The 57,671-nt window shown below is 39.2% G+C and carries 45 protein-coding genes and 3 pseudogenes (1 of these 48 running past the window's edge); 27 read left to right on the top strand and 21 right to left on the bottom strand.

Features of this window, described 5'->3' with window-relative positions:
* The 5 genes and pseudogenes from DSM106972_RS38150 to DSM106972_RS38130 all read left to right on the top strand — a co-directional run.
* Positions 1 to 2,636, top strand: the final stretch of a protein-coding gene (locus DSM106972_RS38150; RefSeq protein ID WP_127085573.1) for a translocation/assembly module TamB domain-containing protein. It extends 3,004 nt beyond the left edge of the window; the window shows 2,636 of its 5,640 coding nt (coding positions 3,005-5,640); its start codon lies beyond the left edge, outside the window; its stop codon occupies positions 2,634 to 2,636.
* A 20-nt stretch (positions 2,637 to 2,656) separates the two neighbouring features.
* Positions 2,657 to 4,045, top strand: coding sequence for a sensor histidine kinase (locus DSM106972_RS38145; protein WP_127085572.1), 1,389 nt, complete (start codon positions 2,657 to 2,659; stop codon positions 4,043 to 4,045).
* Positions 4,046 to 4,186: 141 nt separating this feature from the next.
* Positions 4,187 to 5,848: pseudogene (locus tag DSM106972_RS38140) on the top strand (ATP-binding protein); the annotation flags it as partial.
* Positions 5,779 to 6,669, top strand: coding sequence for a xanthine dehydrogenase family protein molybdopterin-binding subunit (locus DSM106972_RS38135; RefSeq protein WP_127085571.1), 891 nt, complete (start codon positions 5,779 to 5,781; stop codon positions 6,667 to 6,669). The pseudogene DSM106972_RS38140 and the gene DSM106972_RS38135, both read left to right, overlap by 70 nt.
* 44 nt (positions 6,670 to 6,713) lie before the next feature.
* Entirely contained in the window at positions 6,714 to 7,307 is a 594-nt protein-coding gene (locus DSM106972_RS38130; RefSeq protein WP_127085570.1) for a nucleotidyltransferase family protein, read from the top strand.
* On the opposite strand, the gene DSM106972_RS38125 is transcribed toward DSM106972_RS38130, so the two are convergent.
* From DSM106972_RS38125 to DSM106972_RS38110, 4 genes are all read right to left on the bottom strand, one after another.
* On the bottom strand, positions 7,296 to 9,272 hold the full coding sequence (locus DSM106972_RS38125) for a response regulator (protein WP_127085569.1): 1,977 nt from the start codon (positions 9,270 to 9,272) through the stop codon (positions 7,296 to 7,298). The genes DSM106972_RS38130 and DSM106972_RS38125 overlap by 12 nt on opposite strands.
* An 88-nt stretch (positions 9,273 to 9,360) precedes the next feature.
* A complete protein-coding gene (locus DSM106972_RS38120; protein WP_127085568.1) occupies positions 9,361 to 10,833 on the bottom strand; it encodes an ATP-binding protein in 1,473 nt (490 codons plus the stop codon).
* Between the two features lie 52 nt (positions 10,834 to 10,885).
* On the bottom strand, positions 10,886 to 11,332 hold the full coding sequence (locus tag DSM106972_RS38115) for a response regulator (protein WP_127085567.1): 447 nt from the start codon (positions 11,330 to 11,332) through the stop codon (positions 10,886 to 10,888).
* Positions 11,333 to 11,334: 2 nt separating this feature from the next.
* A complete protein-coding gene (locus DSM106972_RS38110; protein WP_158632944.1) occupies positions 11,335 to 12,906 on the bottom strand; it encodes a hybrid sensor histidine kinase/response regulator in 1,572 nt (523 codons plus the stop codon).
* 245 nt (positions 12,907 to 13,151) lie between these two features.
* Here DSM106972_RS38110 and DSM106972_RS38105 point away from each other — a divergent pair, with 245 nt between their 5' ends.
* The 3 genes from DSM106972_RS38105 (at position 13,152) to DSM106972_RS38095 (ending at position 18,204) form a co-directional block, all read left to right on the top strand.
* Positions 13,152 to 13,826 (top strand): pentapeptide repeat-containing protein, encoded by a 675-nt coding sequence (locus tag DSM106972_RS38105; protein ID WP_233787361.1) that lies wholly within the window; start codon positions 13,152 to 13,154, stop codon positions 13,824 to 13,826.
* Positions 13,827 to 13,835: 9 nt separating this feature from the next.
* The gene (locus DSM106972_RS38100; protein ID WP_127085667.1) at positions 13,836 to 15,968 is read left to right on the top strand and encodes an amylo-alpha-1,6-glucosidase; all 2,133 of its coding nucleotides are present in this window, start codon (positions 13,836 to 13,838) and stop codon (positions 15,966 to 15,968) included.
* 511 nt (positions 15,969 to 16,479) lie between these two features.
* Complete coding sequence (locus DSM106972_RS38095; protein ID WP_127085565.1) at positions 16,480 to 18,204, top strand: fasciclin domain-containing protein; 1,725 nt, start codon at positions 16,480 to 16,482, stop codon at positions 18,202 to 18,204.
* Positions 18,205 to 18,335: 131 nt separating this feature from the next.
* On the opposite strand, the gene DSM106972_RS38090 is transcribed toward DSM106972_RS38095, so the two are convergent.
* A complete protein-coding gene (locus tag DSM106972_RS38090) occupies positions 18,336 to 18,992 on the bottom strand; it encodes a fasciclin domain-containing protein (protein WP_127085564.1) in 657 nt (218 codons plus the stop codon).
* A 152-nt stretch (positions 18,993 to 19,144) separates the two neighbouring features.
* Here DSM106972_RS38090 and DSM106972_RS38085 point away from each other — a divergent pair, with 152 nt between their 5' ends.
* From DSM106972_RS38085 to DSM106972_RS38075, 3 genes and pseudogenes are all read left to right on the top strand, one after another.
* Positions 19,145 to 19,501: a VOC family protein gene (locus DSM106972_RS38085; RefSeq protein WP_127085563.1), complete on the top strand. Its 357-nt coding sequence runs from the start codon at positions 19,145 to 19,147 to the stop codon at positions 19,499 to 19,501.
* Between the two features lie 24 nt (positions 19,502 to 19,525).
* Complete coding sequence (locus tag DSM106972_RS38080; protein WP_127085562.1) at positions 19,526 to 20,824, top strand: recombinase family protein; 1,299 nt, start codon at positions 19,526 to 19,528, stop codon at positions 20,822 to 20,824.
* Positions 20,825 to 21,197: 373 nt separating this feature from the next.
* Positions 21,198 to 21,368: pseudogene (locus DSM106972_RS38075) on the top strand (ATP-binding protein); the annotation flags it as partial.
* Positions 21,369 to 21,393: 25 nt separating this feature from the next.
* Here the strand turns inward: DSM106972_RS38075 and DSM106972_RS38070 are convergent.
* From DSM106972_RS38070 to DSM106972_RS38040, 8 genes are all read right to left on the bottom strand, one after another.
* Positions 21,394 to 22,806 (bottom strand): P-loop ATPase, Sll1717 family, encoded by a 1,413-nt coding sequence (locus tag DSM106972_RS38070; RefSeq protein WP_411675381.1) that lies wholly within the window; start codon positions 22,804 to 22,806, stop codon positions 21,394 to 21,396.
* Positions 22,797 to 23,195 (bottom strand): hypothetical protein, encoded by a 399-nt coding sequence (locus DSM106972_RS38065; protein WP_127085561.1) that lies wholly within the window; start codon positions 23,193 to 23,195, stop codon positions 22,797 to 22,799. The genes DSM106972_RS38070 and DSM106972_RS38065 overlap by 10 nt, the downstream gene beginning before the upstream one ends.
* Positions 23,196 to 23,315: 120 nt before the next feature.
* Positions 23,316 to 23,456, bottom strand: a complete 141-nt coding sequence (locus DSM106972_RS55555) for a hypothetical protein (RefSeq protein WP_325052259.1) — start codon at positions 23,454 to 23,456, stop codon at positions 23,316 to 23,318.
* 9 nt (positions 23,457 to 23,465) lie between these two features.
* Positions 23,466 to 23,633: a hypothetical protein gene (locus tag DSM106972_RS55550; RefSeq protein ID WP_325052258.1), complete on the bottom strand. Its 168-nt coding sequence runs from the start codon at positions 23,631 to 23,633 to the stop codon at positions 23,466 to 23,468.
* 357 nt (positions 23,634 to 23,990) lie between these two features.
* Positions 23,991 to 25,739, bottom strand: coding sequence for a R3H domain-containing nucleic acid-binding protein (locus DSM106972_RS38055; RefSeq protein WP_127085560.1), 1,749 nt, complete (start codon positions 25,737 to 25,739; stop codon positions 23,991 to 23,993).
* Between the two features lie 125 nt (positions 25,740 to 25,864).
* Entirely contained in the window at positions 25,865 to 27,067 is a 1,203-nt protein-coding gene (gene ldpA, locus DSM106972_RS38050) for a circadian clock protein LdpA (RefSeq protein ID WP_127085559.1), read from the bottom strand.
* An 84-nt stretch (positions 27,068 to 27,151) separates the two neighbouring features.
* On the bottom strand, positions 27,152 to 28,546 hold the full coding sequence (locus DSM106972_RS38045) for a hybrid sensor histidine kinase/response regulator (RefSeq protein ID WP_127085558.1): 1,395 nt from the start codon (positions 28,544 to 28,546) through the stop codon (positions 27,152 to 27,154).
* 498 nt (positions 28,547 to 29,044) lie between these two features.
* On the bottom strand, positions 29,045 to 30,880 hold the full coding sequence (locus DSM106972_RS38040; RefSeq protein ID WP_127085557.1) for a two-component system response regulator: 1,836 nt from the start codon (positions 30,878 to 30,880) through the stop codon (positions 29,045 to 29,047).
* A 580-nt stretch (positions 30,881 to 31,460) separates the two neighbouring features.
* Between DSM106972_RS38040 and DSM106972_RS38035 the strand changes: the two genes are divergently transcribed.
* A complete protein-coding gene (locus tag DSM106972_RS38035; protein ID WP_127085556.1) occupies positions 31,461 to 34,196 on the top strand; it encodes a GAF domain-containing sensor histidine kinase in 2,736 nt (911 codons plus the stop codon).
* A 24-nt stretch (positions 34,197 to 34,220) separates the two neighbouring features.
* Positions 34,221 to 34,994, top strand: coding sequence for an ABC transporter permease (locus DSM106972_RS38030; protein WP_127085555.1), 774 nt, complete (start codon positions 34,221 to 34,223; stop codon positions 34,992 to 34,994).
* Positions 34,995 to 35,869: 875 nt separating this feature from the next.
* On the opposite strand, the gene DSM106972_RS38025 is transcribed toward DSM106972_RS38030, so the two are convergent.
* A complete protein-coding gene (locus tag DSM106972_RS38025; protein WP_325052257.1) occupies positions 35,870 to 36,211 on the bottom strand; it encodes a response regulator transcription factor in 342 nt (113 codons plus the stop codon).
* 61 nt (positions 36,212 to 36,272) lie between these two features.
* Between DSM106972_RS38025 and DSM106972_RS38020 the strand changes: the two are divergent.
* From DSM106972_RS38020 to DSM106972_RS37990, 8 genes and pseudogenes are all read left to right on the top strand, one after another.
* Positions 36,273 to 36,746, top strand: a pseudogene (locus tag DSM106972_RS38020) (BamA/TamA family outer membrane protein); the annotation flags it as partial.
* A 114-nt stretch (positions 36,747 to 36,860) separates the two neighbouring features.
* Positions 36,861 to 37,286: an Hsp20/alpha crystallin family protein gene (locus tag DSM106972_RS38015; protein ID WP_127085666.1), complete on the top strand. Its 426-nt coding sequence runs from the start codon at positions 36,861 to 36,863 to the stop codon at positions 37,284 to 37,286.
* 275 nt (positions 37,287 to 37,561) lie between these two features.
* On the top strand, positions 37,562 to 38,479 hold the full coding sequence (locus DSM106972_RS38010) for an ABC transporter ATP-binding protein (protein ID WP_127085552.1): 918 nt from the start codon (positions 37,562 to 37,564) through the stop codon (positions 38,477 to 38,479).
* Positions 38,480 to 38,533: 54 nt separating this feature from the next.
* Complete coding sequence (locus tag DSM106972_RS38005) at positions 38,534 to 38,884, top strand: Rieske (2Fe-2S) protein (RefSeq protein WP_127085551.1); 351 nt, start codon at positions 38,534 to 38,536, stop codon at positions 38,882 to 38,884.
* Positions 38,885 to 39,143: 259 nt separating this feature from the next.
* The gene (locus DSM106972_RS54190; protein ID WP_019489529.1) at positions 39,144 to 39,305 is read left to right on the top strand and encodes a hypothetical protein; all 162 of its coding nucleotides are present in this window, start codon (positions 39,144 to 39,146) and stop codon (positions 39,303 to 39,305) included.
* Positions 39,306 to 39,517: 212 nt separating this feature from the next.
* A complete protein-coding gene (locus DSM106972_RS38000; RefSeq protein ID WP_127085550.1) occupies positions 39,518 to 40,381 on the top strand; it encodes an ATP adenylyltransferase family protein in 864 nt (287 codons plus the stop codon).
* A 121-nt stretch (positions 40,382 to 40,502) separates the two neighbouring features.
* Positions 40,503 to 41,312, top strand: a complete 810-nt coding sequence (locus DSM106972_RS37995; RefSeq protein ID WP_127085549.1) for a TPM domain-containing protein — start codon at positions 40,503 to 40,505, stop codon at positions 41,310 to 41,312.
* A 95-nt stretch (positions 41,313 to 41,407) separates the two neighbouring features.
* Positions 41,408 to 42,040 carry a precorrin-8X methylmutase gene (locus DSM106972_RS37990; RefSeq protein WP_127085548.1) on the top strand — a complete coding sequence of 211 codons (633 nt, stop codon included), beginning with the start codon at positions 41,408 to 41,410 and terminating at the stop codon, positions 42,038 to 42,040.
* A gap of 88 nt (positions 42,041 to 42,128) precedes the next feature.
* Here DSM106972_RS37990 and DSM106972_RS37985 read toward each other — a convergent pair whose 3' ends face one another.
* Both DSM106972_RS37985 and dapB read right to left on the bottom strand, forming a co-directional pair.
* On the bottom strand, positions 42,129 to 42,878 hold the full coding sequence (locus DSM106972_RS37985; protein ID WP_127085547.1) for a DUF8619 family protein: 750 nt from the start codon (positions 42,876 to 42,878) through the stop codon (positions 42,129 to 42,131).
* A gap of 46 nt (positions 42,879 to 42,924) precedes the next feature.
* Complete coding sequence (gene dapB, locus DSM106972_RS37980; RefSeq protein ID WP_127085546.1) at positions 42,925 to 43,761, bottom strand: 4-hydroxy-tetrahydrodipicolinate reductase; 837 nt, start codon at positions 43,759 to 43,761, stop codon at positions 42,925 to 42,927.
* 309 nt (positions 43,762 to 44,070) lie between these two features.
* Between dapB and DSM106972_RS37975 the strand changes: the two genes are divergently transcribed.
* Positions 44,071 to 44,445, top strand: coding sequence for a hypothetical protein (locus DSM106972_RS37975; RefSeq protein WP_127085545.1), 375 nt, complete (start codon positions 44,071 to 44,073; stop codon positions 44,443 to 44,445).
* 52 nt (positions 44,446 to 44,497) lie between these two features.
* On the opposite strand, the gene psaK is transcribed toward DSM106972_RS37975, so the two are convergent.
* Positions 44,498 to 44,764 carry a photosystem I reaction center subunit PsaK gene (gene psaK, locus DSM106972_RS37970; RefSeq protein ID WP_127085544.1) on the bottom strand — a complete coding sequence of 89 codons (267 nt, stop codon included), beginning with the start codon at positions 44,762 to 44,764 and terminating at the stop codon, positions 44,498 to 44,500.
* Between the two features lie 345 nt (positions 44,765 to 45,109).
* Here psaK and DSM106972_RS37965 point away from each other — a divergent pair, with 345 nt between their 5' ends.
* The 5 genes from DSM106972_RS37965 to DSM106972_RS37945 all read left to right on the top strand — a co-directional run bounded on the left by DSM106972_RS37965 (position 45,110) and on the right by DSM106972_RS37945 (position 50,577).
* Entirely contained in the window at positions 45,110 to 46,813 is a 1,704-nt protein-coding gene (locus DSM106972_RS37965) for a M48 family metallopeptidase (protein WP_233787360.1), read from the top strand.
* Positions 46,814 to 46,949: 136 nt separating this feature from the next.
* Positions 46,950 to 47,270, top strand: coding sequence for a DUF6825 family protein (locus tag DSM106972_RS37960; protein WP_127085543.1), 321 nt, complete (start codon positions 46,950 to 46,952; stop codon positions 47,268 to 47,270).
* Positions 47,271 to 47,375: 105 nt separating this feature from the next.
* Positions 47,376 to 49,058, top strand: a complete 1,683-nt coding sequence (locus tag DSM106972_RS37955) for an ABC1 kinase family protein (RefSeq protein WP_127085542.1) — start codon at positions 47,376 to 47,378, stop codon at positions 49,056 to 49,058.
* 29 nt (positions 49,059 to 49,087) lie between these two features.
* A complete protein-coding gene (locus tag DSM106972_RS37950; protein ID WP_127085541.1) occupies positions 49,088 to 49,813 on the top strand; it encodes a PP2C family protein-serine/threonine phosphatase in 726 nt (241 codons plus the stop codon).
* A 569-nt stretch (positions 49,814 to 50,382) separates the two neighbouring features.
* Entirely contained in the window at positions 50,383 to 50,577 is a 195-nt protein-coding gene (locus DSM106972_RS37945) for an NblA/ycf18 family protein (protein ID WP_019489541.1), read from the top strand.
* 345 nt (positions 50,578 to 50,922) lie between these two features.
* On the opposite strand, the gene DSM106972_RS37940 is transcribed toward DSM106972_RS37945, so the two are convergent.
* The 4 genes from DSM106972_RS37940 to DSM106972_RS37925 form a co-directional block, all read right to left on the bottom strand.
* Entirely contained in the window at positions 50,923 to 52,494 is a 1,572-nt protein-coding gene (locus DSM106972_RS37940; protein WP_127085540.1) for a serine/threonine-protein kinase, read from the bottom strand.
* Between the two features lie 160 nt (positions 52,495 to 52,654).
* The gene (locus DSM106972_RS37935; protein WP_127085539.1) at positions 52,655 to 55,600 is read right to left on the bottom strand and encodes a PAS domain S-box protein; all 2,946 of its coding nucleotides are present in this window, start codon (positions 55,598 to 55,600) and stop codon (positions 52,655 to 52,657) included.
* A 171-nt stretch (positions 55,601 to 55,771) separates the two neighbouring features.
* Positions 55,772 to 56,224 (bottom strand): hypothetical protein, encoded by a 453-nt coding sequence (locus DSM106972_RS37930; protein ID WP_127085538.1) that lies wholly within the window; start codon positions 56,222 to 56,224, stop codon positions 55,772 to 55,774.
* A 247-nt stretch (positions 56,225 to 56,471) separates the two neighbouring features.
* A complete protein-coding gene (locus DSM106972_RS37925) occupies positions 56,472 to 57,626 on the bottom strand; it encodes an anhydro-N-acetylmuramic acid kinase (protein ID WP_127085537.1) in 1,155 nt (384 codons plus the stop codon).
* Positions 57,627 to 57,671 lie beyond the last annotated feature (45 nt).

Genomic DNA, 57,671 nt, shown 5'->3' with positions numbered 1-57,671 from the left:
TTGCTTTAAATTTAGATGCTAATAACCGTCCTAAAGAATTTAATATACGTTGGAAACAAGCGACAGCAGCAGGAATTGCTAGGGGTGATAATTTAGATGTCAAAGTTAATAATTTTCCACTTTTAGCTTTAAATATTTCTCCCCCTGCAAATGGATTAATTGGTAAAGGTAGTGTTACTGGGACATTGAATGGAGATTTTCTAGTTAATCCAAACACTTTAACAGGAAATGGAAGTATCGCAGTTGCTAATCCTCAAGTTGGAACTATTAGAGGTAATAGTTTAAGTGCAAATTTTGCTTATAATAACGGCGCCTTAACGCTTGAAAATAGTATCTTTAAGAAAAATAATAGTACTTATAGCTTTGCTGGTACTGTGGTACCGAGTACTCCAATTCCAAAAATTCAAGGTAAAGTGGCAGTTGCTCAAGGTAACATTCAAGACGTTTTAACAACATTACAAATCTTTGAAGTGCAAGATTTCCAACGTGGTTTAACAGAACCATCATATGGCAATGCAGCAAATCTGAGTGGTACAAGTGCTGTGGGAGTGCAAAACCAACCAGCACTTACTCAAATAAAACGTTTCTCCGAAATTCAAGGATTACTCGATAAACAACAATCTGATAAACGTGCATCTTCACCTTTGCCCGAATTAGCAGATTTAGTAGGAACTTTCAATGGCGAAGTTACATTAGATACTGCTTCTAGTAATGGCATAAAGGCAGACTTTAAAATTAATGGTCACGACTTTGCTTGGGGGCGCCCGGATGACGAAGACCGTTATTTTGGCGCCCAGCAAATAATTGCTCAAGGCAGTTTTGATGATGGAATATTACGACTGCAACCGCTGCGAGTCGAGTCAAAAAATCGTCTCCTCGCTTTTGTGGGTAGTATTGGCGGTAAAGAACAATCAGGACAATTGCAGGTAACAAATTTTCCTGTAAAATTTCTGAATAACTTCGTTAAGCTGCCTGTAGGGTTAACAGGAAATCTGAGCGGACGAGCAGCCATTGCTGGTAATATTTTTAACCCACAAGCTAAAGGAGATTTTTCAGTTAGCGAAGGCGCCTTAAATTCTAAAGGCGTTCAGTCAGCAAATGCAAGTTTTAGCTATAGTAACGGACGTTTAAATTTTAATAGCGAAGTTAATGTAGACAACGCAGACCCTGTTACTATTAGAGGTGGCATTCCCTACCAATTTCCAACTGCAGTTCTCCCACCAGAAAATAATAAAATTGACCTTGATGTCAAAGTTAAAAATAAAGGGTTAGCGGTGATAAACTTGTTAACCAACCAAGTCAAATATGAAGATGGGCAAGGAGAAGTTAATTTAAAAGTACAAGGTGATGGTAAGGAGCTTATTCTAAATGGAAATGCAAACCTTAATAAAGCTACATTTAGCTCACCAACAATACCTGGTAATATTACTGATGTAGCAGGTCAAATAAAATTTGATTTCGACCGTATCATCGTTGATAATTTACAAGGAACATTTAGCCGAGGTAGCGTTAAAGCAATTGGTGAAATTCCGATATCTGACACAACACTTCAAATCAGTAATCCTTTAACACTTACCCTTGATCGTATCGCGTTAAATTTAAAAAGCTTATATCAAGGTAACGTTAGTGGAGGTTTACAGCTAACTGGCTCTGCTCTCAACCCATTAATTGGTGGTAATATCGAACTTAAAAACGGTAAAGTGCTACTTGCTGAGTCAACGAACCTAAACCCGCAGCAAAACGATACATTAGAAGAATTAACCACACTGCTCAAATCTCAAACACCTGAGCCAGCAGAAACTTCGGAAACCGTTACACGTTTTAATAACTTACAAATCAAACTTGGTAACAACGTTAGAATTACACGGGCGCCTATTCTTGATTTTATCGCAACTGGCGACCTTAACGTCACAGGCACAATCAACGATCCAGTGCCACAAGGAGTTATTAAACTCAAGGATGGAGGAGTTAATTTATTTACCACTCGCTTTAATTTAGCACGTGGATATGAGCATACAGCAACTTTTAAAACAACCCAACCGCGTGACCCCGAACTAGATATTCAACTATTTGCAAAAGTACTCGATGTCGTTCAAAGTAGCGATTTTAGCCGTAACATTACTGGACTAGCTGCATTAGAAAGCATCCGTGTAGAAGCTAAAATTCAAGGACTTGCAAGTCAGCTAAACGAAAATCTTGAGCTTACTAGTTCACCAACACGTGGTCAAAACGAACTTGTCGCATTGCTTGGAGGTGGGTTTGTAGAAACTCAAGGTCGAGGTAGCGATAGTACATTAGGATTAATTAATATTGCAGGTTCTGCTGTACTTAATAACTTTCAAAGTGCGTTTAGCGAAATTGGTACAGCATTTGGTTTGAGTGAGTTTCGCTTATTCCCAACTATTATTACCCAAGACCCAGAAGCTGGTAAAAACTACACAAGCTTAGAACTTGCCGCAGAAGCAGGTGTAGACATTTCGCCAAAAGTTTCAGCATCCGCACTCAAAATATTAACAACTAATGACCCAGTTCAATGGGGTTTAAACTACCGTATCAACAGAGAAATCCGCTTCCGCACCTCCACAAATTTATTCAACGACAACCGCGCAGTATTAGAATTTGAACGTAGATTCTAAAAATAAAACTTTAACTAACTGTGCTGTGTATAAATGACCTCTTAAAGCTGGAATTATTTCAACACCTACCTCAACATCGTCTTGACTGGGTGTGTGAGCGCGCATCTCTTTTGGAACTAGAAGCAGGCGAAATTTTAGTTAGCGAAGGAGATGTCGGACGAGGGTTTTGTATATTATCAAGTGGTGTTATAAGCATAACTCGCCGCAGCGAGGGAGTAGAAATGCCTATAGGACAACACGAGGCGCCACAGTTTTTCGGAGAAGTCCAAGTACTTACCGATGAAGTTGTACCTGTAACACTGCGCGCTTTAACTCCATGTCGTTTACATTTACTCTCACCAGAAGATTTTTTAGAATTACTCCATGAATGTCGTGATTTTGAGCGCACTGTTTTTCGAGTTGTGCAACGGCGCCTCGAAGGGTTAACATCATTTATTCGTCAGCGTGAAAAAATGGCAGCACTAGGTACATTATCTGCGGGGTTAGCACACGAACTCAACAACCCAGCAGCAGCAGTAGTACGCACACTACAAAATGTGACTCCTGCATTATTAGAGCTACAGCGCATGAATATGGTAGCAGGGCAAAACCAAATAGATGAAGAACATACTCAAGAATGGCTCTCAGCGCGTGATGATGGTTATGATGCAATTCTGAACTCGCGCATTGATATTAATACAATAGCTGAACGTGAAGAAGAACTTCTCGAATGGCTCGAAGACTACGGAGTTGAGCAACCGTGGAAACTTGCCGAACCACTAGCAGCAAGTGGAGTTGAAATTAGTACACTAAATAAATTAATCTCTAGATGGCGCCAGCACCCAAGCGAACTTCGAGATATGGGAATACGTTGGTTAGCGCTATCATTCGATGTAATGTCAATGATTAATAGTGGCATCAAAGGCGCCGAGCGTATTTCTGAACTAGTGCAAGTTATGAAATCATACTCCCATATGGACGAAGGCGCCGTCCAACTAGTAAATATACACGAAGGATTAGAAGACACCCTGCGGTTATATGCCCATAAACTAAAACATGGCATTCAAATTCGCCGTAACTATAACTGTGAAGTTCCAAAAATCATGGCTTACGGCAGCGAACTCAACCAAGTATGGACAAATTTAATTGAAAATGCCATAGATGCAATTACTGACAAAGGTGTAATAGAAATCACAACAAAATGCACTAATGAAAAAATTAAAATCGAAATAAGCGACTCAGGTACAGGCATCCCCCAAGAAATACAATCACGTATATTCGAGCCATTTTTTACCACAAAATCTATAGGTAAAGGTTCTGGTTTAGGATTAGAAATGATAAGACGTGTTATCGAAAACCGTCATCGTGGTAGCATCACCTTTACCTCAAAACCTGGAGAAACACGTTTTATCGTTTGTTTACCCATCTAGAAACCCGGTTTCTTCATTAGTATATAGTAATACAAACAAAATTTTACATAAAAACCCGGTTTCTGTTAATTCTACGTAGCAAAGTGGGAATAATAGGCAAACAACAGACAAACAATAGTTTATTCAGGGATATCAGGGACGATGATACTATCTAGTTACCAAATTGGGGAGCAAATCTACGCAGGTACTAGAACCCTCGTTTATCGTGGGGTGAGACAACAAGACCAAAAGCCTGTTGTTATCAAGCTACTACGGCGTGATTATCCTTCTGTTAGCGAATTAGTGCAATTTCGCAACCAATATACCATCACCAAAAATCTTGATAATGAAGGCATTGTTAGAACTTACAGCTTAGAGAATTACCAAAATAGCTATGCATTGGTAATGGAAGACTTTGGTGGTATTTCTCTTAAAGAGTATACGAGCGCAACACCTATAAGCTTGGCTGATTTTTTCCCCATTGCTTTACAAATCGTTACTATACTAAATGATTTATATCACCATAGAATTATTCACAAGGATATTAAACCTGCCAATATCCTAATAAATCCAACTAGAAAACAAGTAAAGCTAATTGACTTTAGCATAGCTTCTTTACTTTCAAGAGAAACACAAACTCCTAGTTGTCCTAACGTTTTAGAAGGAACCCTTGCATATATATCTCCCGAACAAACGGGAAGAATGAATAGGTTAGTAGATTGGCGTAGTGATTTTTACTCATTAGGCGCCAGTTTCTACGAGCTATTAACTGGGCAATTGCCGTTTGTAACTAATGACCTAATGGAGTTAGTTTATTGTCATTTAGCAAAGCAGCCTCCACAAGCTACTACAATTAATACAGAGATTCCTATTGTTATCTCTAACATTGTAGCCAAACTGATGGCGAAAAATGCAGAAGACCGCTATCAAAGCGCTTTGGGGTTAAAGCATGATTTAGAGCAAGCGTATTCAATATATAAAGAGACGGGAGAATTTACAAATTTTGAGTTAGGAAAGCGAGATATTCCTGACCGCTTTACCATTCCAGAAAAACTGTATGGTCGTGAATCTGAAATAAAAACGTTACTAACTGCCTTTGACCGTATAGCAAAACCATTTACTGAAGTCAATCGGTCGGAAATGATATTAGTAGCGGGTTATTCTGGAGTTGGAAAAACGGCTATAATTAATGTAATTCACAGACCAATTGTCCAGAAAAAAGGTTATTTTATTAAAGGGAAATATGACCAGTTCCAACGCAATATTCCTCTTTCTGGATTTGTACAAGCATTTCGTGATTTAATGCAGCAAATATTGAGTGAAAAAGATGCTCAATTGCACTCATGGAAAAACAAAATTTTGGCAGAGCTAGGTGAGCAGAGCCAAGTAATTATAGAGGTAATTCCAGAACTTGAAGAAATTGTTGGTAAACAACCTCCTGTTACAGAGCTTTTTGGAAGTGCAGCAGCAAATCGTTTTAATTTACTATTCCAAAAGTTTTTGCAAGTATTTACATCAAAAGAACACCCGTTAGTAATTTTTATTGATGACTTACAGTGGGCTGACTCTGCATCGTTAAAATTAATCGAATTAGTGATGCAAAGTAATACACAGTATTTATTATTGATTGGCGCCTATCGAGATAATGAAGTGGCGCCTGCACATCCATTGATGTTAACACTTGATAAAATAGAGAAAGATAAAGGTTTTATCAATACAATTGAACTGAAGCCGCTTTCGTTAACTGATTTAAATTGCTTAGTTGCAGATGCTTTAAATTGCTCGTCAGATGCAGCAATTTCACTGTTGGATATGGAGTTGCAAGTGCAACTTATCCTACCAATAGACAACCAGCTTCAGCGCTAGCAAAAATATTAGCTGATGGACGAGTACTAATACAAATTGCTGCAACTGATATTGGTACAGGTACGTACACAATATTAACGCAAGTCGCAGCAGAAGCACTTAATGTGGCGCCTTCAAAAGTGCAAGTGCAAATTGGAGACACACAGTTCCCAAAATCTCCCGGTTCAGGAGGTTCTTGGGGAGCAGCAAGTTATGGCAGTGCAGTACATGAAGCTTGTATGGCAGTTCGTTCTAAACTGAATGCATCACCAGGAGAAACTTATGAACAAGCTTTAGCAAGAAGAAATTTAAAAGAAATATCAGCACAAGTAGAATCAAAGCCAGATGGTGCAACCAAGAAATATTCTATGCACGCATTCGGCGCCCAATTTGCAGAAGTTAGAGTAGACCCAGATTTAGGGATGGTAAAAGTCACGCGCTTTTTAGGTGTTTTTGGTGCAGGCAGAATTTTAAATCATAAAACAGCTAAGTCACAAATGATAGGTGGTATAGTTTGGGGTATTAGTCAAGCACTGCATGAAGAAACCCATCTTGACGAACGCTATGGAAATTTTGTTAATAACAATTTAGGTGAATACCACGTTCCCGTTAATGCCGATATTCCCAATATTGATGTCATGTTTCTTGATGAAAAATACCCTTATGTAAACCCACTGGGAGTTAAAGGAGTTGGTGAAATTGGTATTGTAGGTGCAGGTGCCGCAGTTGCAAACGCAATTTATCATGCAACTGGTAAGCGTATTCGCGATTTACCAATTACACCTGATAAATTATTATAAAGCTTCTAAAAGGCGGGCAAGGATGCCCGCTCCACAAGAGAGTTATGAAAAGTTTACAGCAAGTTGGTATAGTTATATTAGCAGCAGGCGCCTCTACTCGTATGGGTACACCTAAGCAGCTACTAAACTTTCAAGGACGTAGCTTTTTACGTCACACAATAGAAATAGCTCTAGCTTCGGTTTGCAAACCTGTTATAGTCGTACTCGGAGCAAATGCCTCACAAATTCGCAATGAGATATCTGAACTTCCTGTTGTTATTGTCGAAAATCATAATTGGCGCCAAGGAATGGGAGGTTCTATTCAAGCGGGTATAAAAACGCTTGAGCATAATAGTAATATTGATGGCGCCATACTTTTACTTTGTGACCAGCCTTTTATTTCTGTAGATATTATTAATCAGCTAGTAGAAGCTTTTTATACTACGGGTAAACCAATTATAGCAAGTGAGTACAAACACACGTTAGGAGTTCCTGCACTTTTTAGTCGTCAGATTTTTCCTGAATTAATGAATTTAAATACAGCTTCAGGAGCAAAACAAGTTATTCAGAAATATAATAAATTAGTACATACAGTTTCTTTTGAATTAGGCGCCATTGATATTGATACGCCAGAAGAATATGAGCAATTAAATATCTAAGGAATTGTTAGTAATAAAATTAATTATATCAACCAATTCGTCAGGTTCAATAGGCTTTGATATACTGGCTTGAAAACCGGCTCGCATGATTTTATCATTTGATTCATTAGCATAGCCACTTATTGCTACTGATTTTAATGGTTCAGTCCATTGTAAACCAAGTGTTTTCGCTTCTTCAAGTAACATATAACCATCTTTATCAGGCATTATTAAGTCGCTAATCAAAATATCTGGTTTATTTGTTTGCAAAATTTGTAAAGCTTGTGTTGCAGAATTAACTGCGGTAACTGTGGCGCCTTCGTTTTCTAAAAGCATTACTAATAAGTCTAATGTATCTGTTTCATCGTCAACTACCAAAATTTTTAATCCTTTAAGTAAAGAATTTTTTAATGTACTATAATTTGTGTTGGCGCCTTGTATAGTTGTATTTTCTGTGCTTGTTACTTTATTTAATAATGGCAGTCGAATTGTAAAAGTTGCTCCTTGATTTACACCTTGACTTTCTGCTTCAATAGTGCCACCATGCATTTCAATTAACTTTCTTGCTATCGTCAACCCTAACCCTGCTCCTTGATGAGTGCGAGTGCGAGAACCATCTTCTTGACGAAATTGTTCAAACACATAAGGAAGAAATTTATCGCTAATTCCTTGTCCTGTGTCACTAATACTAATTTGAACACTATTCTCACTATTTCTATTTACATCAATACAAACTTTTACAGTCCCTTTTTCAGGGGTAAATTTGATGGCATTAGATAGTAAATTCAAAATTACTTGATATAATTTGCTTTTATCACCTAATACTTCTACTGTTGAATCATTACATACATACTCTAAACTTATCGATTTCGCTCTAACTGGTAATTGCGTACTGTCAATGGCGCCTTCGATGACAGATTTTAAATCAACAACTTTACGTTCAAACTGCATCTGTCCAGATTTTAAACGCGAAATATCTAAAATTTGTTCAACTACACCTTGTTGTCGCTTTAAGTTACGTTCGATAACTTCTAAACGCTGGTTTCGAGTTTTTTCATCAAAAGGATATTTACGTAGTAATTGCGTCCATCCTAATATGGCATTTAATGGTGTACGTAGTTCATGAGAAGCTATCGATAAAAACTCATCTTGAACACTATATGCTTGTACTAACTCTTCTGTATATCTTTGCTGTGCAACTTCACGCTCTTTTCGGTCAGTAATATCTAAAATAATACCACTAGCTCTTATGGCTTTACTCGAATCATCGTAGAAAAAATGTCCTTTACTCGCTATCCAATGAATACTATTATCTGACCAAACAACACGAAACTCTTGATAAAAGTCACTGTTATTTTCTAAAGCAAATTCTAATGCTTGGCTAATTAAATCTCTGTCTTCATTATATACACAATTAATAAAAGTTTCATATCTTCCATCAAAACTTCCTATTTCCAGTCCAAATAATCGTTCGTGATTATCATTCCAAGTAATAGTATTTGTTATTAAGTCCCAGTCCCAAATACCTAAATTTGCAGCATCTTGTGCAACTCTAAATCTCTCTTGGTGTTCGTAGAGGAGTTTTTGATTAGCTACATACTCTTCTTTAATTCTTTTTTGTTCTAAGCACTTTTCAATGGCAACAACAAGACGACGATAGTGTTGCTTTTTTAGAACATAATCGTCTAAACCTGCTTTCATCGCTTCTACTGCTATTTCCTCACTACCACTGTCTGTGAACATAATAACAGGGCAATTAGGATATTTATCTTTTATTTTTTTAACTACTGTTAGTCCCTCAATCCAAAGTAGCTTGTTATCGGTTACTGCTAAATCTAAATTACCTGTTAATAGTGCTTGCTCGAAATCTTCTTCGTTTGTTATTTCGTCAAATGTTATACCTTGAGCAAATTTTAGCTTCAATTCGCGAGCAGCGAGGAAGCGATCGTTGGGGTTATCATCAATAAGTAGAATGTGTATTGACATTTTGCTTCGCACATGAATGGATTTTAGTATGGGGCGGGTTTATAGATATATTAAAAGAAAGTGTAGAATTTTGGTTAACCCGCTCTTACTAGACAGATTGTAGTTGTATCCAAAATTTGCTACCTTTTCCGAATTCAGAATCAACTCCGCATCGTCCGTTCATCCTTTCAACTCCTTTACGTACCATAGCCAAGCCTATTCCAGTTCCTGGGTAAGATTCAACGCCGTGTAAACGTTCAAATACACCAAATATTTTGTCATGATATTCTGGCTTGATTCCAATCCCGTTGTCTTCTATCCAGAGAATGAAATTATTGTGATTAGTTTCTGCACTAATTATAACTTTTGGTTGAACGTTAGGAGGAACAAATTTAATTGCATTAGAGACTAAATTAGTAAATATCTGTATACATGTAGTATAGTGTCCTAAAACCGTAGGTAAAGAATTCATAACATGTACTTTTGCTTGTTTTTGCTGTAGTTCTTCTTCCATTTGTGCTAAGACTTGAGAAACTATAACATTAATATCGACAGGTTCTAATTGTAATTCTATGCGGCTGAGTTTACTATAATCTAACAGGTTTTCAATTAAAGTGTCAGTTAGTTCAGCAGCACTGACTAATCGCTGAAGATAATTTTGGCCTTTTGGGTCTAATGAGGAAATATAATCTTCTAATAATGCTTCGGCAAAACCTTGAATGCTTCGCAACGGCGCCCGTAAATCGTGAGATACTGAGTCAACGAACATTTTCAACTGCTCAATCACATCTTCTAAATCAGCAGTACGTTCTTGTACTCTTACCTCTAACTGTTCGTTAAGTTTTTGTAAAGCTGTTTCCGCTTCTTTTTGCTCGGTAACATCTTCAATTAATCCCTCAATAAAAGGTTCATCTTCTGTGGTAATTAAAGTTTGTGATAACTTAATCCATTTGACTTTTCCATCCTTTTGATGCAAAGCAATTTCTTTCGATTGTTGTTGCTGTTCAATAGGGTTTTCTTGTTGCCAAAATAGTTGCCGTAAATCGAGCATTTGCGCTTCCGAAACGGTTTCCAGATTCAACAAACGTAAAAATGCGTTATTACCTTCTAATATGCGACCTTCGATAGTACAACGAAACACACCTACATTTAATTTATTTAGAAGTGACTGCAAACGATTTTCGAGACGCGATACTTGATGCTCTGCTTTTGCACGCGCTAAAGTAGACCGTGCAGCTAGTGCTAAACGTAAATAATGCTTTTGAGACTTAATAATATAGTCATCAAGCCCGCTTTTCATCGCTTCTACAGCTATTTCTTCGTTCCCGGTGCTGGTAAACATGATGACCGGACAGTTCGGATAATGGGACTTAATGCTCAAAAGTACGCGCAATCCGTTACTCCAACAAAGTTGGTAATCAGTGATAACCAAGTCAAAGTTATTAATCGCTAAAGCATGTTCTAGCTGTGATTCGTCTCCAATTTCAGTAACTTGTAAGCTAGAAGAAAACTCTCGCTCTAGTTCTCGATGTACAAGTAAGCGGTCATCTGGGTTATCGTCAATTATAAGGATATGAGGCATTTACGATGAGGGCGGGTTTAGGAATATCTTAAAATAGAATGTAGAATCTTGGTTAACCCGCCCTTACGGGAGGTTCGTTGTCTACTAGCCAATATAAGGTTAAAGTTTCTACGACTCTCTTTAGTGCTTTTAGACCGTTGGGTTTTACGAGGTATGAATTGGCGCCTAACTCATAAGCTAAGTTTACATCAGCGGGTTCACGCGAAGAAGTAAAAATAACCACAGGTAAAAGATTCAGGTAAGGGTGTTGTCTGAGCCAAGCCAGGATTTCGTGTCCTGATCGGCAGGGTAGTTTCAAGTCGAGTAAAATCAGTTTGGGTATGGGGAAGCGTTGACGGTCTGCGTATTCTCCATCACCGCTAAGGTATGCAATTGCACTATCTCCATCATCAATAATTTGCAGCGAAACATTTATATTTGCCTTTTGAAACGCGCGCTGGGTCAAATAAATTTCGTTTGGGTCATCTTCTACCAGTAAAATGGTATGTATTGCTGTCATACTTACCTACTATCATCTTTCAGTTCAATCCAGAAACTACTGCCTTGTCCCTTTATAGACTCGAGACCAACACGACCCCCCATTCTTTCGACTCCTTTACGAACAATTGCTAACCCAATACCTGTACCTGGGTAACGCTCTATTCCATGTAGACGTTCAAAAACGCGAAAGATGCGTTGATGGTGTTCAGCTTTTATACCAATACCATTATCTTTTACCCATAACCTTACCCATCCTGGAGTTGTAATTTCTGCCCATATTAGTACCTGTGGTTGTTCACCAACTCTTACAAATTTAATCGCATTACTCAATAAATTGGCAATCACCTGTGCTAATGTATTAGGATGCGCTGAGACTGTAGGCAACGGTGCCGAAATTGCTATTTGAGCGTTTTTTGCTTTTAAATCACCATCTAACTGAGTCATTACCTCAAACATTACGTTATTTAAATTGACTGGTTGCAAGTATAAATCTGTACGACTAAGACGACTGTAAGCGAGTAAATCTTGAATTAGATTTTCTAAACGCTGGGCAGAGTTGACAATTCGACTAATATATTCGTTTCCCACTTCGTCAAGTAGCTTACCATAGTCTTCTGCCAATGCCTCTGCAAAACCCTGCATTGCCCGCAACGGCGCCCGCAAATCATGAGATACTGTGTAAGCAAATGCCTCTAATTCGTTATTGGCAGCTTGCAACTGGGATGTACGCTCCATAACTTGCTGTTCCAAAGTTTCTGTTAAATGGCGAATTTGTTCATGTGCAAGTTTTTGTTCAGTAATATCTTCGGCAATACCAACATAATAATTAAGCGCTCCTGTTTCGTCACGGATCGGAAAACCTCTATCCCATATCCAGCGAACCGAACCATCAGGACGTATAATTTTAAACTCTATATTAGTAAGTTGCCCGTTTTCCTGTTGTTGTAACTTGACCAAAACTCGCTCATAATCTTCTGGATGTACCGCATCGAGCCAAGAAAGTGGCTGACTAATAAGACTATCACAAGAGCGATGCCAAATTTTTTCATAAGCCTTATTTGCATAAAAATGCTGGCTAGAATCTGGACTAGCAATCCAAATTATGGCATCAAGATTATCAGCAAATAAACGAAACCGCTTTTCGCTTTCACTTAAAGCAGTTTTGATAAACTGTTTTGATATCTCAAGCTCTAACTCTAAGCGAGTCTGCTCAATCAGTTTGTGAACCGCAAAGCGTAAACAAACCGCATCAATTTTTTCTTTTATCAAATAATCATAAGTTTCGTCATCTCCAGCCAAAGCTTCATCTTGCTGAGGAGTTAAAATTACCACAGGCAATTTACTACCTTTATTAGTATTAAATTCTACCTGTAATTGTTCAATAAACGCGCGCGCGTTCATATCAGGCAACACAAAATCGAGTAAAATAGCATCAGGTTTACCTTGCTTACATAACTCTAATCCAAGAGTCGCTGACTCTGCCTGCAAAATTCTATAGATATATTGCTTATCTTGCAGCAGGTAACGACGATAAGTTTGTCGGTCTTCATAATTGTCGTCCACAATCAGAACCGTCTTTTGATTCTGTATCATTGCTACCTGTGTAATGTATCTATAACATTGGTAATACATCCAAACCCAGATTGGTTTAGATAAGTAGAGAAATTACATGTAACATCTCCACCTATTATTCGACGATAGTAACAACTCTCAACAAATGTTAAATCTTTCTAATTGAAGGTAGATAACAAATTTAAATACTCCATTATTCGTAAATCTTAGTTGTTATCTATATAAAATCAACCTTTAGATAGAGTTATTTTTAAATCAACTCAACCATGCGGACATTAAAAGTTTCCTTAAGGGACTTTCAAACTTATAAAATTATTTTCATAAATAACTATCTGTGGGTAGGAGAATCTCCTGTAAGTTTGTGGTTAGATCGAGCAACAGTAGTCATATTGATATATATTATGCTTGGCACAGAAATTTTAGACCAATATGGTAGAGGTAAAAGAGATTTCACCGCTGTCGATTTAAGCGAAGCAGAACTCGAAGGTGCCAATATTACTGGTATAATATTAGACGAAGCCTTATTAGACGGCGCCAATTTGAACGGAGCAAACTTAAGTCAGGCAAGTTTACAAAATGCTGACTTGAATGGAGCAAACTTAACGAATGCTAACTTAACTGGCGCCAATTTAACAGGTGCAATTTTAGAAGGGGCAATTTTAGAGGGTGCAATTTTAGATAGTGCAAACCTTAGCCACTCAGAATTGACGGTAGCAAAAATGATAGAAGCAGACCTAAGTAGCGCTGACTTAAGCGAAGCTAATTTAAATGCAGCCAACCTCGATAAAGCTAATTTAAGTGGAGTTGACGCACATCAAGCTGATTTAAGTAGTGCTAACTTGACAAGTGCTGATTTACATGAGGCAAATCTAAGTGGAGCTAAATTAGAAGGCGCCAATTTAGAAGGAACGATTTTAGAAGAAAATAAACATATAGATTAATCTATGAACATGCGAGTTACCGTTGGCCCTCCATCATTAACAATTAACCACGGCAGCACTTTTATGGTGACTGACTTAGATGGGCAGATTAATCAAGATAAATTTTTGGGTATTTTTACAGACGATACTCGTTTTTTAAGTTACTACGCTCTGTATGCTGATGCTTTACCTTGGATTCGTTTGCGGTCTACAACACCAAGATACTATGCTGCACAAGTTTATCTGATAAATCCAGAATTGACAACTGAAGATGGAGTTATTCCTAAAGGCACCTTATCACTAACTGTGGGTAGAACAGTAGAAGGAGGTATTCATGAAGATATAGACATAACAAATTATAGTACAAAGCAAGTTAATTTTAGTTTTGAAATTGCCTTACGTTCAGACTTTGCTGATATTTCAGAAGTGCAACAAGGTAAAATTATACGTCGAGGATGTATTGAAACAAGATGGGATAAACAGCGTAACGAATTACATACGACTTATCAAAATAAAGATTTTTCTCGCAGCATAATTTACCAACTGCGTAACTATACATCTCAACCTCATTATGCCAACGGTCGCGTTACCTTTGAAATTGTATTAGAACCAGGCGCCAGTTGGCACACCTGTGGTAATTTTATTCTAGTTTTAGATAAACTAACGCGCGAACCTGCAAATATATGTTATGACTCTGCTGTAAATACAGAAGTTAACTCGAAATTAGAACATTTGAATCAAAAATGGGTTGAGTCAGTCACCGAACTAACGACAGTAAACGAAGAAGTTTATCGAGTCTACAAACAAGCTGTCAGAGATTTAGCGGCACTACGACTATATGATTATGATTTAGGTGACGATATTTGGCTACCTGCTGCTGGTGTTCCTAAGTTTGTAACAATTTTTGGACGTGACAGTTTAATTGCTAGCTTACAGACTACAACAGTTCATCCTGGCTTTGCACGCGGGGCATTAAAAAAACTGTCACAACTACAAGCAACAACATGGGATGATTGGCGTGATTCAGAGCCAGGTAAAATTTTACATGAAATACGCAACGGTGAATTAGCGCATTTCCAAAAGGTACCCCATACACCTTATTATGGTACTGCCGATGCAACTGTATTATATTTGATAGTTTTGCATGAAACGTGGAAATGGTTAGGAGATAATTCATTACTCAACTCATATAGAGATACAGCATTACGCTGTTTAGAGTGGATTGATAATTATGGTGACTTAGACGGTGATGGTTTTCAAGAATATAAAACTCGTTCGAGTCATGGTATAGAGAACCAAGGATGGAAAGATTCAGGAGATGCAATAGTGTATCCTGATGGTAGTAAGGTCTCGGCGCCGAAAGCCTTGTGCGAACTCCAAGGATATGTATATGATGCCTGGATACGCATGGCTGAAGTATTCGATGCTTTAGGTGAAAATAATAGTGCTTCGGAGCTACGTAATAAAGCATCGCAACTCCAAGCGAGGTTTGAAAAAGACTTTTGGTGTGATGACATAGGTTATTATGCGTTTGCACTCGACAAAGACAAACAGCCAGTAAAAACTATTGCCTCAAATCCAGGTCACTGTTTATGGAGTGGTATTGTAAGTAAAGAGCGTGCGAGTCGTGTAGTAGAAAGATTAATGGCAAAAGATATGTTTACAGGTTGGGGAATAAGAACATTATCCGCCGAAAATCCAGCATTTAACCCATTTTCTTATCATCTTGGTTCAATTTGGCCTCATGACAATGGTATTATTGCACTAGGATTAAAAAAATACGGTTTCACTGAAGAAGTAGCTCGTGTGGCACGTAGTGTATTTGAAGCTGCCAGTTATTTTGCATCTTACCGTATTCCAGAAGTATATGCAGGTATTGAAGAAAAACCAGGCGCCTTTCCAGTTCCTTATATAGAGGCAAATGTACCACAAGCATGGGCAGCAGGTTCAATATTTCAACTTTTACAAGCAATATTAGGTTTAAGTGCTGATGCACCAAATAATACACTTTACGTTAATCCATGTTTACCAGATTGGTTGCCAGAAATCACGCTGAGACGTTTAGAAATTGGTAATAGTAAAGTTGATTTAAAATGTTGGCATCGAGATGGGCAAACTCATTGGGATGCTTCAGTTACATCAGGTGACATTGAAGTTAGATAGTAAGCTTATAAACGAAAGCAGACGAAAACATATAAATCTATGTTCCCGACAAATAATTGAAACTCAATAATCAATCCAGAGACAGAGAAAAACGAAGCTAGAGCGTCCTAGCTAGAGATAGATGTACTTTGGCGCCAATAAAAGCTATTCAATATATATAGCAAAAGGTATTTCTCTATGGAGGAGCTAAATTATTATTATCAACTCGATAGACAAATATCTAGACAACATCATAAAAGTAGGTTATTTGAAGAATGATTTAAGAATTTAATCTCAACATTTAAATAAAAAAGTGATTAAGAACATACTAAGATGACAGAAGCTGTGCTAATTATCCTTCTTCCTCACTACTTTGTTCTTAGTTAAAAAACTAGAAACCTGGTTTCTCGCGCCAAATCATTGTTTTCATTACAAGATATCGACAAAGAAATCAGGTTTCTAATATTTGTACTCACACATAAACAAAATAGCGCAACGTATAAATTTAGCCATTTCATAGGAGTGAATTTGAATGTTTAGTCATTTGCATCGGTTATTAGCAAGTACTGTAATGGTAATGGGAGTCTCGATTGGTGCAGTTAGCCCATTAGTTACTTCCACCTCAGTTCAAGCTCAGGAAACAGTTGGTGGTAACGCATCAGATTTAACAATCCCATCCAATAAAATATCTCAAACACCAACACAAACACCGGCACCAACACAAGGAACCGTTAATTTTCCTGATGTCAGTCAAGATTACTGGGCACGTCCTTTTATTCAAGCGCTTGCAGAAAGAAACATAATTGTAGGTTTCCCTGATGGTACTTATAAACCAGAACAACCTGTAACCCGCGCAGAATTTGCGGCAATTATTCAAAAAGCTTTCAATCAAAACCGGGTCAGACAGCTACCAACAGGTGGTTTTAGAGATATACGCTCTAACTTCTGGGCAGCACAAGCTATTACAACAGCTTTTGAAACAGGATTTTTATCTGGTTATCCTGATAATACTTTCCGACCAAACCAGCAAATAACTAAAGTACAAGCAGTCGTTTCGTTAGCTAGTGGTTTGGGATTAACTGGTGGTGACACAGCAATTCTTGCAAGCTCCTACACAGATGCAAACGCCATTCCAACTTATGCAGTATCTCAGGTTGCTGGCGCCACACAAGCCAGTGTCGTTGTTAATTATCCAGACATTAGAGTATTTAATCCAGAAGTACCACTAACACGTGCAGATGCTGCCGCACATGTGTACCAAGCATTAGTAAGACAAGGAAGATTGCAACCCATTGCAAGCAACTTACCTGCTGCTCAGTATATTGTAGGTTTTGCTCAAACTACTACACCACCAACTGGTCAAACAGGTAGTGACATAGTAACCACAGCATCAGCAAGTAATTCTTTTACAGTTTTAGCCTCGTTGTTAAAAACAGCAGGTTTAGCAGAAAGCTTGCAACAGGGTGGACCATTCACAGTATTTGCTCCTACAGACGAAGCATTTGCAAGACTACCAAAAGAAACTCTAGACCGCTTACAACAGCCAGAAAACCGAGAAACTTTAATTAGAATATTAACTTATCACGTTGTACCCGGACAGTTAACAGCTAGCCAATTAAGAACTGGTGAAATAAACACTGCCGAAGGTAAACCAGTTAATGTGAATGTTAATACATCTGAAAATAGAGTTACAGTCAATAACGCTCAAGTAACTCAGGCAGACATTTCAGCTAGTAACGGTGTTATCCACGCCATCAACAGAGTATTAGTACCATCCGATGTCAGCTTAAGAAATCTAGGTGGTTCAGGAGATCAAGCAGGTGCTGAACCCGGTCGAGCAACCCGTGGTGGTAGAAGCTACATTGGCGCCGCAGGCAATATTGGTATAACTGGTGGTGGTGGCTCATCACTTGGTGAAGGTAATTTTGCAGTCATCAGTAAAATAGGCTTAACAAACTTTTTGTCTATTCGTCCAAGCGCCGTATTTGGAGACAATACAACAGTATTAGTGCCTTTAACACTTGACTTGGCGCCACGTGCAGCCAACCCAACAGGAGGCCAAGCATTTCCAATATCACCTTACATTGGTGCGGGTGTTGCCATTGAAACCGATAACGATGCCGAAGTTGGACTGCTATTAACTGGTGGTTTAGACATCCCACTAGGTTCTCGTTTCACACTTAACGGTGGTGTAAATGCAGCATTTCTTGATGAAACCGATGTTGGCATACAAGTAGGTGTAGGCTTCAACTTCTAATCTTGTGTTTTGTGGCACAGGCATCCTGCCTGTGCATTCAAAGTAATTATATTTACCAAAATACACATAGACACGTAGAGACGCGATTAAATTGCGTCTCTACAAGTATTTTATTACGGTTACGTAACTCTCTATTTAAAGTTAGCTGGTAAAAGTACCTTATCAACTACATGAACAACACCATTACTTGCAGGAATATCAGCTTGCACAACTTTGGCGCCATTAACGGTAACACCTGTATCAACAGATACTTTAAGCGATTGACCTTCAACAGTATTAACGTTTCCAGATTTTAATTGGCTTGATGTAACTCTTCCAGGTACAACATGATAACCAAGAAGCTGAACTAATTTTTGCTTGTTGGCTGGTTTTAACAAGTTATCCACAGTACCTGTTGGTAAAGCATTAAAAGCTGCATCGGTAGGTGCAAATACAGTATAAGGACCTTGCCCACCCAAATTTTGCTCTAAACCAGCCGCTTTAACTGCCTTCGTTAAAATTGTAAACTGACCTTGGCTTGATGCAGCTTGTGCTAATTGTCCTAAATTTTGACTTCCTGTGGCGCCTGTTGTAGGAGTTGGCGAGGCTGTTACAGTCACAGTTTCAGTAGGTGTAGCAGTAACAGTAGGAATTTCTGCGACTGGGGAGATATTGGGATTTGCGGTTTCCACAGCCGAAGGAGTTGTTGTATTATCAGTTGTTGGTTGTCCGCAACCTGATAAAGCAATGGCGCCACCCAGTAATAATGTGCTTAAAAGCGTCTTTTTGAACATTCCAATTGCCTTCATTGCTTTTCATTAAAAATTCTACGTGTTTACAAAAGTTAATATAATATTTTTAATAATTTCTCTGTCTAATGGCATAAATAAGAAATTTATAATAAATATGCTTAACAACTCAGCACTCAGCACTCAGAACTCAGCACTCAGCACTCAGCACTATGCAACTAACACCATTACACACAGCAATACTCGTCACTGACTTAGAAAAAGCCGAGCATTTCTACGGTGAAGTATTGGGAATATCAAAAATTGACCGAGTAATGAAGTTTCCGGGTACGTGGTATCAAGTTGGAGATTACCAGCTTCATTTAATTGTGGCGCCAGAAGTCGTAAATAAGCCTAAACACGAAAAATGGGGACGCAACCCCCATATAGCTTTTTCAGTTTCCGACTTAGATGCCGCTAAACAGCGGCTACTAAATTATAACTTCCCAATACAACCAAGTGCGTCAGGGCGCCCAGCAATTTTTACTCAAGACCCGGATGGAAATGTGATTGAGTTAGGTCAAGCATAATATAGTCATTACCGTAACTACACTATGACGGTTTTTGCTTATTCTTACACCGACCCACTTTTAGATGTTACTCCCGAACCAAATAGTTGGGGGTGGGAAGTTGACCGAGTTTATGAGGACTTAGGAAAACGCGAACAACTCGAAAATTTACTAACAGACTGTCGAGACAATCCTCCAAAATATCTGTTAATTCGTACTTTAGAAGAATTGGGTGATAATTTGGAGCAAGTCAGCGCACGTATTACAGAATTAAAAGCTTTAGGAATTACTTTAGTTGCAGTTGAGCAAAGCTATAATTCTTCAGAAAATACACTTAATCAACACATAGAATTAATTAATTTAATACAGCAAATTCAATATCAACATCGTAGTCGTCGCATTCGCCAAGGTCATGCTCGCAACCGTCTTGATGTGGCGCCTCCTCCGGGTAAAGTTCCTTACGGGTATCGCAGGGGTAAAGGGAAATACATAGTTGACCGTACCACAGCACTTGTTGTTAAAGACTTTTTCGAGAACTTCTTGCTTTATGGTTCATTACGAAATGCTGTACGGTATATAGCAAAAAAGTACAACAAAAAAATTTCTGTCACCACAGGAAAGCGTTGGCTAACAAATCAAGTATATCGAGGCAACACCGCATACCAAAATGGCGAGATTATTTCAGATACACATGCACCCATAATTACTAAAGAAGAAGCAGCACAAGTAGACAGGTTATTGCGTCGTAACAGTCGTTTAAGTACACGTTCCGCTAGCGCACCCCGTTCTTTAGCGGGTTTAGTAACTTGCAGCGAATGTAAATCACACATGACTATTACGCGCGTCACTATACGCAAACAAACAAAAGAATATCTATATTTACGTCCCATCAACTGTCCTAAACAACCCAAATGCCCATCAATTCCCTACCAAGAAGTTTTAGGGAAAACGATTTCTGCTGTATGTCAAGACTTACCAAAAGCAGTTGAGGGAGTAAATTTTCCTCAACTAGACACAGTAAAAAATCACTTAGGACAAGAAATTGCGCGCGCAAATGGCATCTTAGAAAAAATTCCAGAATTGATTAAAACAGGTGTTCTAGACGAAGAAACAGCCAAACTTAGAACTTATAAGCTTCGCACCGAAATTTCAGCAATGGAAGCGAAACTAGCAACCCTTCCCCCTGTCAACTTACGCTCAGTAGCACAAGCAGTATCAATTCCTGAATTTTGGCTCGACCTCTCCGAATCTGAGCGACGATTTTACCTGCGCGAATTTATTAGAGAAATTGAAATCATCCGTCAAGACAACTCTTGGGAATTACAAATAATCTTTATTTTTTAGTAAGTATTGTGGAATGGGCATCCTTGCCCGTTCTAAACAAGCGGGGCGCCATCAATGCATTAGAGGATGTTTGAAAAAGTCAGCAACCCTCGTAAAAAAAGTTCTCAGGGCTAATCGCGGTTAGTAAGTAAAGACAACAGCACCACTCTCGTGACTATGAGTAAATCATACTCCACCAACCTCACCCAAGAGCTTTTGTATACTGATTGAACCTTTTATTCCAGCAACAAAACTTGGTGGTCGTCTGAGAGAAGTAGATGTTTGGGAGGTTCGATGGTGCCTTTTTTTATGTTCTGTGTGAAGGGTGTCGATGGCGTGCGTTACCAGGGGACTTTCCCAATTGACAATGGAATTGGTATTACGTGAAACATAGCTCAATAAATTATTTGACCCGTTTTTCACAACTAAAGAAGTTGGTAAAGGTACAGGCTTAGGTTTATCAATAAGTTACCAAATTATTACCCAAAAGCATCAGGGTAAATTTTACTGTCACTCAAGTTTAGGAAAAGGCGCCGAATTTATAATCGAAACTCCTATTTGCTAAATAGGTACATCCTATTTTATTCTTACTACCGCTGCCCTTTGCGAACCATATCTAGTCCATATAAGTATAATTCAGCAATACCGTATACGCGAGGAGGAGGGTCTTTAGGTCGAGAACGTTCTGTAAAAATACCAGATTCTATCATATCTTTAATGCGAAAAGCTAACTCCCCATCTCCTAAATTCCATATTTGAGCTAAATGGTTCTCGTCAATAGGAGAACGTTCACCTTGGAGTCTTGCAAGAAGTTGTTCTAATTCAGGATATTCATTGCGAACTTCTGCAACACGCTGCTGTGAAACGAAGGGGAAAGCATCAATTAAAGCTTTCGGACGCAAAGTTATCTCAGCACTATACTCAGTTTGAAAAGCTTTCTCAAGTTCAACTGCTTTTTGTAGAAGTAATATTAAACTGCGTGGAAAACAATTATCTTGACTATCAGCAATACGATTACGAACCCAATTGTATGTATAAGCTTTTTTAGTACGTCCCATCCTTTCACCCCACAAAGGATAAAGGCTTTGCCGTAATTGTTCAAGTCCTATTAAATTTAACCTGTCAACAGTAACTCCTAACTTTTGCTCTAAGACTTTTCTCAAAGATTCAGAACTTTTCAAAGCTTGGCGAAGTACTAAGCACCAGAGGTCAGGTTCTTCCCAACGCAACTGAAGTGAGCGTCCGCTATAATGCCCTGTATTTGTAAAGTTAAGCTGATTCCAAATATCTTCGCGTAGAAATATTTTAGGGACTATTTGCCTTGAACTTGTTCCGCTTTCTAACCACCATGCGAGTAAAGCTTCTAACGCACGTTTACGACGTTCGTAATCTTTTTGACTAGAACCAAAACCAGCATCTAACTCGTCGTAAAACAGCCACACTACTTGATTATTCTGTTGTAACCACCTATCAATTACACGTAATTCGTCAGCAGCTTGTGGTCGTGCTTGAGCTGTTCGTGAGCGCTCAACCAACCATGAAACAATTTCAGCATGAGGAGGTTGCTCTGAATTGCTTAATGCAACTAATTTATCTGACAAGCCAGAAAGCGAACGGATTTCAGGTTTGCAACTACATATTTGTAAGATACTGTAATTTAACCAAAAAAACTGCCAGTTATCCTCGCCAACTTGTTGTTCATAGCTAACTAAATCCCCACTTTCTAAAATACTTACTGATACTCTCGGTTGACCGTGACCTGGAACAAAATTAACATTATTCAAATTAACATCTAAAGCCGCTAATTCCTTAGCTGCATTAGGCTGTTCTACAAATAGTCTGAATAAAAGACTTTTCCCCGTTCCTTTTGCTCCACGGATTAGCCATGTTCGATTACTTAAAAACTTGGGAAAATCTTCTGTTCTTTGAAATATATTTGGAATATCATTTGGCTCTAATTCTTGTGCAGTTGCTGCATAAAATTGTAACTCATTTAAAAATATTTTACTATCGTTAGCTGTTTTACTTCATCCCCGACTTTATCAGAGTAACGTAACTCGTCGTTGCGCCATATGAAGGTTACTAAATTCCATGCTTCTTTATATTTACCAGTACGGTCTAATTGTATAGCACGTTGTATTACAGGCAAAGCTTCCAATAAGGTTACTAAATTATGTAAGCTAGATGCTTGAAGCCCTTTTTGAAAAACACTCGTATTCTTAAAATTAGTTGTTTGTTCTTCATAGCAGATTAATGATTTTAGAGAACATTCAATTGCATACCCTCCTAAATAAATGGAACCTGTCCAACGCTTCTGGCTGTTTAGTATTTGGGCATCTTCAAATCGACGACGGGATGCACCAAGTTGAGAACATTTATCAAATGTATCCATCAAACGTACTAATTGTCATTTTTTATATTTAACTTGTTTTACTTTTATAGCCTAGCTTTGCTTACTATTAAATTATATATCAAATATTAACTTAATAATTCTCTCCAAACCAACCCTCAATTATATTGTTCCAGATACACATGTTTCATTAATTTGGAAGAGGTCAAAGGGAGATTCAAGGTGCTTTTTACGACACATATTTATGACTGTAATTTCATGTTTATCGATAAAATATTCGCCACTACTAGGTTCAACAGCCATGTTCCACTTCTAATGAGTTTGAATATATTGTAGCTTCAGCCAGTCAAAAATAGGTTTACAGCGTGCCTTGAACGCTTCACGTTCTGCTTGCTGTTTATCTTTCTGCTCTTCTGTCCACTGAATTTCAGGGAATATTTTTCCTCTGCACACGGTACGTATAAGCTTTGTTTCGGTCATTGTTTTTTGATGTGCGGTGATTTTATTTCTACTTATTATACTTTTGGTAAGACTTCACTGTTAAAAATATTTATAATAATTTACGCAGTATATTTTTGATGTATTTAAACTCAAAATAAATTTAATAATGATAATATTCATATATTTATCTTTAGTCCTCTTTTAGACATCTGAGAGATTCTTCGCTGCGCTCAGAATGACAATTTACTACTTAAGTTTGGTTTGATTTTGATGCTATAAAATTTTTCTAAATATAGAACAGGCAGGGATGCCTGTTCTATATTTAGCTTTTACAGTTTCAGTTTACAGTTTCAGTTTACAGTTCCAGCTTATAGCTTCATTTTTGGTTGCAGGGTTTTATGCTGGGTAAATTCTTAGCCTGCGGTTAGGTTCTTCACCGAAACTGTTAGATTTTAATCGATAATGCTCGACTAATTCGTGTTGCATTTTACGTACTTGAGCGGAACGGGGTAATAATTCTACTGGTTGCCCTTTGGGAATTACTATTTGCTCGACTGCAAGTCTTGCTTCTTCCAAAGCATCCATTTCGTCGTCGGTGCCGTTGTGAAGAAATAGCTGCAATTCGTTTTCATCAGAAAATTCTGGGTCATCGATGTTAAGCATTCTTCGCAACCCGCGCGTAATTTGCGGGATGGTACTCGATTTAATCATGTGCAGTGGTAGGTGTCTTGACTTCGCCAATTGCCTTAATTTGGCATGGTTTTTGACGTGTGACCGCAGTGCCAAAATAGAATCTGCACTGTCTATGTCTTTTGTCAAGATAACTGGCAAGTTTAATACTTTGATGACTTGTTCGAGTTGATGGCGACTCACACCATATGGATAAATGTGCAACGGCAAGTCTTCGCCATTGGGTCCTGGTACTCGTGAGTTTTCATCAAATTCTAAGTCTGAGGTATCAAAACTTGCTTCTTGTGAAAGCAAACGGTCAAATTCGCTTTTCGGTGCATTGGAGCCGTTTAGCTCAGTGGGTACTGCCTGCAACGGCGCCATTCTACCTGATGACCGCCAATTACTACCTTGCTGCCGTTGGGATGCAAAGTTTTCATCGAGAGTTGTGACGTTTCCACCTCGACCATTTATTGCTGTTAACTGGCGAGTAATAGAAAGTTTACCATTTTCATCGACGGTTCGGGTTTGCGGACTCGGTTGGCGCCCACGTAATAAAGTGTCAACTGTATCAGCAACACTTTCGTGAACAACCCAGCGCTTACGTTCGTGCATTTCAACTGCAATATCGAACGTGGGTAATGCTTTACGTTCCAAAACAGTTTTTTGACTGCCTCTTCGTCGTGCCTCGTCGTCTCCCAACGTCACAGCTTGAATACCACCTACTAAATCTGATAAAGTGGGGTTTTTAATCAAGTTCTCAATTTGGTTCCCATGCGCTGTACCAACTAACTGCACGCCTCGTTCCGCAATTGTCCGCGCTGCTACGGCTTCAAGCTCGGTACCAATTTCATCAATAACGATAACTTCTGGCATGTGGTTTTCCACTGCCTCAATCATCACTTGATGCTGCTCGTTTGGATGGGCGACTTGCATCCTACGAGCTCTGCCAATTGCTGGGTGCGGAACGTCCCCATCACCAGCAATTTCATTCGATGTATCAATTATGACCACACGCTTGTTAAGCTCATCCGCCAAGACGCGGGCAATTTCGCGCAGCGCAGTAGTTTTACCAACACCTGGGCGACCTAGCATGAGTATCGATTTACCTGTTTCCACTAAATCGCGAATCATGCCAATCGTTCCAAAAATTGCTCGACCAACACGACAGGTCAAACCAATTATTTTGCCGGAACGGTTACGGATGGCACTGATACGGTGCAGGGTCAGCTCAATCCCCGCACGATTGTCTCCACCAAAGCTGCCCACTCTAGATACACAATCATCGATTTGTGCTTGAGTGATAGGTGCCTCCCTTAAATACTCAGCTTTATCAGGAAAGCGAGCTTCTGGACGGCGCCCTAAATCCAAGACCACTTCTACTAAACTATCTCGTTGCGGATGATTCTCTAGAATTTCTCGCAGGTCTTGAGGCAGTATATCTAATAACTTTTGGAGCTCGTCTTTAATCGTCATGCTTTTTATGGTGACGTTTTAAGAGATTTTTTGGACATTTATGATGCGCGAAATTAACTATAACAAAGTGCTTTAAAAAGTACTTGTTATAAACCCTATTAACTGAAATAACACTTAATGCAGTTTCAGTACAAGGTACGCGCTATACTTTGCTGTGACTTGAGCTGGGAAACGAGAGAATGGGCAAGTTTTACCGCTTGCCAGAGCAATTCAGGCTCGTCCTCTAGACGAACACATTTAACATCGTATTGATTCACCTCCTTTGTTTCTAACTGTTCCAAAATTGGTGACAGCAATGCACGCGCATAACTGCCGTATGCTATACCAGAAATATAAGAGTTATGAGTTCTGAGTGCTGAGTTCTGAGTAGAGACGTGATTAATCACGTCTTTACACTCAGCACTCAGCACTTTATACGGCTCACTACTCTCAGCACTACTTCTTAGCATTCCCATTGCCTTTAACTTAGCAACAGTGTAGCTATTTGTGCCTCCTGCTAACTGCACATATCCTGGTAAATTCGCTTTCAAAACTTTTTGCCCCAGCTTTATTGCCGCAATAGTGGCGCCAGAACCAATATCACCGCTCATTGGACGACCATCCGTTTGCCAAATTAAATTAGGAACGGTTGGAGCTATAAGTTCATATAGGGCATGTAAATAGTCAATTAAATCTTCGCCATCAGGACAACTGACAGCAACTAATTTTAACTGCTCAACGTGCGGCTCGATTGCTTGCCACAACCGCTTAAATTCCGCAAAACGTCCTACTTTGGTATGTATTTCTACTGCGTCTACTCCTGTTGACAATACCAATGGTGCTATCGCTCCTGGCGTTGATACATAAGAACTTGTATAAATTATATCATAGGGACAGATAGGGATACAACGTCCACAGCCATAACATTTTTGCGATACTACACCAGAGAAATTACTGGAATGTGAGTTAAAAACGATTGCTTGAGCGGGACATACTTTCTCGCAAGGTCTTGGGCAAGTCGAAGGACATAAACGTTCATCAAATTCGGCTTTGCGAAAGTGGGGGTCTTCTCCATCGTTTAGACTTACCATCAAGAAAGGCATCTTTACTTCACAGTTGATACCCAGGCTTTGAGATTTAGTGGATAATATCGAAGCAACTCTAAGCGCGTCTTGTGCTGCTGAAATTACAGCAGGGTCGGCTGCTACATCGATACAGTCGGCGCCTGCCAGTGCATAAGCTAAAGTTAAACTTCTCACCGCAGGCAAGTGTTGATAACTGGCTCCGCAGATCAGCTTGAACCAGTGACCAAAATCTAGAGAACGTAAAGGGTTAAACAAATCAGTCACATTTCTATTATGCTATTTGTGACAAAAAATGGTAGCCCTAACCTCTAAAAAAGTTTTTGCTCTTTGAATTGAAAACCTTTTTAGTTACAACGTACTATAAGTGATTGGAATTTCGATGACAAATTTAGCTCCTTCTCCTGGCAAAGAATAGCATGTTAAATTGCCATGATGCTTTTGAACCACAATTTGGTAACTAATCGATAATCCTAATCCAGTACCTTTACCTACAGGTTTTGTAGTAAAAAATGGGTCGAACAATCGTGAACACGTAGAAGAGTCAATTCCAGGGCCGTTGTCAGCAATAATAATTTTGACGGTATTTTTGCTTGTATGCTGCGTTTGAATCAAAATTTGCGGTGAGCCATGAGAATTTAGAATTTGTTGTTGGGAAGCTAATGTTTGTGTAGTGTCAAAATTCTCTTGACTTAACGATATTACAGCATCTTCTTGCAATCGGTTCTTTGTCCCCAGGCGCCATGCTCCATTTCCCATCTCTAAAGCATCAATAGCGTTATTCAAAATATGCATGAAAACCTGATTTAGCTCGCTAGCGTAACACATCACAGAAGGCAAAGCTGCAAAATCTTTGACAACGGCAATCACTGGACGATGAGCAGTCTCCTTGAACCTATGCTCCAACATAACCAACGTGCTTTCGATGCCTTCATGAATATCCACCGACTTCATAATCGCTTCATCTAAACGCGAAAAATTTTGCAGTGCTAGTACAATAGCTCTAATTCGCTCTGTACCCCGATACATGGCGCCCATTAAACTTTGTAAGTCATGAACTACAAAATTCAAGTCGATTTCTTGAATTGTTGCTTGAAGCTTTGGCGTTGGATTCGGATATTCTTTTTGGTATATTTCTACTAGTTTTACTAAGTCTAGAATATATTCATTTGCGTATTGTAAATTGCCGTAGATAAAACTAACGGGGTTATTAATTTCGTGCGCGACTCCTGCGACTAATTGTCCAAGAGCAAACATTTTTTCATTTTGTATTTGTTGGACTTGAGCAGCTTTTAATTCGTCGAACGCATTTTGCAGTAATATATTCTTTTCTTGTAATTTATTTTGTAGTAAACGTAAATTAATTTGATTTTCAATTCGTAATACTACTTCGGCGCCGTGAAAAGGTTTAGTGATATAATCAACACCACCAACATCGAAAGCCTTAACTTTGTCTAACACATCATCGAGTGCGCTAATAAAAATTACAGGAATTTCATTTGTTTTATCTTCTGATTTTAATTGTTTACATACTTCATATCCATCCATACCAGGCATATTAATATCAAGTAAAATGACATCAGGCAAAAGCATTTGACACGCAGTTAACGCCATTTTACCGTTCAGAGCTTTACGAACTTCGTATCCTTGTGCTGTCAACATTGCTGATAGCAACCGCAAGTTGTCAGGTGTGTCATCGACAACGAGTATATTAGCTTTATAATTATGATTGCGCTCTAAAAGCATCTCAAAAAATAACCTGTTCTATATTATCTTAACAATTAATATTACAAAACACATATACTGGTAAACGAATAAGACACTTCACAAACAAAACCCAAGAAACCGGGTTTCTACGCAAAATCGTCTTTTTATTACAATATCTCAATGAAGAAACCCGGTTTCTACGCGTTCATTGTTGCAGACAAATCGTCTTTGTTATTACAATATCTCAATGAAGAAACCCGGTTTCTACGATTTCACTTGTTACACGTAAATGATTTTGTCAAAAAATATACTTAGAGTGCAATAATCCAGAGGTATATAGCATTCGGTCGATTTATCGCGCAACGTATAGTCAGCAAAACTTATAATTGTCTACTAACTATCGGGTAGTGCGATACTTTTTGTAACAAGTCTAATTTAAGTATATTAGATAACATGCGCGTCTGAATTAAATTATCGTTATTTTCACATAAGCTTTTTATTTTTGTGGCATCATATATTATGTTACGTTACCCAGCGCTACCATTGCGGATTAGAAGCAATAAAATCGAGGACAAGTTCTTGCTTTAGGGGTTGAGAGAATAAAAATCCTTGAGCGAGGTCGCAATTTAGAGTACGCAATTGAGCAAGTTGTTCTTGGGTTTCGACACCTTCAGCGATTGTCAGCATTCCCATTGAGTGTGAAATGCCAATCATTGCGGGTACTAGTCCCATATTTTCTTGATTATCTTGCATCCTCTTGACAAAAGACTTATCAATCTTTAGCGCATTCAACGGAAAACTATGAAGGTAGCTTAAGGAAGAATAACCCGTACCAAAATCATCAATAACAAGTTTGAATTTTTTTTGTTTTAACTGCTGTAGAATTCCTCTAACTATATCGTTATTTTCCATAATCACGCTTTCTGTAATTTCCAATTCAACGTAGCTAGGATTAACCTGAGTTTCTGCGATAATATTATCTACGACGGCGCCGAAGTCAGGATAAGAAAATAACCGTGCAGATAAATTAATATTGATTGTGATATTTTCTAAGAATGCTGAATGCTTTTGCCAAATTTTGAGTTGTTTTAAAGCAGTTTTAAATATCCAAATATTCAATGTGTAAATCAACCCGATTTCTTCTGCTGCGGGTATAAATTCGGTAGGTGGAATCATACCTTTAGTTGGGTGTTGCCATCGAACAAGAGCTTCAAAACCAGCGATTTTACCTGTAGCAAGTGAAATAATTGGCTGGTAGTAAATTAAAAACTCTTCACGCTCCACAGCTCGACGTAAGTCATTTTCGAGTTCTAATATCTGAATAGCTTTAAAATGCATATCAGGGTCAAATACGTGATATTGCGCGCGTCCTGATGACTTTGCACGATACATTGCAGTGTCCGCATCACGTAATAAATATTCGGCTTTTTCGTAGTTATTATTACCCCAACTAATACCAATACTAGCATTCATAAACACTTCGTATCGCGACAATTTGAATGCTAATGACAATTTTTTCAAAACAGCTTCGGCAACATCAATAGCCATATTTAAACCAGTGATGTTTTCTAATAAGATAGCGAATTCATCACCGCCAAATCTTGCTAAAGTATCGAAAGGGCTTAGTAATGCCTGAATGCGACGAGCAATAGCAATAAGTAATTCGTCTCCAACAAAATGACCAAGCGAGTCGTTAATCACTTTGAAACGGTCACAATCTAAAAATAAAACGGCAAATTGATAGTTAGTATCTTGTTTGGCATGTTTCAGCGCTCTTTCAAGCTGTCGAATGAATAAAACGCGATTTGGTAGACCAGTTAAGGAGTCATGCAAAGCAATGTCAAGAAGTTTACCCTGTAGTTCACGTCGAGAATGAATCTCAACTTGCAGTTGTTGCATAGCTTGTTCTAACTCTTGAGTTCGCTTCTTTACTCGTTCCTCCAACTCCGCATTTAGCTTTACAACCTCTAAACGAGCTTCACGCAGAGCAATTTGATTTTGCACTCGTACCAAAACTTCTTCAAATTCAAACGGTTTTGTGATATAATCTACACCGCCTACGCGAAAAGCCTTGACTTTGTCAAAAACATCATCAAGTGCGCTGACAAAAATTACCGGAATATCAGTAGTCTTATGCCAGTTTTTCAAACGATGACAAACTTCATAGCCATCAATTTCAGGCATCATGATATCAAGCAAAATTAAATCGGGTAGAATCGTTTGGCACGCAGTTAAAGCCATTTGCCAGTTTAGAGCTTTGCGAACGTTGTACCCTTCCCTGATTAAAATCGCTGACAAAACTCTGAGATTATCGGCGGTATCGTCGATAATCAATATATCTTTCTTTGGATTGATCAAACTGACATCGTTCATTCTGCATTTGCTGTCTAAAAATTCTTTAATTTTCACCAAATCGCTTAACGAAAGGCGCCTTTATAGCGGAAACATTAACTAGTCGAGCAACAAGGCGTCGATAATGCCGTAATAACTACCTCTTAACTAGAGAAGCACTATCCAGATCGCTTCAAGTCAGCAATTTGCTTAATACACATTTATACCTAATTTCTGCATAAATAACAAAGTTTCAAACTTGTTATAGCATCTTGATTATTGGTTAAGTATTACTGAATAAGGTCAAATAACCGTATACAAGAGACTTTGAAAATCTTTTCACTATTTTTTTACAATGCCACCAGTAAAATAAATTACCATGCTTTTATCAGTACAACCAAATATTACGCTGTAGAGCAAAATTCATTGCGAAGGTTAAAATAACACAGCCCACTTGCATTCCTAATTAGATATTCATCGAATTGGTAATTTTACAGCGAAATAATAAAAAAAACCGGGTTTCTTCGTCTAAAATTCAGCATTTTCCGAGCTTACGGCACTAAGTAACTGAGATTAAAATTAAAGAATAATTTGATACACAGCTTGAAAGCTGACACAGGGAATGAAATCTGCTGATAGCTTTAAAAATGTTCAGCAATCTGAGCAAGAAGGTTTGCTACACCGTATTACCGACCTAATTAGGCAAACTGTAGAACTGCAAGAGATATTAAATGCAGTAGTCTTGGAGGTTCGTAACTTTTTGCAAGCCGACCGGGTAATGGTTTACAAGTTTGATGAAGACGAAAGTGGCGAGGTGGTCGCCGAATCAAATGAACAGCATAAGTTACCCTCTTTATTGGGGCTACATTTTCCAGCTTCAGATATTCCGCTCGAAGCAAGAGAAATGTTTCTTAAAGCTAGACAGCGGTCGATTGTGGATGTAGCGAGTGGTAAGATTGGCTTGTCTCCACTTGATTTGCCTTCTTCGTTCAGAATAAATGAGCTACAGGGAAAGGAAATTATTCAATATCGTGCAGTTGAAGAGTGCCATATTGAGTATTTGAAAGCGATGGGAGTACAGTCCTCGCTAGTCTTGCCAATTTTAAGTCAGAAGTTCCTTGAACCTGGTTCTCCAACAAGTTTATGGGGTTTATTGGTATCGCACCATAGTCAGCCGAGAACAATTTTTAAACGCGAGTTGCCCGTCTTGCAGCAGGTTGTAGACCAAGTATCCATTGCTATTACTCAAAGCAATTTGGTTGCACAAGCGCGTATAGAGCAAAGGCGCCAAACAATAACGAATCAGGTTATAACTCAATTACATTCGCTACCAACAACTCAACTTCAAGCCGCACTTGAGACAACAATAGAGGCGCTTTCGGGTTGCGGGGGTAGAATGTATATTTATGCAACTGGTAAGTTATATACTCATGGAGAGCAGCCGAAGTTACCAGACTCATTACAAAACACGGCGATTGAAGAACATCCTTTTTGGCAGCATTGGATGGAAGAATTTAGATTTGATAGCGTTTGGGCAATAACCGACATTTATAAAGAGCCAGAATTAAATTTTCTCACAAGCGCGTTTCAACACACCAAAATTCGCGGACTACTAGTAATGCCTCTTGGCTACTATCAAAATTTTGTTGGTGTCGTCAGTATTTTCCGCAATGAGGATAATACTGAGATTTTATGGGCAGGACGGCGCCAAAAAAATCTCTTAAATGCGTTACCGCAAATTTCTTTTAAAGCATGGCACGAACAAAGACAAGGAAAGGCGCGGGTTTGGAGCAGTGAAGATATTACACTTGCTCAAACATTGGCGTATCATATTTCCATGTCAATTCAACAGCAGTTAATGTATCAAGAACTGCAAGAATTTAACTTAACTCTCAAACAGCAGGTACAAGCACAAACATCCGAATTAGAAAAAGCACTACTAATTACCGATGCGGTTCGATTAATTAGCGAACAGATTCGCGGTTCTCTAGATTTCAAAACGACTTTACAAACAATAGTTAGTGAAGTTCGTAAAATATTAAATGCCGACCGGGCATTAATTTATCAATTATTTGATGATAACAACGGTGAGGTAGTTGTCGAAGAACTCAATGGTAATTGTTCATCTGTGTTAGCAGTCAAAGCACCATTAGAGTGTTTCCCTGTCGAAAGCGCACGTATTTGTCTGCGAGGTCAGGCAAGAGCTATTAATAACGTTGCCACAGCTGCGCTTACCCCTTGTCATCAAGAATTTTTAAAAAGCTTGCACGTACAAGCAAATTTAATCGTACCAATTAAAATAAGTCAACAACTTTGGGGTTTATTAATTGCTCATCAGTGTGAGGCGCCGAGAGTTTGGCATAATGATGAAATCGGCCTTTTGCAGCAACTAGCAGACCAAGCAGCAATAGCAATTCAACAAGCACAACTTTACGAACAAAGTCGCACTGCTGAAACAGAAGCAAAAAGTAAAGCAATGCAGCTTGGACAAGCACTCTACGATTTACAAAAAACTCAAACTCAATTAATTCAAAGCGAAAAAATGTCTGGATTAGGACAACTAGTAGCAGGTATCGCGCACGAAATTAATAACCCCGTCAATTTTATCTACGGCAACTTATCTCACGCTAGCGAGTACACAGAACAATTAATCGAATTAATAAAATTGTATCAACAACAGTACCCAGATGATAACAGTGTAATAAACGCCAAAATCAAAGACATTGACTTAGATTTTGTCACAGATGATTTACCTAAAATCATGTCCTCAATGGAAATAGGGGCTGAACGTATTTGTTCAATTGTACTATCTTTACGCAATTTCTCGCGCCTCGACGAAGCGGACATGAAACCCGTTGACTTACACGAAGGTATTGATAGCACCTTATTGATATTGCAACATCGTTTCAAATCCAGCGTAGATTTTCCAGGAATCGAAGTGATTAAACAGTATGGTGACTTGCCACGTGTTGAATGCTATGCTGGACAAATTAACCAAGTATTTATAAATATTATTTGTAACGCCGTCGATGCGCTTATTGAAAAGTATAAATATAAAGAGACAAATGACGATAACCCTCAAATACTGATATCAACGGCAACATCAACTAATAAGCAGTCAGCAATTATTCGTATTACCGACAACGGTGTTGGAATAGCTGAAGATATTAGAACGCGGATTTTTGACCCATTTTACACCACCAAAGAAGTAGGGAAAGGTACCGGGTTAGGATTAGCCATTAGTTATCAAATTGTGGTTGAAAAGCACGGTGGTATTATAAAATGCACCTCCAAGCCGAATCAAAATACTGAATTTATGATTGAAATTCCTTTAAAACAAGATATTATGCACAAATAATTATTTATTTAATGGTTTGTAGGTGTGAAATATTGGCACGAAACGATTGCAGTCTCACAGCGAATAATAACTGAACTTCTGCGCCGAAAACGTAGCTTAATTTTTTGGTGTATTTTTCCTGTCTCAGTATTAATTATTAATGGATTGATTATAGCTGAACGAGCAAAGCTTTCACTATCAGTGGCATTTGAAAATGCCGCACCATCAACCTTAGTGGGAGCAGCATTATTTTTTAGCTGCTTAGGTGGGAGTGTTGCCACCGTAGTCGCAGAACGAGAACAGCGCACCTTAAAACGTTTATTTATTTCTCCCTTAAGCGGCGCCTCATATTTTATGGGTATTTTTTTAGCCCATAGCTTTATTGGTATTGGACAAACACTACTTGTATATAGCGTAGCAGCATTTTGGGGCGCCAGTTTCAGAGGTTCCATACTACTTGGAGCAATTATCATTCTCACCAGCATCATCGCTTACGTAGGATTAGGATTCATATTAGGCACACAGCTAGCACGTCGCACCGAAGACGTAAACGCCTTAGTAGCAGCATTTGGAGTCCCCTTACTAATATTAGGAGGCTCCTTTCTACCAACATCACTATTTCCCAAAAGCCTACTAAATATTGCCCGCTTCAACCCCATATACCACATGAACGAAGCCCTATTAAAAGTATCCGCAAACGGAGGAAACATCGCCGACATAGAACCGCACCTCCTATTCCTACTATGGTTCGCACTAATCATGATAGTATCCGGCTGGCTCTCATACAGACGAATGCTACTTGTAGAAAGAAGACTCTAGCAACGGATGATAAACGGATGTAACGGATGTAACGGATAATCAAATTGTCATGCTGAGGCACGTTAACGCAGTTTTCTTGCAGGGTAGCATCTCCAAATTGTCATGCTGAGGCACGAAGCATCTCAATACTGCGTAGGTTTTGAAAATTTCTCGAAATAGATCCTCCCTGACCCCCCCTTATTAAGGCTACGGTGTACACACAAGTCTTGAATAGCGTGCTTCGGGGGCTTCGGGTGCAACGGAAAGGCAGGGCGGGGAGAGAGAATATGAGGCACGATTGATTCTTATTGGATGCAAATATCTGTAAGAATAGTTCCTCAATTTCTCCACTCCTTCCGTTTCTAGCCTCCAAAAGCATCCAAAACTCCCCTGCTCCCGATGCCAAAAAGTTATGTGTACACTGTAGCCTTATTAAGGGGGGAAAATAGTGCTTTTAGCCCCCCGAATTCGCGCTCTGTTGGGGGGGATTTTAATTCTATCCCTTTGCAGTATTGCGAAGCATCTCTATAATGTCATGCTGAGACACGTAAACAGAGTTTTCCTGCTTTCGCGCGCATCTTTCCTAAATTGGTACTACTGGTTAACTCAACCAGTAGTACCAGCTTGATACGTCCTCACACGCATAAAAATGAAATGCATAAATCATTGGCGAGTCAATAAAGTAATTTTAATTACTAAAATTATTTTTAATTACGTATTTATTGCAAAAAAAGCGCTATTTTACAGGATAAATTTGTGCAATCAGTATATTTTTGATACAGTTTCATACTTTTACCATGTAGAGGCACATCGCCTCAAATCGCCAAAAATGGTACTACTGGTTAAGTTAACCAGTAGTACTACCAGCATACAAAACCATCCGTTACATCCGTTTATCATCCGTTGCCAATATTTTCCCTTGCCCAAAGAGCAGCTTGAGTACGGTCACGCAATTCCAAGCGAGCTAAAATCTGACTAACATAATTCTTCACCGTCCCTTCAGTCAAAAAAAGTTTTTGAGCAATTTCACGATTATTCTTACCCTCACCAATGAGAGTTAGTATTTCCAATTCCCGCTCACTGAAAAGTTTTTGATGAGAATTTAGTTTAGCAGGACTTGGAGACGGGTTTAGTTGAGCAAATACTTTCGGTGCAATAGTGGGGCCAAGCTGACTATGACCTTGATATAAAGTGCGAATTGCATCTGCTAACTGCGAGGAAGGAGTACTTTTAAGCAAATAACCGAGGGCGCCTGCTTGTAAAGACTTCCAAATATACTCATCTTCATCAAAAGTAGCAAATTATAGCTTTTACATTCCCACACGCTTAACCCGTTTAACTCAAGGTTGTCGCAAAGCAAATTCCACAGTCAACGAATGTCCCCAAGCATTAGCTTTTAACTTCCAAGCTGGAACTGTCGTTGGTGACTTACCCCCTTATGAAGCTTTTTCGCTTGGAGGCGCCAATTCCATCCGAGGATATGATGAAGGTAACTTAGCAACTGCTCGCAGTTTCATCCAAGCAAGCGCAGAATACCGTTTTCCAGTAGTATCCTTCATAGGTGGCGCGTTATTTTTCGATGCAGCAACAGACTTAGGTACCAGTAGCAGAATTATAGGTAACCCAGGAGGAGTGCGAGGAAAACCCGGTAGCGGATACGGTTACGGTCTTGGCATCCGCATTCAATCTCCACTCGGTCCAATTCATCTTGATTACGGTATTAATAATGAAGGGGATAACCGCATTCAATTTGGGTTTGGAGAAAGATTTTAAAATGTGTGGAAATCATGAAAAACCTAGGTGTAACTAACCGTATTCTTACATTAGAAGGCGCCTTTACTATAAGAATTAAAGCAAGTGAAATAAACTAAACCTTAAATTTATATGATGTTAACACGTTATAACCCTTGGCAAGAACTAAACGCACTTCAACGCCAAATGAATGGATTATTTGAAAGCAGCCAACCAACAGAAAAAGCTCCAGTAGCAGAACTTCAAGAAACAGAACAAGCATTCATGCTCAAACTGGAACTTCCTGGAGTTGAAGCGAAAGACGTAGATATTCAAGTTGCCGAAAAAGCTGTATCCATCAGTGCTGAACGCAAAAGTGGAACAAAAACAGAAACTGACGGCAAAGTAAGAAGCGAATTTTACTACGGCAAATTCCAACGAGTAATTCCTCTTCCTGCCAGAATTCAAAACACTGATGTAAAGGCAGAATACAAAGACGGTATCTTAAATTTGACTTTACCAAAAGCCGAAGCTGAAAAGAACAAAGTCGTTAAAGTTAACCTTGAACAACCCGCAGCATAAACAATACCTCACACACCACTAAATAATAACTCTAAGCCTGGTTGATAGATATCAACCAGGCTTTTTCTCTTCTTTCTCTTCTCTTTCTTCCTTTGCGTTCTTTGTGTCCTTTGCGGTTCGTTATGTAAATCTAGTTTTTTTAACAAATACCAAACCAACACTCTGATATAGTATTACCTTTAGAGGATGTAAAAAATATTTAAATATTGAAAATCCCCCCTTGCCTCCCGAAATCGCGCTCTGTTGGGGGATTAAACCCAAATTTAAAACAAACTATGCTTAAAATCAAAAATTTAAACAAATCATACGGCGCCCGCAAAGTCCTAAATAATTTAAATTTAAATATAGACACAGGTCAAATATATGGCTTACTCGGCGCCAACGGGGCAGGCAAAACAACTACTATAAATATTATTTGTAATCTTATCCAAGCTGACAGCGGTTATATTTCAATTCATAATCAACCGATTACAGATGATACAAAAGCATTAATCGGCATTGCCCCCCAAGAAAATTTACTGTATAAAACTTTGTCATGTGAGGAAAATCTGACATTTTTTGCACAAATATACGGTTTACGTGCAAGAACATGTCGTGAGCAAGTACTCAAAACACTCGCTGACGTAAAGCTATTTGACCGGGCTAAAAGTCCAGTGGAAACCCTAAGCGGAGGAATGCAACGGCGCCTAAATATGGCAGTTGCTTTAGTACACCAACCAAAACTCGTAATTTTAGATGAACCAACCACCGGGTTAGATATTGAAGCACGTTACGAGATTTGGGAGCTTATCAAACAACTTAAAAATCAGGGTATCACAATTTTACTCACAACCCATTTACTCGATGAAGCCGAACGACTATGTGATAAAATTGGCATCCTTAAAAACGGTCAAATATTAGCAGAAGGCAATTTAGAACAATTACGTCAGTATATACCCGCAGACGAAGTAGTAACTATAAAAACTCCAAACGAGGAAAAAGCAATTGCTTTGGCACAAGAATATGGTTTTACACCTCGACGTTACGGAAGCGATTTGACGTTTTTGATACCCGAAGCACTAGAACTAAAAGAAATTATTGCGCGTTTTGAGGGTGTTGATATTGATTCTATTTCTCGTCAACCTGTGCGGTTAGAGCATATTTATCTCGAAGTTACGCAGCAAGATAGCGTAAAATCCAACAATGTTAGATAGAAACTGCGTTTAATAAAAAATCGGTTTCTAACACCTAAATAGAGAGGAACCAAGATGAGTTGGACTAAAGTTCTGGCACAAGACGAACTATCTGGTGATGCACGAAAAGTAGTTAAAGTCGAAAAGCGCTCGATTTTATTACTCAATCACAATAACCAAATTTACGCCATTGAAAATTCTTGTCCGCACTTAGGTTTGCCACTGAAAAACGGCAAAATAACTGAAGATGGGTCTATTGTATGTCCATTTCACCGTAGTGCGTTTGATTTGACTACAGGTCAACCCTCAAAATGGATTCCTTTTCCACCTGGTATAGGCAAACTAATGGGGATGATTTCCACTGAAAAAGGAGTTGCTGTCTTTCCTACTCGCATTGAAGAAGGAAGCATTTGGGTAGACGTTTAACTAAAAGTCCCAAAGAAACCGGGTTTCTACACAAGATGTCGGAAAAGAAACCTGGTTTCTGCATAACTTCCAAAATAAAACCGTATCAGATATTAGAACTCAAAAATTTAAACCGTAAATCTTGACACTTCGCTTTTTATGGATAATCTTTATTGTATCTTCATGAAATCTTTATTGTATTTTCGGGAAATATCTATAAGGAGGATGAAGATAACAATTAGAGATTTTGATTAAATGAGGTACAATCTGGAGCAAAAACGTGAAAAGCAGTCAAAATAGCGCAAATACGCGCCCCACTAAATCTGACAAAAAACGCCAATCATCGACTTACGTAGATATTGGTACACCGAAAGTGCCACTGAAAAAGCAGTCCTCTAAGGAAAGCCAAGAATCACTGAGTGATTGGGCACACGCAAGCTAGACCACATTAAAATTAAGCGTTCAATAATTTCCAAGTCCGGGAACAATCGATTTTGAGGCGCCGTCATCGGTTGTATGAGTAGGACTCCAAGTTTTAGGCAGTGTTTACTCAACCTATACTTCTCCTTTATGATTACCAACTATTCAACCCCTCACGCTTTATTGAACTGCGTGGGGGGTTACTTATATATTTGGAATATGAGAAAGCAGAGTATGAATAAATTATGGGACTGTGTGAAAGCGACGACAGAACGCGCGCTGTCGTGTGGTGCTTTGCTATCAATACCGACTAATTACGAGTTTGTCGAGCAAGATGGTGTAGTATTCATGGTGCGGATATTATCGAATCTGGTGCGAAAGGATGAAGCTAAGAAGAAAGAAAAGCAAATAACTAAAAATGCAATTGACTTTAATCCTTTCCTTCCTTATGAACAAGATTTATGGGTAGCGGACATTTCAGATACCCACGTTTGTATTTTGAACAAATTTAATGTTGTTGATTACCACTTACTTATTATTACCCGCGCATTTGAGGCACAAGAATCTTTACTAACAGAACCAGACTTTGCGGCAATGTGGTCTTGCATAGCTGATTTCGATGGATTAGCGTTTTATAATGGAGGTCAAATTGCAGGCGCCAGTCAAAAGCATAAACATTTACAACTAGTTCCTTTACCATTAGCTCCTAATGGAACAAAATTACCAATTGAACCTTTACTTTCATCAGTTTCATTTCAAGGTTCAGTCGGCACAATACCCAGACTTCGATTCGTACACGCATTTACACGTTTAAATCCTGATTGGGTAAAGTCTCCCATTGAAGGTGGTATTGCTACTTTACAACTCTACCATGACTCACTTGCAGCAGTAGGCTTACAAGATGGCGGCGCCTATAACTTACTTGCGACACGAGAGTGGATGCTCATAATACCGCGACAACACGAATGTTTCGAGTATATATCAGTAAATTCACTAGGTTTTGCAGGCGCTTTACTCGTGCGAAACTCCGAGCAACTCAAACGTCTTAAGGATTATGGACCAATGAATATCCTGAAAAGCGTAGCTATACCTCTCTGAAATACTTTGCATTGGCGCCCAAGATTAGAGTAAAGTTAAAAAGTGTAACAAAGTATGAGTTTTACTTTAAGCTTTGAAACAAGCTTTTAACACTTAGCGTTGAAATTCTTATAAAAAGTCCATGCAAAAAAGTTTTTGGCGGCGCCTAGGGGCGTTTGTAGGGTTATTATTCTTAGCTGGTTCCATTTGGGTAATGCATCCTCCCGATGCCTTAGCTTATGACAACCCAGAACTATTACCAAAAACAGCAACCCCAGTTGTAGACCTAGCCAAAACTCTGACTGATGTCCAAGAAGAGAATTTGGTTAAAGAACTTAATAGTTTTCAAGAAGAAACAGGTTGGAAATTACGAGTATTAACGCAGTTTGACCGTACACCTGGTCGGGCAGTTATAAACTTTTGGGGTCTAGATGATAAAAGCATTTTGCTCGTATCAGATGCTCGTGGTGGTAACATTCTCAGCTTTAGTGTTGGTGATGCAGTGTATGAATTATTACCTCGTACATTTTGGATAGAACTGCAAACCAGGTTTGGGAACTTGTATTACGTCCGTGAAAATGGTGAAGACAAAGCAATACTCGACACATTAACGACTGTAGAAGGTTGTTTACGTAAAGGTGGTTGTGGCGTAGTACCAGGATTACCGCGTGAACAGTGGATTTTAACCTTAATTACATCGGTCATTGGAGGTGTGATTTGCGGTTTTGCAGCACAACCACGTCGTGAAGGTCAAGTGTTTGCATGGCAGTGGGCATTAATTTTTTCACCTTTATGGGGAATTTTATTTCTTGCCTTCGGTATCGGCCCCGTCGTCACTCGTACAACCGAATGGCTACCTTTATTCCGCAACGTAGCAGGTTTCCTAATGGGTGTTATAGTAGCTTACCTCTCACCAGTATTTGGGCGCCCGTCACCAAACGCCGAATCTTAAAATTTTGGATTTTGGATTTTAGATTTTAAATTGAATCCAAAATCTAAAATCCAAAATGGTATAAGCTTATTGCTGTTGTGCGTTGCAGAACTCGAATGGAATGGCATATAACTGATGCTCAAAGCTTGGCAATAATTGATAGTGAAATTGGCGACCATGTTTTTTCACCCGCAGAATACGAAATCGTGAGGCGTGTTATTTATGCCACATGTGATTTTGAATATAAATCATTGCTGAATTTTTCAGAGCGTGCTTTACAATCAGCGGCAGGTGCTTTAGCCGCTCGCACTACTATAATTGTCGATGTACCGATGGTGCAGGTAGGTATAGCAAATGACATACAAAATACTTTTGCAAATCCAGTATTTTGCAGTTTTGAAGCTGTAAATGAATCTCAAAACAAAAAAACTCGCGCTGCATCAGGTACAGAGGTACTTGCAAAACGATATCCAGAAGGAATTTTTATAGTTGGTCAAGCTCAAACTGCACTTTCCACACTTGTGGAATTAATAGAAGCAGAAGAAATTAAACCAGCTTTAATAATTGCAACTCCTCCAGGATTTATAGATGTAGACATGATAAAAGAGGGCTTACGTGAATCACTTGTCCCAAATATCATGATTGAAGGTCGTAAAGGAAACGCAGTAGTTGCCGCAGCAATTGTTGATGGTTTGGTAGATTTAGCTTGGCAAGCTTACGGTTTAGAAGGAAACATTGGCAACGGATGATAAACGGATGTAACGGATAGGTAATATTATAATAACTAGGCTTTGTTTTACACCAGTAACTCATCCGTTACATCCGTTACATCCGTTGCTAGTAATCTTCTTCCGTACTCCAATCGTCATTTCTTCTACGGGTATTACGTCTGGTATCTTCTTGTGGACGACGACGGCGCCTTGGTCTATCATACTCGTCGTCGTCATCATCGCGTAAGCGCTTTCCAACTTCTATAAAAAAGTCTCTTTGTAAATAAGGGTAATCACTTATCCAGATATTGCGATTAGGAATATATATATCAGTAATTTCTTCAATACGGCTGAGGTCAGCACGATTTGACAACACAAGCATTTCAGCAATTTGACCACGTGTCACAGCTTTATATGCTACTTGTAACGGTGCTTGATACTCAGCAGTAAACCCTGTTTCATCCCCAACTTCTAAATTGATGCGCTTTTCGCGATTTTCGACAATAACCAACTCACCCTTACCATTAACAGTTTCTTGCTTACCGACTAACTCTTCAGTAATCCAAATATCCATGACTCGACCGCGAAAAAAGCCACAATACTTATAACGTCGGCATTTATTATTTCGGACGCTAGCTTGAAACACAGGCCCCCACAACCAATAAAAAGCGCTAACAAGTCCAAGCACGAATACAAGTGGCCCAAAATTAAGTCCCAGAACAAACCTTAAAAGTAAAACAACAGCAGCAGCAACTACAGAAATTAATAATCTTTGTAAAAGTTTAGAAAAATTACCCCAATAATATTTGTACTGAGGTCCAGTCCCTATCAAAGGAATAAGTTGATCAAATTTTTCGCGTGTCAGTGGAATAAGCATATTTTTTTCATGTAGAGACGTGACATGTCACGTCTCTCCCCCTTGTCTACAATATTTTTTCTAATCCATATACTAACGACTTTAACTGTTGAACCTTGCGAATAGCTAGTAAAACCCCTGGCATATAACAAGCTCGGTCGGAAGTATCATGACGCAGTGTATAAATTTGCCCTGCTGCACCAAATATAACTTCTTGGTGTGCAATTAATCCAGGCAAACGAATACTGTGAATTCTTATCCCTTCCCCAGCATCACTACCCCTAGCACCTTTCAGCTTTTCTTCTTCCTTCACAATCGCAGGGTTAAAAGATTTACCCATTTCCGCGAGCATTTGGGCAGTTTGAATAGCAGTACCGCTAGGAGCATCAGCCTTTTGGTTATGATGCAATTCAATAATTTCCACGTGGTCAAAATACTGTGATGCTGTTACTGCTGCTTGCTGCAACAATACCATCCCAATTGAGAAGTTAGGAATAATTAAACAACCAGTACTCGCTTTTTCGGCAAAATCTGCTAAATCTTGTAGCTGTTGAGGACTTAAACCAGTAGTACCAACCACTGGACGAATACCATAAGCAATAGCGCTACGAACATTATCATACACACCCGAAGGATGAGTAAAATCTACTATCACCCCAGGAAGCATTTGTCGTTCACCTGCCACATAACCTAACATCGGTTCTAACTGGTTAGTTATTGGCACCTCTAACGGTTCGCTCAAACCAGCTAATTCACCAATATCTTTACCTTGATGTTCTAGACTAGTGTCAATGGCGCCCATTATCGTCATATCAGATGCTTGGGACACAGCTTTAACAACCTCACGTCCCATTTTACCCGCAGCACCATTGATAATTACCGGAATTTTATTTTGATTAGCCATAGTCAAACAAATATTCTGCCAGCGTAATTTCTACCCAACACACGAATTTTAAGAGATTTGAGGCGCCACGTAAAAACTAACGTTAGTTATTGTTGGGAACTTGGCAGAATTTAATTGAGTCAGTCGCTTAAAATAAAGCACTCTACATCACTCATAGGTGAACTTCACAGGGGCAAATACCAAATGTCGAAAATTTAGTCAGTAATAACCATGACAATAGTCACATCTTTGTATAAAATGCACTGAGCAACACCCAAAAGATGTGAAATCATTAATGCGGTCTCTGTAGTTCAGAATAAAATTGAGTCAATGAATAAGAAATTTGTCCTCACCTTACTTTCCAGCCCAGCATTGTTTGCCTCAGTTGCATCAATGATGATGACCACTCCTGCTCAAGCAAGCCAAGTACTTCACCAAGGGTCACTTGACTGTATTCAATCACCCCACACCAAACAACATGCATTTGTTTGTGAGCGGCGCCAAAAAGCAACAACAGCACCCGGACAACAAGTAGCCATAGCACAAAAACAACCAGAACTTATACCACAGGCACCGAACAAAATTACCGAGCTAGCATTTACCGACGAAGAAAGCGACACAGCCATCCAACTCTTTGGATGCGACTGTCCCGCTTGCCTTAACTCTTTACGCCAACTGCGTAACATGACACAAATGGCTGTATAACCCCTAATTAATGTAGAGACGCGATGAATCGCGTCTCTACGTATCGTATCATTTAAATTCTTCCAAGGTTGTGTAAACCTAAAATTACACCAATTCCCAGGATATGACCAAAGCTGGTTGTCGCTAAAATAGCAGGCAAGCCAAAACCACCAAAGAAATTAGACGCAGGCACAGCCGGTTCAGCATTAGGATACTTAATAGTCGATTTACCGAACGCAATTGCTAAGATATTGCAAACAACCATTATCGCTCCAACGGTTGGACTCCATTGTAAAGGCGCCGCTGCTGCTGTAACAGCTAGTAAAGTTGATGTTAACAAGCGATTTGCTCCTTGATTTACTACTGGGTTGAAAAATATGCTTGTGAATTTTTTAGCAAAAAACCTTTGCCTAGCGCTAACTTTCGTATCACTAGTTCATATTTCGTTGTAATATTTCATCATATTTTTGTAATAATTATTTATTTTTCTTTACATAATCTTGTGGAGCGGGCATCCCTGCCCGCCTTCTGTATTTTCTATATTTTCTATATTTTCTATATTTTCTGTATCGGACGGGCAAGGATGCCCATCCCACAAGAGCAATCATGAAGTTTTGGTAGTTAGGTAGCGCACGCATCATTGAAGATAATACAGTGTAAAAAAGAGCTATGTACTAAACCCACCATGAAACGCAGATGGAAGTCTTTGTTCCTTTCTCTCAGCTGGGTATTTCTCTCAGTAGGGACATCTATTTTTGTTATCGTCACGCAGCCTTTAATTACACCAGCACAACAACCTGCGTCTATTGAAAAGTATAATCAAACATCCGTACAAACCAAAGAAGATAAAAAGCCTGAATCAAAAAAACCTGAAGACCAAAGCAATAATAAAAAACCAGAAGAAGAACAAAAACCAACACCCGAAGAAATAGCGCGTCAACAAAAGCTGATAGAGGCAGATAAGCTGTATTTAGCGGGAAATGTTGCTGAAGCTGAGAAAGTATATCGTGCTATCAAACAACCATTCAAGCTAGCAGCTAATGACAGTAACGAACAACTTCAACCTGCAATTACCGATGCATCACAATTAACACCAGCGGGTCGAGTATACTGGCGTGAAGCTGAAGCGGGAATTATTGGTAATTTACAAACTCGCATTTTGGTTCCTTTAGATTTATTAGTTCAACAGGTACCTCAATTTATACCCGGACATATTAAGTATGCTGAATACCTGAAGAAGTACGGTGATGAAAAAAAAGCGTTACAAGTATTAGAACGCGCAGCTACACTGTATCCAAATCAACCAGATTTAGTTCGAGCGCGCGTTGCAGTGTTAGGGGATGCGAAAAAGTGGATGGAGGCGTCGCTAGCTGCACGTCAATATGCAATTCTCAACCCTAATGACCCGTTAATGCCAGAATTTACCAAGTTGGCAGATGATAATTTAAAGCGTTACAAATCTCATATTCGTGGTGAAATTCGCGGTAATGCCATAGCCAATATTATTACAGGCGCCATAGGTTATGCCGTTACAGGAAGTCTACTTGGCCCATTTTCAGCACTTGACTCAACGGTAATGTTGCTGCAAGGAGAAGAATCTATTGGTGAGAGCGTAGCTAAACAAGCGAAAAAACAACTTGATTTGGTCAAAGACGAAACCGTTAATGCATACGTTAATGATATTGGTCAAAAACTTGCTCAAGTTGCTGGACGCAATGAATTTAAATATGAGTTTTTCGTAATTCCCGAACCTGATTTAAATGCATTCGCTTTACCCGGTGGTAAGGTGTTTATTAATGCAGGCGCCATTGAAAAAGCAAAATCAGAAGCCGAATTAGCAGGGTTAATTGGTCATGAATTAGCCCACGTCGTACTATCCCACGGATTTCAACTAGTAACTCAAGGTAATTTAATTTCAAATATTACTCAGTATTTACCGTTGGGTGGAACCGTTGGACAGCTATTCGGACTATCTTATAGCCGTGATATGGAACGTCAAGCTGATGTTTTGGGCACACGTTTACTCGTTACAACTGGGTATGCAGCAGATGGGTTAAGAAACCTCATGGTAACGCTCAAAGAACAAATGAAAAATAAAAACGTACCACCAACTTGGGCATCATCGCACCCAGGTGGTAACGAACGGGTAGGTTACTTAGAAGAGTTAATAACACGCAATAGTTACAACCGTTATGCTTATGAGGGAGTTGCCAAGCATGAAGAAATTCGCTCAAAAGTTAAAACTATATTAAAAGAGGTAAAAGAGTGTCGCGAAGACAAAAAGAAATGCCCTGATGATAAAAAAGATGAAACAGAGCGCAAAAAGCCAGAACAACCTCAAAACCCCACCCAGCAAACACAACAACAGCCAAATGACTCTAAAAAATAATCGAAAATAATCATCCTATGGTTATAAAGTTTTGATGACACATAACAAAAACGTGTGGAAATCAACGCTATTGACAGACACATCAATGCAAGAGGGCAAGTTATAATTTTTTAGCGGACGACTATTGTAAACATTTATGACTACCCCTCTTGTACAAGCTTTTTTTGTAGGCAGAGCTGTCGCTGAAATTCTTAGCGAACGTCTTGAACACACTGTTACTGATTCGCTATCGCAACTCGGTAAGTTAGATGCTGAGTTACGCGAGCAAATGCGCTCGTTTACGGATGAAGTTATGGTTCGTGCCCAAAGCGCATCAAGTGCAGCAGGTGCTGGTTTTACTTCTCCAGGCACTGCTGCACAATCAGCATCAGTTGATACACAAGCAATGATTGATGATTTACGCGCCGAAATTGCCACATTACGCACTGAACTCCAACGTCATCGCGTTAGTGGTTGAGTGTAGGGTGGCTTCGGCCACCATACAAATTTTACAAACAAGCAAAAAATAACAAAGTATTTTCTCCCTTTAAGATTCAGTTAATCCCAGCGGTATTTAAAGCATATGGAAAAAGGATATTCGGATAAGGCATACCGTTGGAATCGCGAGAACTACTCTAGCAGGCGCCGCTTTATAGATATTTGGGGGTTTGTGCTGCTATTGATGTATCGCCTTTGGCTGTATAACAAATCTTGGAGTTATCCAGGAGGAGTTAGTGACGCAAAGCAAGCTGCAAGGCGCCGGACTTTAGCGGTTTGGATTCGCAACACATTACTCGATTTAGGCCCAACTTTTATTAAGGTTGGACAATTATTTTCGACACGCGCGGATATATTTCCTGCTGAATATGTCGAAGAACTAACAAAGTTACAAGACCGTGTTCCAGCTTTTAGCTACGAGCAGGTAGAGTCTACTATCGAGAAAGAACTAGGTAAAAAAATTCCTGAACTTTTCCATAGCTTTGAACCCGTTCCTTTAGCAGCAGCTTCTTTAGGTCAAGTTCATAAAGCGGTTTTACACTCTGGTGAAGCTGTTGTCATCAAAGTTCAGCGTCCTGGACTCAAAAAGCTTTTTGAAATTGATTTAAGAATTCTCAAAGGTATTTCGCGTTATTTTCAAAACCATCCTAAATGGGGAAAAGGGCGCGACTGGATGGGAATTTACGAAGAATGCTGCAAAATTCTTTGGGAAGAAATCGATTATTTGAGCGAAGGTCGCAATGCCGACGCTTTTCGTCGTAATTTTCGCGCTTATGATTGGGTCAAAGTTCCTCGCGTTTACTGGCGTTACGCTTCTTCTCGTGTACTCACACTCGAATACGCTCCTGGTATCAAAATTAGCCAGTACGAAGCATTAGAAGCGGCTGGTTTAGATAGAAAAGTACTTGCTCGTCAAGGCGCCGAAGCGTATTTACACCAGTTACTCGATAATGGTTTTTTCCACGCCGACCCACACCCAGGTAATATTGCCGTTAGTCCCGAAGGCGCCTTAATTTTTTATGACTTCGGTATGATGGGACGTATCAAGTCTAATGTGCGTGAAGGCTTGATGGAGACATTATTTGGCATCGCCTCTAAAGATGGTGATAGAGTTGTGCAGTCACTAATTGATTTAGGCGCCATAGCACCAACAGAGGACATGGGTCCAGTCAGACGTTCGGTGCAGTACATGCTCGATAACTTTATGGATAAACCTTTTGAAAACCAATCGGTTGCCTCCATCAGTGACGACTTGTACGAAATCGCTTATAATCAGCCATTTAGATTTCCTGCTACATTTACCTTCGTCATGCGCGCGTTTTCGACGCTAGAAGGTGTTGGTAAAGGACTTGACCCAGAGTTCAGCTTTATGGAAGTCGCTAAACCCTATGCAATGCAGCTTATGACTAATACGAATGGTGAGGGCAATAGTTTACTTAACGAACTAGGCCGTCAAGCAGTCCAAGTTAGTAGTACAGCTTTGGGACTACCGCGTCGTCTCGAAGATACTCTTGAAAAACTAGAACGCGGTGATGTTAGAATGCGTGTTCGCGCTATAGAAACCGAGCGGTTATTAAGGCGGCAAAGTAACATCCAATTAACCACCACTTACGCGGTGCTTATAGGTACTTTCACCCTTTCAGCCTCGATTTTATTGGTTAAAAATTATATATGGGCAGCCGTGTTTGTTGCTTTAGTCGCGGTAAGCGTATCATGGCTGTTAATTAGGCTAATTTCACGCCTTGACCGTTATGACCGTATGTATTAAATGATTGTTTCCGATACGCCTAAAAAAATATGAAAATAAACTATATAGGAGCTAGCGACCCCGGACTTATTCGATTTTCTAATCAGGATGCTTATTATACTGACCCAGAAGGACGATTTTTCGTGGTTGCCGATGGGATGGGTGGTCATGCGGGTGGTGAAGAAGCCAGTCGTATCGCCACTCAAGAAATTCAAGCTTATTTAGTCGCAAACTGGGATTCACAAATACATAGCGAAAAATTGCTCGAAGAAGCATTACTTCAAGCAAACGAAGCTATTATACGTGACCAACAAAGCCATCCAGAACGTGCCGATATGGGCACAACTGCCGTCGTCATACTGTTGCGCGACCCCGACTCACCCTTATGCGCGCACGTCGGTGACTCAAGATTATACCGTTGGCGAGAACCCAAACTCGAACAAATTACAGAAGACCATACTTGGGTCGCACGTGCATTAAAAGTTGGTGACATTTCCCCCGATGAAGCGCGTATTCACCCCTTCCGTCACGTACTATCACGTTGCCTAGGACGCGAAGATTTACAAGGAGTTGACATTCAACCTCTGAGTTTAAAACCAGGAGACCGCTTGCTGCTTTGTAGTGACGGTTTAACCGAAGAACTAGTCGATGAAAAAATCGCCAGTTACCTCCAAGAAACCTCAATGCTCGACAAAGCAGCTTTCGCGCTGATTGAAGGCGCGAAAGAACAAGGTGGACACGATAATATTACCGTCGTACTAGTAGCGCTTGATTAATATTGGCAACGGATACAACAGATGTAACGGATGAACTTGCTACAAATCAACCATCTGTTACATCCGTTGCTAATTTGTTCATTTTAAGCATTTTTCATCTTTACAATTTGATACAAAATACATTACCCTCCAAGAATTAGCTTGGAGGGTTAATTATCACTTTGTGTGAATTGACATCTTGCTACTTTTACTGTATATCGAATAAAATCGACTTTAATACTCCAAGTTCCTTTATTTCCGATACAGGGCATAGGCGTATTAACTCACGTTAAATACTGAATCCTTGACTTTTTGCTGTATATAGTGCAAAGTTTACCGAAATATGCTTAGGCAAACTTGGTATATATATTTAGCTAGAAGCTCAGGAGTGTAAACTAGGCGACATTATAGAAAGACAACACAAAATTACCACCTAAAGGAGTGGGCATTTTGTCAAACTCTTGTTATCTTTCGTAATAAAGAGGCACATAATTAGATTTTATTCCCTCAAATCTAATCAACGGCGCCTCGGCTAGTCAGTCTAACTTACTTCACTGTTTCACGTCATCTTCTCTATTTGGAGTTATTTTATGAACAACCCAATCGAACTTTCACTCGAACAGCAATTCAGCATTCACTCATTTGCTAACCAAGTACAAGATATGAGCCATGAGCAAGCAAAAGACTTTTTAGTCAAGCTTTACGAGCAAATGGTAGTAAGAGAAGCAACATATAAAGAACTTCTTAAGCACCAATGGGGCTTAGACGGTACTGGATTGGCTTGAGCAATGTGATTGAAGTCCAGTGTCGCAATCAAGGCGACCTCCTTCTCTTGCTTAGTTCCATACGGGGAAACGAGCTGGGGATGCTGGGGCGTCAATTTAAGACTCAAAGGACTACCAGCAGAGCGCGTTAATGACTTCAGTACCATTAATATTTATATTTCCTATGAGCTTTTTTTACAACCGTAATTTATTTATTATTATTATTTCTTAACAATAAGATAACAAATGTTACATAATTAAGAATAAACTGAGTATATATACTCAGTTTATACGTATATCTTATTTTATATATAAAAAAAGTTATAGTTAATATAATACAGGTTAGGTGTTTACAAGCTTTCGTTTTTAGGCAGAAAGGTCGAAAGGAGAATCTGTATTAATAGAGGCAAGCTTAGTTAAAATTTGAGGTTTAATTTTTTCGTATTCAGTTTTGAGATAGGTTTTACTAATTTGGGGATTAGCAGACGAAGGAAGTGTATTCCCCAGTAATGACCATTCCTTTAAACGACGACATTGAGAAGAAGCAATAGTAGAAATTAAGATATGAGTGGGGTGAGTAGGTTGCTCGCGCGCGAAAAACAGCAGGCGATAGTAACCTTTATCACTAAGTAAGCGTACAGTTTCTTGTCCAAAATTGGTTTTAAGGTCAAGGTAATAAGGAAGCCATTTGGCGCCAAACCTACGGTTATAGATAACAGTCACCCAAAGTAGCATTGGGTGGGGAGAAGGAATAAAAAGAAATTGGTTGTAGCGAGTACAAACTGAGCGTTTTTGAATTTCGAGTATTGGTAACATCATCCATAATGCAGGGGTAAGTTCATTGTGAACACGAATAGGTTGAGGAAAAACAATATCAGCGATTGGTTTATTCTTAGGCCAAGTCGAAAGTTTTACAATCTCATCTGGTAGGGGACTAGGCAGGTTTTCAGATTTATCGATTTCTTTTGCAACAACCGTAGGAGCATCAGCACTCGTAGTTTGGCGCCCTGTATGGGTAGTGGGTGTGCTAGTAGTTTTATTAAGTTCAGATGTAATATCAACTGCTGATAGTGTTTGTATAATGTCATTAATATTTTGAGGACGGTCACTAGGTTTTTTAGCAAGACATGACATTATCAACTCTTCTAAAGACTTAGGAACGTCAAAACTCATATCAATTTCCGCAAACGAACGTGGTTCTTGGAAATGATGTGCTTTATACCAGGCGCCGAATGAATGAGTAGGAGCAGTAAGAGGTAACTTGCCCGTAAGCATTTCAAACATCATCACACCCAAACTATAAATATCCGAACGGTTATCTAACTCCTTACCCTCCATTTGTTCGGGGGAAGAATAAGCCAAAGTTCCCAGATAGTAATTAGTTTGCTGCGTATTCGACTGTAATAACTTAGCAATTCCAAAATCAAGAATTTTAACTAATTCACCAAACGTCGGGTCAACAATTACCAACATATTACTAGGTTTAATATCACGATGAATAATTGGGTAAATAGTGCCATCTACAGGAATACCATCGTGAGCGCACTGCAACCCCAAACTAATTTGACGTGCCATGCTCAAAAACCGCACCAATGACATTTCTTGCTTGCGGATAATATGTGACAAACTTTTACCCTTAAGGTATTCCATAACGTAGAACGGAGTATTATACTCGTCCACACCGTAATCCATAACTCGAACAATTTGAATACTTTTTTGTCCCAAAAGCGCGCAGGTTTTAGCTTCACGCTCAAAGCGTTCCTGCAACCGCATTTTTTTATTAGTTTGGATGGACATTGAGAGAAACTTCACCGCAACAGGCACATCTCCCAACAAAGTATCCTTAGCACGATATACTCGTCCCATAGCTCCAGTTCCTATTAACTCCTGAAGCTGGTACCTTTTGCTAAGTTTGCGACCGACGTTGGGGTCCGACATAGTAAGCTTTGGCTCCAATCTTAAAAAAATCAGCGAATATCTAGTAATCTCAAGAAAATTTCCTGTTGAATTTAGTATTCCCAAATTTTTGCCAATAAACACCAAGCAAATGCAACACAAACAAAAATATAGAAGTATTTATTTATACTTTTAATTTTAGTTATTTATTCGGAAGTAACTTAGCAATAGCATCTGCTAAAGCATCAGGTTCAACAGGTTTAGTTACATGAAGGTGAAACCCAGCGTCAAGTACCTTTTGACGGTCATATTCTCCAGCAAAAGCCGTCACAGCAATTGCAGGAATCAGTCCGCCATTTTGCGGTGCCCACTTTCTGACTTGTCGTAATAATTCATACCCATCCATCAAGGGCATACCAATATCACTAACTAAAATATGAGGTTTTGAAATAGTCAATAGCTGTAGTGCTTCAACCGCACTAGACACACTTTGAACTTCGGCGCCGTATAATTCCAAAGCAAAGCTAATAAAATCTCGTGAGTCTGGGTCATCATCAACAGCCAAAACTCGAACACCAGAAAGTAAAGATTTAGTGCTGAGTGAGTCGTGCTGAGTACTGAGTGATAAATTCTCAGCACTCAGCACTTTTGACTCAGCACTATTTAATAGAGGCAGCTTAACAGTAAAAGAGGCGCCTTGATTTAAACCAGAACTATGCGCTTCAACAGTTCCACCATGAAGCTCAACCAAATTACGAACAATAGCTAACCCAAGTCCCAGTCCACCAAATTTTCTAGTAGTCGTACTATCTTCTTGACGGAAATAATCAAATATATGAGGTAAAAATTCCGAATTAATACCCTTCCCACTATCACTAACAATAACCTTAACAAAAGGAACTTCCATCAATAAATCCACCTTTACATGCCCACCACCAGGTGTAAACTTAATAGCATTAGACAAAAGATTCCAAAAAATCTGCTGCAAACGAGCAGCATCCCCCACCATCGTAATAAGCGCTTCAGCGCTTCCACCCCCAAAATTACTTTCAATCTCAATTCCCTTACTCTCCGCAGCCAACCGCACAGTATCAATAGCAGCAGAAATCACACCAACTAAATTAACACGAGTCGCATTAAGCGTCAGCTTACCACGAAGAATACGAGAAACATCAAGTAAATCTTCAATTAAATCAACCTGTAACTTAGCATTACGCTCAATAATATTTAAAGCTTCAGAAATCTTAGCTGGATTCAACTTACCACTCTTCAACAACTTCACCCAACCAATAATCGGATTAAGCGGAGTACGTAACTCATGAGAAAGAACAGCAAGAAACTCATCCTTAACACGATTCGCATTTTCAGCTTGCTCACGTGCAGCTTGCTCACTTAATAATAATCGTTCTCGCTCAATTTCCGACTCCTTACGGTCATGAATATCATTAGCAACACCGACCCACTTAACAATTTGTCCAGAATCATCCTTTAAAGGCAACCCACGCGCAATAAACCAACGATACATCCCATCCGACGCACGACGACAGCGTACTTCCGCTTCATAATTATCACCGTTACCTGTAGCATGATTCCAAATCGTTGAAACTTTATTTCGGTCTTCAGGATGAATGGCGCCAACCCATTGATAGCCGATAGTTTGTTGCATCGACAAACCAGTATAATCAAGCCAGTACTGATTACAGTAAGTAATTTTGCCATCATTTTGAGACATCCAAACAACTTGAGGAGCAACTTCCGTCAGAATTCGATAACGTTCCTCACTTTCACGCAAAGCTTGCTCAACCCGTTTAGTATCATCAATATCAGTACAAGAACCAAACCAGCGAATTATCTTACCGTCTTTATCTCGTAATGGAAATGCTTTACCAAGAAACCAACGGTACTGTCCATCAGAAGCACGTTTAAAACGATATTCAATATTATAGTATTTGCCAGTACGCAACGATTCGTTCCAGATATCCAAGCACCTTTGTTGGTCATCTGAATGTAATAAATGACTCCATCCCCAACCTTGGGTTTGCTCTAAAGTCATGCCAGTATACTCAAACCAACGGCTATTAAAATAATCATGATAGCCATCAGGTAAAGTAGTCCAAAATAATTGTGGCATTGTATCTGCCAAAGTTCTGAAATTCAACTCGCTTTGCTGTAAAGCTTGCTCTTGCTGCTTTCTGTCACTAATATCTCGAATTGACCATCGTAAACCAGTAAACTGTCCAACATTATCGTGTATACTAGCAACTGTTACCTCAGCATAAAAAGGCGCCGCGTTGTTTGGCTGAATAAAAAATTGTTTTGTTTGTGTTTGTAGCTGTGGTAATGCACGTAACTGGTTGAATAGTGAGTAAAACGCTTGATATTCTTGACGCGGAATAAAAGCTGTTACATATTTACCAATTAAATCTCGTTGTTTTGAGCAAAGAAGAATAGCAATAGACTGGTTTGCTTCCTGAATTTTACCCTTAGTGTCGGTAACAAGATACCCATCAGGAGCGAAGTTGAATAAATCTTGATAGCGTTGTCGTTCGGTTTCCAACAATAAATTCTGATATTGCAGTTCTTCTTCTGCAACGCTAAGTTCTTCTAAAACAAGTTGTAAATCATCATTGACATTTGATAAATTTGTGTTCTCGGTCTCTAAATCAAAATAAGTCTTAGATATTATTTGTTCTATTGTGCGGCTATGACCATTGGGTATAAAATTATTTTGAGCTTGTATTTCCCCTAATACATGAAAATTGGATACCACAGCATAAGGTTTTTTGGCGCCAGATAAAAACAAAGGTTGAAAGTTTAATTCAAGCCATATAGCATTTTCAGAATTAGAGTTACAAAACCCGATTATAACCTTTTGATAAGAATTAGATGTTTCAAATGCTGCAATGGCTGGGTAAGTATTGTGTGTGTAACTTGCCCCATCTACATCTATAATTTGTATAAATAAGTCAAATAGACTTTTACCTATCATCTCGTTTGGAGTATATCCAAAACAAGCAATATTATTACATCCGCAAATCGTGCCGTCACCAATATGAAGTAACATTCCGTCTTCTTGGATGATGGAATCACCTTTTTGCATTTGCTGCATGTTCGCAGGTAGATTAGAAGACGTTTCTTCAGGTAGCATTATTAGTACTTAAAAAACAGTTAAGCAATTGTTATATATTTAACTATATAGATTTTAATTCATACCAGTGGCACCGCAGTCTAGCATGGCAAAAATTTAATAATCATAAATTACAACGTTACGACATTGCAAACAGTTGTTACTTCTACCTAAAGATTTATTTATTAAGTATTAGGTCTGAGTTTGCTGACGTTCGAGTTTTGCCTCCATTGTACTAGAGAGGAAATGACCAACGAGAATACCGCCAGTCATACAATAAGCGTCATTAGAAACGCGATGTAGGGTTTCAAAACCACTACGACGCTGACGGTCACTAAGTACCCAGTAGCGTTGTACTATAGTTTCCGGGCCTATCCAACCTTCACCTTCAATTTGTCCAAAGAGGTTATGTTGTAGCAAAAACGAGTAATGACGCTCACCATCATCTAAACGTCCTTTATACTGTAAAGCAATTTCTGGGCGTTCGCTACCAGGAAAAATGAGTTTAGTTGCCATAGTGAACCAATTATCGCGGTTCCAGGCAACCAAAGTCATACCTTTAACAGCAACAGGCATAGCATCACGCTCTAACCAACTGCCTTGTAAAGTCCAGCGTCCAGCTTCGAGTAAAAAAGAGTGTCTCACTTGTTAATACCTTTATGTGTTTATTTTTTTCCTAGTTTTGCAGCGCCAAAACCGGAGATAAAAATAAAACACCTCTGGCGGCGAGTACACTTAGTATACCCATTACAAAGTGCTGAGTTGAAAGTCCTGAGTGCTGAGTAAGTTTAAGAATTTAAAGTTAGGAGTTAGGAGTTAGGAGTTAGGAGTTAGGAGTAAAACTTAACACTCAACACTCAGCACTCAGTACTCAGCACTCAGCACTCATCACTCATCGCTCAAAGACTTCTCCTAATAGCACTTCCTGTTTGGCGCCAGTTGCACAAGGCAAGTTACCGGGACTGCCATCTTGGCGCCAGTATGCGAGTACAGCAAAAGCAATAGCCTCTTTAAAATCAGCATTTAATCCAAATTCGTCGGTAGTTGTAACAGAAGTTGAGCCTAAAAGCGCTTGTAACCTTTGTTTTAAATAAAGATTACGACTGCCACCACCGCATAAAAGTACTCGTTGTGGCGTTTGTGGGAGAAAATGACGGTAATTATAAACAATTGAAGTTGCCGTCAGTTCGGTGAGTGTTGCTAAAAAATCGGCAGCATTTAATTGATACTCTTTGGCTTCGTCAAAACACTGAGTAATATAATCAAAACCAAATAACTCACGTCCAGTTGATTTAGGTGGAGGCGCCTGGAAGTATGGGTGTTTCAGCCATTTATCAACTAAGGGTTGGCAAATTTTGCCGCTAGCAGCCCACTCGCCATTTTCATCATAATTTTTGGTACCATCGCTTAATTGGTGTACTGCCAAGTCAAGTAAACTATTTCCTGGGCCAGTGTCCCAACCGCGAATTTGAGAAAGCCAATCACCGCTTCGATTTGGGATGTAAGTAACATTACCAATACCACCAATATTTTGAATACATCTTATTTCATTGGGGTGAGCAAGTAATGCGGCATCAACACGGGGAACAAGTGGCGCCCCTTGACCACCCACAGCAATATCAGCGGCACGAAAATTACTGACAGTGGTAATACCTGTTAAGGCAGTAATCAAGGGGCCGCGACCAAGTTGTAAACTATAACCCAGGTTCACTTCATTCGCTTCTTCAACTCCTATTGGTGGTCTATGAAATACGGTTTGTCCATGCGAACCAATAAGTGAGGCGCCTTCGTGTACAGTTTGAATATTTACAGCAGCTTCAGCAAAAGCAATAGCAATAGCATCATCAAGCTGTGCAAATTCAGGCATCGAAATAGCCTCACCCGCGCAGACACTCAAAATACGTTCTCTAAGTGCGGAAGGGTAAGGGTAAGTCGCTTTTTCTACTAGCTCGACTTTAATATCCAAATCTTGACCGGAAATATCAACCAAGGCAGCATCAATACCATCGACTGATGTACCGCTCATTAAACCAATTACGCGCGTCATGTTTGTTGGGGCGAGGGGGCGGGTTTACAGATATGCTAATGATAG

The sequence above is a fragment of the Dulcicalothrix desertica PCC 7102 genome, assembly GCF_003991905.1.
Classification (GTDB): Bacteria; Cyanobacteriota; Cyanobacteriia; order Cyanobacteriales; family Nostocaceae; genus Dulcicalothrix; species Dulcicalothrix desertica.
This window is presented reverse-complemented; position numbering and strand designations above follow the sequence as displayed.

Bases quoted from the DNA above. Each gene is read 5' to 3' on its own strand.
- DSM106972_RS38090 (WP_127085564.1), bottom strand. From the start codon at position 18,992: ATGAAGGCAATTGGAATGTTCAAAAAGACGCTTTTAAGCACATTATTA.
- DSM106972_RS38055 (WP_127085560.1), bottom strand. From the start codon at position 25,739: ATGACGATTAAAGACGAGCTCCAAAAGTTATTAGATATACTGCCTCAA.
- DSM106972_RS38080 (WP_127085562.1), top strand. From the start codon at position 19,526: ATGACGGTTTTTGCTTATTCTTACACCGACCCACTTTTAGATGTTACT.
- DSM106972_RS38005 (WP_127085551.1), top strand. From the start codon at position 38,534: ATGAGTTGGACTAAAGTTCTGGCACAAGACGAACTATCTGGTGATGCA.
- DSM106972_RS38120 (WP_127085568.1), bottom strand. From the start codon at position 10,833: ATGCCTCATATCCTTATAATTGACGATAACCCAGATGACCGCTTACTT.
- DSM106972_RS37965 (WP_233787360.1), top strand. From the start codon at position 45,110: ATGAAACGCAGATGGAAGTCTTTGTTCCTTTCTCTCAGCTGGGTATTT.
- DSM106972_RS37935 (WP_127085539.1), bottom strand. From the start codon at position 55,600: ATGCTACCTGAAGAAACGTCTTCTAATCTACCTGCGAACATGCAGCAA.
- DSM106972_RS38065 (WP_127085561.1), bottom strand. From the start codon at position 23,195: ATGGATACATTTGATAAATGTTCTCAACTTGGTGCATCCCGTCGTCGA.
- DSM106972_RS37985 (WP_127085547.1), bottom strand. From the start codon at position 42,878: ATGCTTATTCCACTGACACGCGAAAAATTTGATCAACTTATTCCTTTG.
- DSM106972_RS37960 (WP_127085543.1), top strand. From the start codon at position 46,950: ATGACTACCCCTCTTGTACAAGCTTTTTTTGTAGGCAGAGCTGTCGCT.
- DSM106972_RS37990 (WP_127085548.1), top strand. From the start codon at position 41,408: ATGGAATGGCATATAACTGATGCTCAAAGCTTGGCAATAATTGATAGT.
- DSM106972_RS55550 (WP_325052258.1), bottom strand. From the start codon at position 23,633: ATGACCGAAACAAAGCTTATACGTACCGTGTGCAGAGGAAAAATATTC.
- DSM106972_RS37940 (WP_127085540.1), bottom strand. From the start codon at position 52,494: ATGTCGGACCCCAACGTCGGTCGCAAACTTAGCAAAAGGTACCAGCTT.
- DSM106972_RS37950 (WP_127085541.1), top strand. From the start codon at position 49,088: ATGAAAATAAACTATATAGGAGCTAGCGACCCCGGACTTATTCGATTT.
- DSM106972_RS38015 (WP_127085666.1), top strand. From the start codon at position 36,861: ATGTTAACACGTTATAACCCTTGGCAAGAACTAAACGCACTTCAACGC.
- DSM106972_RS37995 (WP_127085549.1), top strand. From the start codon at position 40,503: ATGCAAAAAAGTTTTTGGCGGCGCCTAGGGGCGTTTGTAGGGTTATTA.
- DSM106972_RS38105 (WP_233787361.1), top strand. From the start codon at position 13,152: ATGCGGACATTAAAAGTTTCCTTAAGGGACTTTCAAACTTATAAAATT.
- DSM106972_RS37925 (WP_127085537.1), bottom strand. From the start codon at position 57,626: ATGACGCGCGTAATTGGTTTAATGAGCGGTACATCAGTCGATGGTATT.
- DSM106972_RS38115 (WP_127085567.1), bottom strand. From the start codon at position 11,332: ATGACAGCAATACATACCATTTTACTGGTAGAAGATGACCCAAACGAA.
- DSM106972_RS55555 (WP_325052259.1), bottom strand. From the start codon at position 23,456: ATGGCTGTTGAACCTAGTAGTGGCGAATATTTTATCGATAAACATGAA.
- DSM106972_RS38000 (WP_127085550.1), top strand. From the start codon at position 39,518: ATGAATAAATTATGGGACTGTGTGAAAGCGACGACAGAACGCGCGCTG.
- DSM106972_RS37975 (WP_127085545.1), top strand. From the start codon at position 44,071: ATGAATAAGAAATTTGTCCTCACCTTACTTTCCAGCCCAGCATTGTTT.
- DSM106972_RS38110 (WP_158632944.1), bottom strand. From the start codon at position 12,906: ATGATACAGAATCAAAAGACGGTTCTGATTGTGGACGACAATTATGAA.
- DSM106972_RS38040 (WP_127085557.1), bottom strand. From the start codon at position 30,880: ATGAACGATGTCAGTTTGATCAATCCAAAGAAAGATATATTGATTATC.
- DSM106972_RS37955 (WP_127085542.1), top strand. From the start codon at position 47,376: ATGGAAAAAGGATATTCGGATAAGGCATACCGTTGGAATCGCGAGAAC.
- DSM106972_RS38045 (WP_127085558.1), bottom strand. From the start codon at position 28,546: ATGCTTTTAGAGCGCAATCATAATTATAAAGCTAATATACTCGTTGTC.
- DSM106972_RS38130 (WP_127085570.1), top strand. From the start codon at position 6,714: ATGAAAAGTTTACAGCAAGTTGGTATAGTTATATTAGCAGCAGGCGCC.
- DSM106972_RS38125 (WP_127085569.1), bottom strand. From the start codon at position 9,272: ATGTCAATACACATTCTACTTATTGATGATAACCCCAACGATCGCTTC.
- DSM106972_RS38035 (WP_127085556.1), top strand. From the start codon at position 31,461: ATGAAATCTGCTGATAGCTTTAAAAATGTTCAGCAATCTGAGCAAGAA.
- DSM106972_RS37945 (WP_019489541.1), top strand. From the start codon at position 50,383: ATGAACAACCCAATCGAACTTTCACTCGAACAGCAATTCAGCATTCAC.
- DSM106972_RS38100 (WP_127085667.1), top strand. From the start codon at position 13,836: ATGCGAGTTACCGTTGGCCCTCCATCATTAACAATTAACCACGGCAGC.
- DSM106972_RS38010 (WP_127085552.1), top strand. From the start codon at position 37,562: ATGCTTAAAATCAAAAATTTAAACAAATCATACGGCGCCCGCAAAGTC.
- DSM106972_RS38085 (WP_127085563.1), top strand. From the start codon at position 19,145: ATGCAACTAACACCATTACACACAGCAATACTCGTCACTGACTTAGAA.
- DSM106972_RS38095 (WP_127085565.1), top strand. From the start codon at position 16,480: ATGTTTAGTCATTTGCATCGGTTATTAGCAAGTACTGTAATGGTAATG.
- dapB (WP_127085546.1), bottom strand. From the start codon at position 43,761: ATGGCTAATCAAAATAAAATTCCGGTAATTATCAATGGTGCTGCGGGT.